General features: G+C 64.6%; 48 protein-coding genes and 2 pseudogenes (2 of these 50 cut by a window edge). 26 read left to right on the top strand and 24 right to left on the bottom strand.

Annotated features, from left to right (window positions below; translation table 11 throughout):
* The 3 genes in view from ACRECX_RS12120 to ACRECX_RS12110 are tightly spaced (at most 20 nt apart) and all read left to right on the top strand, a layout consistent with a single transcriptional unit that may run on beyond the window.
* Window positions 1-1060, top strand: the final stretch of a protein-coding gene (locus ACRECX_RS12120) for a response regulator (RefSeq protein ID WP_431559089.1). It extends 3095 nt beyond the left edge of the window; only the last 1060 of its 4155 coding nucleotides appear in the window; its start codon lies beyond the left edge, outside the window; its stop codon occupies window positions 1058-1060.
* Window positions 1057-2088, top strand: coding sequence for an adenylate/guanylate cyclase domain-containing protein (locus ACRECX_RS12115; protein ID WP_431559088.1), 1032 nt, complete (start codon window positions 1057-1059; stop codon window positions 2086-2088). Before ACRECX_RS12120 ends, ACRECX_RS12115 begins: the two co-directional genes overlap by 4 nt.
* Before the next feature lie 20 nt (window positions 2089-2108).
* Window positions 2109-2930 carry a thermonuclease family protein gene (locus ACRECX_RS12110; RefSeq protein ID WP_431559087.1) on the top strand — a complete coding sequence of 274 codons (822 nt, stop codon included), beginning with the start codon at window positions 2109-2111 and terminating at the stop codon, window positions 2928-2930.
* A gap of 66 nt (window positions 2931-2996) precedes the next feature.
* Here the strand turns inward: ACRECX_RS12110 and ACRECX_RS12105 are convergent.
* Window positions 2997-3557, bottom strand: a pseudogene (locus ACRECX_RS12105) (CarD family transcriptional regulator); the annotation flags it as partial.
* 368 nt (window positions 3558-3925) lie between these two features.
* Window positions 3926-4264, bottom strand: coding sequence for a ferredoxin FdxA (gene fdxA / locus ACRECX_RS12100; RefSeq protein ID WP_431559086.1), 339 nt, complete (start codon window positions 4262-4264; stop codon window positions 3926-3928).
* 460 nt (window positions 4265-4724) lie between these two features.
* Between fdxA and ACRECX_RS12095 the strand changes: the two genes are divergently transcribed.
* A complete protein-coding gene (locus ACRECX_RS12095) occupies window positions 4725-7007 on the top strand; it encodes a putative bifunctional diguanylate cyclase/phosphodiesterase (protein WP_431559085.1) in 2283 nt (760 codons plus the stop codon).
* A gap of 17 nt (window positions 7008-7024) precedes the next feature.
* Here ACRECX_RS12095 and ACRECX_RS12090 read toward each other — a convergent pair whose 3' ends face one another.
* From ACRECX_RS12090 to ACRECX_RS12080, 3 genes are all read right to left on the bottom strand, one after another.
* Window positions 7025-7387: an RNA-binding S4 domain-containing protein gene (locus ACRECX_RS12090; RefSeq protein WP_431559084.1), complete on the bottom strand. Its 363-nt coding sequence runs from the start codon at window positions 7385-7387 to the stop codon at window positions 7025-7027.
* A 10-nt stretch (window positions 7388-7397) separates the two neighbouring features.
* On the bottom strand, window positions 7398-10217 hold the full coding sequence (locus ACRECX_RS12085; protein WP_431559083.1) for a helicase-related protein: 2820 nt from the start codon (window positions 10215-10217) through the stop codon (window positions 7398-7400).
* Between the two features lie 321 nt (window positions 10218-10538).
* Entirely contained in the window at window positions 10539-11411 is an 873-nt protein-coding gene (locus ACRECX_RS12080) for a DUF3108 domain-containing protein (RefSeq protein WP_431559082.1), read from the bottom strand.
* A gap of 226 nt (window positions 11412-11637) precedes the next feature.
* On the opposite strand from ACRECX_RS12080, the gene rpmB reads away from it, so the two are divergent.
* The gene (gene rpmB / locus ACRECX_RS12075) at window positions 11638-11934 is read left to right on the top strand and encodes a 50S ribosomal protein L28 (RefSeq protein WP_431559081.1); all 297 of its coding nucleotides are present in this window, start codon (window positions 11638-11640) and stop codon (window positions 11932-11934) included.
* A gap of 4 nt (window positions 11935-11938) precedes the next feature.
* Here rpmB and ACRECX_RS12070 read toward each other — a convergent pair whose 3' ends face one another.
* The 4 genes from ACRECX_RS12070 to ACRECX_RS12055 form a co-directional block, all read right to left on the bottom strand.
* Entirely contained in the window at window positions 11939-13003 is a 1065-nt protein-coding gene (locus ACRECX_RS12070) for an esterase-like activity of phytase family protein (protein ID WP_431559080.1), read from the bottom strand.
* Between the two features lie 10 nt (window positions 13004-13013).
* The gene (gene cobT / locus ACRECX_RS12065; RefSeq protein ID WP_431559079.1) at window positions 13014-14915 is read right to left on the bottom strand and encodes a cobaltochelatase subunit CobT; all 1902 of its coding nucleotides are present in this window, start codon (window positions 14913-14915) and stop codon (window positions 13014-13016) included.
* A gap of 4 nt (window positions 14916-14919) precedes the next feature.
* On the bottom strand, window positions 14920-15906 hold the full coding sequence (gene cobS / locus ACRECX_RS12060) for a cobaltochelatase subunit CobS (RefSeq protein WP_431559078.1): 987 nt from the start codon (window positions 15904-15906) through the stop codon (window positions 14920-14922).
* A gap of 84 nt (window positions 15907-15990) precedes the next feature.
* On the bottom strand, window positions 15991-16620 hold the full coding sequence (locus ACRECX_RS12055) for a J domain-containing protein (protein ID WP_431559077.1): 630 nt from the start codon (window positions 16618-16620) through the stop codon (window positions 15991-15993).
* Window positions 16621-16736: 116 nt separating this feature from the next.
* On the opposite strand from ACRECX_RS12055, the gene ACRECX_RS12050 reads away from it, so the two are divergent.
* Entirely contained in the window at window positions 16737-17009 is a 273-nt protein-coding gene (locus tag ACRECX_RS12050; RefSeq protein ID WP_431559076.1) for a BolA family protein, read from the top strand.
* Between the two features lie 2 nt (window positions 17010-17011).
* Here ACRECX_RS12050 and ACRECX_RS12045 read toward each other — a convergent pair whose 3' ends face one another.
* The 3 genes from ACRECX_RS12045 to ACRECX_RS12035 are packed head-to-tail and all read right to left on the bottom strand — an operon-like array spanning window position 17012 to window position 20093.
* Window positions 17012-18316, bottom strand: a complete 1305-nt coding sequence (locus tag ACRECX_RS12045; protein WP_431559075.1) for an HlyC/CorC family transporter — start codon at window positions 18314-18316, stop codon at window positions 17012-17014.
* The gene (aroB, locus tag ACRECX_RS12040) at window positions 18313-19464 is read right to left on the bottom strand and encodes a 3-dehydroquinate synthase (RefSeq protein ID WP_431559100.1); all 1152 of its coding nucleotides are present in this window, start codon (window positions 19462-19464) and stop codon (window positions 18313-18315) included. The genes ACRECX_RS12045 and aroB overlap by 4 nt, the downstream gene beginning before the upstream one ends.
* Complete coding sequence (locus tag ACRECX_RS12035; protein ID WP_431559074.1) at window positions 19464-20093, bottom strand: shikimate kinase; 630 nt, start codon at window positions 20091-20093, stop codon at window positions 19464-19466. The genes aroB and ACRECX_RS12035 overlap by 1 nt, the downstream gene beginning before the upstream one ends.
* A 161-nt stretch (window positions 20094-20254) precedes the next feature.
* Between ACRECX_RS12035 and ACRECX_RS12030 the strand changes: the two genes are divergently transcribed.
* The 5 genes from ACRECX_RS12030 to ACRECX_RS12010 all read left to right on the top strand — a co-directional run bounded on the left by ACRECX_RS12030 (window position 20255) and on the right by ACRECX_RS12010 (window position 24590).
* A complete protein-coding gene (locus tag ACRECX_RS12030; protein WP_431559073.1) occupies window positions 20255-20476 on the top strand; it encodes a hypothetical protein in 222 nt (73 codons plus the stop codon).
* A gap of 46 nt (window positions 20477-20522) precedes the next feature.
* A complete protein-coding gene (locus ACRECX_RS12025) occupies window positions 20523-21494 on the top strand; it encodes a site-specific tyrosine recombinase XerD (RefSeq protein ID WP_431559072.1) in 972 nt (323 codons plus the stop codon).
* 145 nt (window positions 21495-21639) lie between these two features.
* Entirely contained in the window at window positions 21640-22593 is a 954-nt protein-coding gene (locus ACRECX_RS12020) for an acetyl-CoA carboxylase carboxyltransferase subunit alpha (RefSeq protein WP_431559071.1), read from the top strand.
* A gap of 168 nt (window positions 22594-22761) precedes the next feature.
* The gene (locus ACRECX_RS12015; RefSeq protein WP_431559070.1) at window positions 22762-23697 is read left to right on the top strand and encodes a L,D-transpeptidase family protein; all 936 of its coding nucleotides are present in this window, start codon (window positions 22762-22764) and stop codon (window positions 23695-23697) included.
* 53 nt (window positions 23698-23750) lie between these two features.
* Window positions 23751-24590, top strand: a complete 840-nt coding sequence (locus ACRECX_RS12010; protein WP_431559069.1) for a L,D-transpeptidase family protein — start codon at window positions 23751-23753, stop codon at window positions 24588-24590.
* 3 nt (window positions 24591-24593) lie between these two features.
* Here the strand turns inward: ACRECX_RS12010 and ACRECX_RS12005 are convergent, their stop codons facing one another.
* The 4 genes from ACRECX_RS12005 to ACRECX_RS11990 form a co-directional block, all read right to left on the bottom strand.
* On the bottom strand, window positions 24594-26366 hold the full coding sequence (locus ACRECX_RS12005) for an SLC13 family permease (RefSeq protein WP_431559068.1): 1773 nt from the start codon (window positions 26364-26366) through the stop codon (window positions 24594-24596).
* A 102-nt stretch (window positions 26367-26468) separates the two neighbouring features.
* Window positions 26469-29249 (bottom strand): preprotein translocase subunit SecA, encoded by a 2781-nt coding sequence (gene secA, locus ACRECX_RS12000; RefSeq protein WP_431559067.1) that lies wholly within the window; start codon window positions 29247-29249, stop codon window positions 26469-26471.
* A gap of 284 nt (window positions 29250-29533) precedes the next feature.
* The gene (locus ACRECX_RS11995) at window positions 29534-30070 is read right to left on the bottom strand and encodes an arsenate reductase ArsC (protein ID WP_431559066.1); all 537 of its coding nucleotides are present in this window, start codon (window positions 30068-30070) and stop codon (window positions 29534-29536) included.
* A 31-nt stretch (window positions 30071-30101) separates the two neighbouring features.
* A complete protein-coding gene (locus ACRECX_RS11990) occupies window positions 30102-30443 on the bottom strand; it encodes an ArsR/SmtB family transcription factor (RefSeq protein WP_431559065.1) in 342 nt (113 codons plus the stop codon).
* A gap of 235 nt (window positions 30444-30678) precedes the next feature.
* On the opposite strand from ACRECX_RS11990, the gene ACRECX_RS11985 reads away from it, so the two are divergent.
* Genes ACRECX_RS11985 through mutT form a run of 3 tightly spaced genes read left to right on the top strand, consistent with a single transcriptional unit; the run spans window position 30679 to window position 33162 of the window.
* Window positions 30679-31473: a peptidylprolyl isomerase gene (locus ACRECX_RS11985; RefSeq protein WP_431559064.1), complete on the top strand. Its 795-nt coding sequence runs from the start codon at window positions 30679-30681 to the stop codon at window positions 31471-31473.
* A 16-nt stretch (window positions 31474-31489) separates the two neighbouring features.
* On the top strand, window positions 31490-32728 hold the full coding sequence (gene argJ, locus ACRECX_RS11980) for a bifunctional glutamate N-acetyltransferase/amino-acid acetyltransferase ArgJ (RefSeq protein ID WP_431559063.1): 1239 nt from the start codon (window positions 31490-31492) through the stop codon (window positions 32726-32728).
* An 8-nt stretch (window positions 32729-32736) separates the two neighbouring features.
* Complete coding sequence (mutT, locus tag ACRECX_RS11975) at window positions 32737-33162, top strand: 8-oxo-dGTP diphosphatase MutT (RefSeq protein ID WP_431559099.1); 426 nt, start codon at window positions 32737-32739, stop codon at window positions 33160-33162.
* A 10-nt stretch (window positions 33163-33172) separates the two neighbouring features.
* On the opposite strand, the gene ACRECX_RS11970 is transcribed toward mutT, so the two are convergent.
* Window positions 33173-34111: a class I SAM-dependent methyltransferase gene (locus ACRECX_RS11970; RefSeq protein WP_431559062.1), complete on the bottom strand. Its 939-nt coding sequence runs from the start codon at window positions 34109-34111 to the stop codon at window positions 33173-33175.
* A gap of 139 nt (window positions 34112-34250) precedes the next feature.
* Between ACRECX_RS11970 and ACRECX_RS11965 the strand changes: the two genes are divergently transcribed.
* The 5 genes from ACRECX_RS11965 (at window position 34251) to ACRECX_RS11945 (ending at window position 37726) form a co-directional block, all read left to right on the top strand.
* The gene (locus ACRECX_RS11965; protein ID WP_431559061.1) at window positions 34251-34967 is read left to right on the top strand and encodes a ComF family protein; all 717 of its coding nucleotides are present in this window, start codon (window positions 34251-34253) and stop codon (window positions 34965-34967) included.
* A 70-nt stretch (window positions 34968-35037) separates the two neighbouring features.
* Window positions 35038-35325, top strand: coding sequence for a glutaredoxin 3 (gene grxC / locus ACRECX_RS11960; RefSeq protein WP_431559060.1), 288 nt, complete (start codon window positions 35038-35040; stop codon window positions 35323-35325).
* On the top strand, window positions 35322-36200 hold the full coding sequence (locus tag ACRECX_RS11955; RefSeq protein WP_431559059.1) for a carbon-nitrogen hydrolase family protein: 879 nt from the start codon (window positions 35322-35324) through the stop codon (window positions 36198-36200). The genes grxC and ACRECX_RS11955 overlap by 4 nt, the downstream gene beginning before the upstream one ends.
* On the top strand, window positions 36197-36625 hold the full coding sequence (locus ACRECX_RS11950; RefSeq protein ID WP_431559058.1) for a DUF1178 family protein: 429 nt from the start codon (window positions 36197-36199) through the stop codon (window positions 36623-36625). The genes ACRECX_RS11955 and ACRECX_RS11950 overlap by 4 nt, the downstream gene beginning before the upstream one ends.
* A gap of 168 nt (window positions 36626-36793) precedes the next feature.
* Complete coding sequence (locus tag ACRECX_RS11945; RefSeq protein ID WP_431559057.1) at window positions 36794-37726, top strand: L,D-transpeptidase family protein; 933 nt, start codon at window positions 36794-36796, stop codon at window positions 37724-37726.
* On the opposite strand, the gene ubiG is transcribed toward ACRECX_RS11945, so the two are convergent.
* The gene (ubiG, locus tag ACRECX_RS11940; RefSeq protein ID WP_431559056.1) at window positions 37723-38469 is read right to left on the bottom strand and encodes a bifunctional 2-polyprenyl-6-hydroxyphenol methylase/3-demethylubiquinol 3-O-methyltransferase UbiG; all 747 of its coding nucleotides are present in this window, start codon (window positions 38467-38469) and stop codon (window positions 37723-37725) included. The two genes, ACRECX_RS11945 and ubiG, sit on opposite strands and share 4 nt — an antisense overlap.
* 137 nt (window positions 38470-38606) lie before the next feature.
* Here ubiG and ACRECX_RS11935 point away from each other — a divergent pair, with 137 nt between their 5' ends.
* From ACRECX_RS11935 to ACRECX_RS11910, 6 genes and pseudogenes are all read left to right on the top strand, one after another.
* Window positions 38607-39905, top strand: coding sequence for an aspartate kinase (locus ACRECX_RS11935; RefSeq protein WP_431559055.1), 1299 nt, complete (start codon window positions 38607-38609; stop codon window positions 39903-39905).
* 78 nt (window positions 39906-39983) lie between these two features.
* On the top strand, window positions 39984-42242 hold the full coding sequence (ptsP, locus tag ACRECX_RS11930) for a phosphoenolpyruvate--protein phosphotransferase (RefSeq protein ID WP_431559054.1): 2259 nt from the start codon (window positions 39984-39986) through the stop codon (window positions 42240-42242).
* Window positions 42243-42442: 200 nt separating this feature from the next.
* Complete coding sequence (locus tag ACRECX_RS11925) at window positions 42443-43363, top strand: hypothetical protein (RefSeq protein ID WP_431559053.1); 921 nt, start codon at window positions 42443-42445, stop codon at window positions 43361-43363.
* Between the two features lie 18 nt (window positions 43364-43381).
* On the top strand, window positions 43382-44476 hold the full coding sequence (gene prfA, locus ACRECX_RS11920; protein WP_431559052.1) for a peptide chain release factor 1: 1095 nt from the start codon (window positions 43382-43384) through the stop codon (window positions 44474-44476).
* Window positions 44469-45407 carry a peptide chain release factor N(5)-glutamine methyltransferase gene (gene prmC, locus ACRECX_RS11915; RefSeq protein WP_431559051.1) on the top strand — a complete coding sequence of 313 codons (939 nt, stop codon included), beginning with the start codon at window positions 44469-44471 and terminating at the stop codon, window positions 45405-45407. Before prfA ends, prmC begins: the two co-directional genes overlap by 8 nt.
* A gap of 354 nt (window positions 45408-45761) precedes the next feature.
* Window positions 45762-46052 (top strand): annotated as a pseudogene (locus ACRECX_RS11910) (DUF4167 domain-containing protein); the annotation flags it as partial.
* A gap of 615 nt (window positions 46053-46667) precedes the next feature.
* Here ACRECX_RS11910 and ACRECX_RS11905 read toward each other — a convergent pair.
* Both ACRECX_RS11905 and ACRECX_RS11900 read right to left on the bottom strand, forming a co-directional pair.
* Window positions 46668-48011 carry a tetratricopeptide repeat protein gene (locus ACRECX_RS11905; protein ID WP_431559050.1) on the bottom strand — a complete coding sequence of 448 codons (1344 nt, stop codon included), beginning with the start codon at window positions 48009-48011 and terminating at the stop codon, window positions 46668-46670.
* On the bottom strand, window positions 47920-48774 hold the full coding sequence (locus ACRECX_RS11900; protein WP_431559049.1) for a toll/interleukin-1 receptor domain-containing protein: 855 nt from the start codon (window positions 48772-48774) through the stop codon (window positions 47920-47922). Before ACRECX_RS11900 ends, ACRECX_RS11905 begins: the two co-directional genes overlap by 92 nt.
* 290 nt (window positions 48775-49064) lie before the next feature.
* Between ACRECX_RS11900 and clpB the strand changes: the two genes are divergently transcribed.
* Window positions 49065-51671, top strand: coding sequence for an ATP-dependent chaperone ClpB (gene clpB / locus ACRECX_RS11895; RefSeq protein WP_431559048.1), 2607 nt, complete (start codon window positions 49065-49067; stop codon window positions 51669-51671).
* Between the two features lie 3 nt (window positions 51672-51674).
* Here the strand turns inward: clpB and ACRECX_RS11890 are convergent, their stop codons facing one another.
* The 4 genes from ACRECX_RS11890 to ACRECX_RS11875 all read right to left on the bottom strand — a co-directional run.
* Entirely contained in the window at window positions 51675-53171 is a 1497-nt protein-coding gene (locus ACRECX_RS11890) for a S8 family serine peptidase (protein ID WP_431559098.1), read from the bottom strand.
* Window positions 53095-54018 (bottom strand): hypothetical protein, encoded by a 924-nt coding sequence (locus tag ACRECX_RS11885; RefSeq protein WP_431559047.1) that lies wholly within the window; start codon window positions 54016-54018, stop codon window positions 53095-53097. The genes ACRECX_RS11890 and ACRECX_RS11885 overlap by 77 nt, the downstream gene beginning before the upstream one ends.
* Before the next feature lie 85 nt (window positions 54019-54103).
* Window positions 54104-55174 (bottom strand): AAA family ATPase, encoded by a 1071-nt coding sequence (locus ACRECX_RS11880; RefSeq protein ID WP_431559046.1) that lies wholly within the window; start codon window positions 55172-55174, stop codon window positions 54104-54106.
* Between the two features lie 912 nt (window positions 55175-56086).
* Window positions 56087-57195 carry the 3' portion of a peptidoglycan DD-metalloendopeptidase family protein gene (locus ACRECX_RS11875; protein WP_431559045.1) on the bottom strand. 913 nt of this gene lie beyond the right edge of the window, so 1109 of the gene's 2022 nt are visible here — the last part of the coding sequence; the start codon falls outside the window, past its right edge — the gene reads right to left on this strand; the stop codon is at window positions 56087-56089.

Below are 57195 nucleotides of genomic sequence, written 5' to 3'. Positions count from 1 at the left end.
ATCGTTCGACGTCGAGCGCTTGCGCGGCGCGCGCGTGCTCCTCGTCGAGGACAACGAGATCAACCAGGAAGTCGCCATGGGTCAGCTCGAGGACGCCAACGTCTTCGTCGACCTGGCCGAGAACGGCGAAGTGGCGATCGAGCTGATCGAGAAGAACGATTACGACGTTGTGTTGATGGACATGCAGATGCCGGTGATGGATGGCGTCGCGGCCACGCGTGTCTTGCGGGCCAATCGGCGCTTCAATGATTTGCCGATTATCGCCATGACGGCAAACGCGATGGCGTCGGACCGCGAACTGTGCCTCGATGTCGGCATGAACGATCACATCGCCAAGCCGATCGACCCGCATCAACTTTTTGGCGTCCTGTTGCGCTGGATCCGTCGTGGCGACTTTGACGGCAATAGGATGGACGGCGCCGCCGGAGCGACGCGGAACGCCGAGAAAGTAGATGGTCTTCAGCTCAAAGGAGTGGACGTCGCCGCCGGCCTTCGGTTGACGGGCGGTAAGCGCAGCCGTTACGAGGCGCTGCTGCGCAAGTTTGCCGAACGCCAGGACGGCGCGGTCGAAGCCATGCGCCTGGCGCTGTCCGATGGCGACGCCGCCACGGCCGAGCGCGCGGCGCACTCGTTGAAGGGTGCCGCCGCTACGTTGGGTGCCGGGGCGCTGTCTGCGGCGGCGGCGGAAGCGGAGATTGCCGTCCGGACGGGGAAGGGCGTCGAGAAGGCGCTTGAAACTCTGGCGCTCTCCCTCAAACCAGTGATCAGGAGCATTCTAGCCGCCTTCCCTGATGACGGCTCCGGCAACGGCAAGAATAAGCCCCGCGATCCGGCATCGGTCGTTGAGCCGCTCGCCCGGCTCAAGCAGCTCTTGGAAAACGACGATGGAGAAGCCGCAGACTTCATCATCGACGCCAAGCCGCGGCTCGCGGGCGTGCTGACTTCGGCGGAGGTCAAGGCGCTCTCCGACCGGGTCGGAAATTTCGACTTCGAGGCGGCTCTCACGTGCCTATCGGGTATCGCCTCGCGCCTGTCACTCGATCTCGAGGGTGAACAATGACCGAGTCGGGCCGCAAGCTTGTGCTTATCGTCGACGACACGCCGACCAACGTGGCGGTGGTCTCCGGCGTGTTGAAGGACTCGTTTCGAACCAAGGTCGCGACCAATGGCGAGAAGGCCCTGGCGATCGCCAACGGCGCCGAGAAGCCGGACCTGATCCTGCTCGACGTCATGATGCCGGGCATGGATGGCTTCGAGGTCTGCCGCCGGCTCAAGGACAGTCCGGCTACTCGGGACATTCCGATCATTTTTCTCACGGCCAAGACCGAAGAAGTCGACGAGGAGAAGGGCTTCGACGTCGGCGCCGTAGACTACATCCATAAGCCGTTTTCCGCGCCCATCGTGATGGCGCGGGTGAGGACGCAGCTGGCTCTTCAGGAAGCGCTGACCGAGGCGCGCGAGGCACGCAAACAAGCGGACCAGCTGCTGCATGCACTGCTGCCAAAAAAGGCCGCGGACGAGATCCGCAGCATTGGCACGGTGATTCCGCGCCGCTATGAGAACGTCGCCGTGCTGTTCTGCGACGTAACCAACTTCACGGCCTATTGCGATGTCCACGAGCCGGAGGACGTGGTGTCGCGTCTCGATGCGCTGTTCGTCATCTTCGAGCGGGTCACGGCCAAGCATGGGCTGGAGAAGATCAAGACTATTGGCGACGGGTTCATGGCGGCCGCAGGGCTCTTGCAAGAAGTCGATAATCCGATCGGTTCGGCCGTGCGCTGCGGCCTGGAGATGGCTTCGACCCTGATCGACGCGCATCTCGGTTGGGAGGTCAGGGTCGGCGTGCATGCCGGACCGGTGGTGGCCGGGGTCGTGGGCCAGGAGCGGTATCAGTTCGATATCTGGGGAGACACCGTCAACATCGCCGCCCGCATGGTCGGCATGAGCGCGCCGGGCAGCGTCGCCGCCACGCGCGAGATCTGGGAGCAATTGTCCTCCGACGGCTTCGACGGCGAGGCGCTTGGCGAGATCGAGATCAAGGGTAAAGGCACCATCGCCATTTTCGGCATCACGACGCATGCGTCATAGCCGCCCTTGGCAAGGGGACCATGCGCTCAACCCATAGATATCTGTGGATTTGCCTCCTCGGCGGAGTCCTTGCCGCCGTGCCGCGAGCCCTCGCCTGCGAGCTGCCGGAATTTGAGAGTGCCACGGTTGCATCGGTCGAGGATGGCCAGACGTTGATCCTCACCGATGGGCGCAAAGTCAGGCTGATCGGCGTTAAGGCGCCGTCGCCGCCCCTCGGTTGGCGCGGCGAGGATCCTTGGCCGTTCGTTGAGGAGGCGAGGGAAGCCTTGGCGCGGCTTGCGTCAGGCGCCGCGGTCGAGCTTCGTTTCGACGCGCGGCGGGACGACCGTCACGGCCATCTCCTCGCTCAGGTCTTCGTGGTGCGAGGCGATGCGCGGCAATGGGTGCAAGAGGCGCTCGTGGCCGGCGGCTTCGCCCGGGTCTATTCCTTCGCCGATGCGCGCGCTTGCGCTGAAGAACTACTCGACAGCGAGGCCAAGGCGCGCGCGGCCAGGACCGGGATCTGGGGCTCGTGGGCGTACCGCGTGCAAGACGCCACCGATGTGGAGCGTCTGGGACGGCTGACCCAAACCTACCAATTGGTCGAGGGCACGGTTCATGCCGTGGGGCAGGGGCGCCAGTGGATCTATCTCAACTTCGCTCCCGACTGGCGGCGCGATTTCACCGTCAGCGTCGACCGCAAGGACGCGGACCTGTTCGAGGCGGCGGGTGTGGACCTCCATGCGCTGGCGGGCAAGCGAATCCGGGCGCGGGGATGGGTGCAGTGGCGGAACGGTCCGATGATCGAGGCTACGCATCCCGAGCAGATCGAGGTGCTGACGCCGACTCCGCCCGGACTCTGACCCCGTCAAACGGAAATGGCCGGAATAAGCCCGGCCATGACCATCAGTTCAGGACTGTCAGCTGCGCTAGGCGGCTCTGCCGCGGGTTGCCTCGTCGGCGGCCATCTTGGCGTGGCGGGCCGACTTGGCGAGAACGTCGTCGATCTTGGCGACGGCGCTTGCCTCGTCCATCTTCTCGACGGCGGCGAGCTCACGCGCCATGCGGTCGAGGGCTGCTTCGTAGAGCTGGCGCTCGGAGTAGGACTGCTCGGGCTGGGCCTCGGAGCGGTAGAGGTCGCGCACCACCTCGGCGATCGAGATGAGGTCGCCGGAGTTGATCTTGGCCTCGTACTCCTGGGCGCGCCGGGACCACATGGTGCGCTTCACGCGCGCCTTGCCCTTGAGCGTGGTGAGCGCCTTCTTTACGATCTTCTCTTCGGAGAGCTTGCGCATGCCGACGCTGTCAAGCTTAGACGTCGGCACTCTAAGCGTCATCTTGTCCTTGTCGAAATTGATGACGAACAGCTCAAGCTTCGCACCAGCAATTTCTTGCTCTTCGATGCTCGTGATGCGCCCGACGCCGTGCGCCGGATAAACAATATACTCGTTCGTCCGAAAACCGTGTCTTTGCTGTGGTCTCTTCTTCTCAGGCATACTCTCGCCTCACTGGTCAAAATTCTTTGTGTGCACCGAAGCCTTGGTGACTTGAGCTAGCCCTCGACTTCGTACCAGCTCCGCTCTGCTGGCTGCCCGTCTCTCAACGGGCCGTGGGGCAAAAAATAAGCGGTCGATCAGGGGCTCTGATCGCGCCAACTCCCTCAAGCCGGAAAAAAAAGCGCGCCAAAACGGCGTCGCCTCTCTGAGTGCTTCACGCGCCTACAGTCTGCGCCATTTCGCCGACAAGATAACACAATCTTAGTGAATCTGGAAGCCATCCCGTGTCGCAGCACGGCCCTTTTTGCGCCGCAACATGCGACATTTTGACCATAGGGTTAACGCTTAACCCTTGATTGGCCTCAATCGCCTTCGCCGGGATCGGTCGTGAAGTACTTCTCGAACTTGTCGGGTTCAGCCACAAAGGCGTCGGCGTCGGGAGGCGCCGGCTTCTTGGTCGTGATGTTCGGCCACGTTTCCGAATATTGCCGGTTGACCTCGAGCCATTTATCGAGCCCGGGCTCGGTGTCCGGCTTGATGGCGTCGACCGGGCACTCCGGCTCGCAGACGCCGCAATCGATACACTCGTCGGGATGGATGACGAGCATGTTGGCGCCCTCGTAGAAGCAGTCCACGGGGCAGACCTCGACGCAGTCGGTATACTTGCACTTGATGCAGACTTCGGTGACGACGTAGGTCATCGCTCCCACATACTTTCGGGCTCTGCCCAGCCGGTCGTTCCAGGTATTCGCGGGCCGTTCGATGAGCCCCGGGGAGCGCCCTGCCTATAACAATCGCGTCAGCAGCACAAGGCGGCGCCATGCCCGGAAAGCGTGGGTTCTTGGCACCGATTACCCGTTGTGACCGCCACCTTTAGGTTGAATTTCCGCGCCGACTCTAAGCCCGCGTCAACCAATTTGTGGGCACCTGCCAGTGTCGACAAGAAACCGTCACACAGCGATCGAGCCACGGGCTTGGCTCGGACATTCGGGCCCTTGGCTGCCGGAGACGTCATACGTCTGAGAGGGACTGCTCACGCATGCAGGATCTACCAGAGGCGAGGAGCAGGTGGCAGCCGATCAGGCATGCTTGGCCGCTGCTCGCGGTCGCTTGTCTCGGGATTGTGGTAGCCGTGGCTGCCTTCATGCGAAGTTCAATGCCGTGGCTGGCGATTATGCCACCGTCCTGCAAACCGGGCTGAACGAGTATCTCGACAAGATCCGAGCGGTGCGCGCCTTCTACGACGCTTCCGAAGATGTCGATGCGACCGAATTCGAGCGCTTCACGCGGCAAATCCTCCAAGGATACGGCAACACCATGCGGCTCGTGTGGTGCGCCCGCGTGACCGGTGAGGAGCGCGCTGACTTCGAGCTCGGAGTAAGGAAAAGCGGCATCGATGACTTTGCAATCAAGACGTGGGCGATGACCGGCCCCGTCTACGATTCGCCGGTACGCATGGAGTATTTTCCGATCCTCTATTCCACGGTCTCACACGCACGGACCGCGACGCTCGGCACGGACCTCCATTCGGAGCGCGTGCGCGGACAGGCCATTCGCCGGGCGAGGGATGAGGATGCCATGGCGACGGCCCAGGACATTCAGCTGCGCAATCCGATCGGTGGCGAACGCCATGGGTTTATTGCCTTCCTGCCCGTGTATCGGAGGGGGCTGCCACACGACAGTATCGTCACGCGCCGGAATCTTGAGGGCGTGGTCGCTGGGGCCTTCCAAACCGGCACGGTTTTTAACGCCATCCTCGACAAGGCAACCCTGGCGCGGAACGTCGATATCTACATCTACTCCGCCTCTGCCGGCGCGGACGCGGCGCCGATCTATGAGCGGGTGACATCATTTGACGGGACGAGCGTTCCGACGACTAGGGCATCGCTCGGGAACCGGCCTTATTGGGCGTCGCTGCCGCTCAAGGCGGGTGATGCCTCTTGGGATGTCGTGGTGACTCCTGCGGACTGGGGCCTGACCAGCCACTATCGTGCCTGGCTCGTTTCCGCCTTGGTCCTTTTGGTCTTCGGCGCCGTGCTGACCTATATGTGGGCGTCGCTCCGCCACGCCTTGCGGCTCGAGTCGGCGAACCACCGAATCCTCGAACTTGCCCAAACCGACATCCTCACGACGCTCGCCAACCGCCGCGCCTTCATGAAGCGGCTCAACATGGCATTCGCGGCGAGCCTGCGCGGCGCTCCACCCTTCGCGGTGCTTTACCTCGACGTGGACGACTTCAAGGACGTGAACGACACCCTTGGCCACGCCATGGGCGACGAGTTGCTGAAGCGCATTGTGGAGAGATTGAAGCGGACCGTGCGGGAAGGGGACTTGGTCGCGAGGTTTGGCGGCGACGAGTTTGCCATCCTTGCGAACAATGTGGCCGACACGACGGAGGCGGGCACGCTCGCAGCAAGAGTCGGCGAGGTGCTCGCCGAGCCTTTCACGATCGACGGCCATAAGATCTCCGTCACCTCCAGCATTGGCATTGCGCTGTTCTCGCGCGACATAGCCGGACCGGAGGCGATGATGGTCCAGGCGGACCTCGCGCTCTACGGCGCCAAAGACGAAGGGCGCAACTGCTACCGTTTCCACAGCCAGGACCTCGACCGGCAGGTGCATGAACGGGTGCGCGTCGCCGACGAGCTGAGGGCCGCGATGGAGAATGGCGAGCTTGAGCTCTACTACCAGCCGCAGGTCGAGCTCGCGACGGGACGGGTGACGGGACTTGAGGCCTTGGTGCGTTGGAACCACAGGGCGCGTGGGCTCTTGGCGCCGGCCTCGTTCATTCCCATTGCCGAGAGGACCGGAGCGGTGTTGCCGCTCGGAAACTGGATTTTCGACGAGGCTTGCCGCCAGCTGAAGGCTTGGCATACCGAGGGAATCGCGCCGCAGGTGCTTGCGGTCAACGTGTCAGGGGTACAGCTCAAGAGCGCATCCGACCTTGAGCACGAGATCGAAGCGAGCCTCGTGAAGTGGAACATCAATCCGGCCGATATCGAGCTTGAGCTGACCGAGTCCGTGCTCATGGAAGCAACGCAGCGGCATACCACGCTGGAGAACTTGCGCCGGCTGGGGACCAAGATCGCCATCGACGATTTCGGCACGGGGTATTCGTCACTCAAGTATCTGACCACTTACCCGGTGAACCGGCTAAAACTCGCGCAGGAATTCGTGTTCCGCGTCACCGTGGACTACAGAAACGCCGCTGTGGTGCGCGCCGCGATCAGGCTGGCGCATGAGCTCGGCCTCGATGTGATCGCCGAAGGGGTCGAGACCGAAGCGCAGATGCGGTTCCTGATCGGTGCCGGCTGCGAGCAAGGGCAAGGCTATTATTTCAGCCGGCCGGTGAAGGCGGACCAGGCCACGGTGCTCCTACGTGAAGGACGGATCGAGCCAGCGTCGGCTTCGACGCCGCCGCGGCGGTTCACCTCGGCTGCCTAGGCTGTTCCCTTCCAAAGCTAAGCATCGCGACTGCGAAACACATCCAGGCGGCGGCGGTCCCGCTTGGTCGGGCGCTTGCCAAGCCGCGAGAGCGCCCCAGGGTTCTCCGGCATGGCAACCTTTGGCGTGAGATCTTCGTAGAGGGCTTGCGCCACGCTCGGCGATCCGCGCCGGTCGGCCATGCCGAGGACGCGCACCACCGACAGGCGCCCGAGATTGGCGGCGGTCACCACGTCGCCGTCATGAACGAGCCGGCTCGGCTTCAGCACACGTTCGCCGTTGATGCGCACCTTGCCGTCGGCGATGAGACGCGCGGCGCCGGAACGGGTCTTGGTGAGCCGCGCGCACCACAGCCACTTGTCGAGGCGCTGCTCGAGCATGGATCGGGCGTCAGCCTTGCTCTGGCCGGCGGCGGGCGGCGAGCGCGTCGCGCAGCTCCTTCAGCGCGGCGAAGGGCGAATGCTCGGAAACCGTGTCCGCCCGGTCGCGCCGCGTTTGCCCCTTGCCTTGGTTTTGAGCGCGCGGGGGGCGCTTGGCCGACTTGGGCCGATCCTTGTGGGCCGGCTTGGCATTGGGCCGGTTGGCATGGCGAGCCTCTTTGCGCCTGCCTGGGCGCCAGATCTCGTCGAAGGCGGGCTCGGACGCCTGGGGCGGCTCGACCTCATCGCTCACCGCCTCGTCGCCGGCGCCCGCTGCCTGGGCCATGGTCTCGGCAGGCCGGCCCGCGCCGTTGCCGCCCTCCAACCGCCGGCGTTCGAGCCTGAACCCCAGCGCGCGGAGGATCGAGGCGAACTCATCGCCCGAGCAACCGACCATGGACATGAGTTCAGGCACGGCGCGAAAGCCGCCGTCGCCGGTCGCGCCTGCCGGCGCCGACGCGCCGTCCCCGGACGTGCGCCAGGTGACCCGAGCGCGGATGAGATCGGAAAGCCGCTCCAGCATGTCGATCCGCACGGCGCGGTTCCCGGCGACATGGAAGCCGGCGGCGCGCCAATAGGGCTCGGGAATCGACTTGTCCGCGGGCACCGAGGTCAGGCCTTGCCGCGGCCTATCGGGGAGTCCGTCAGCGCCAAGGCCGTGAGCCTCGCCTCCATGAAGCGCCCAGAGCAAGAGCAGGAGTTCTGCCGCGGCAGGCTTGAGCAGCGCCGGGAAGTAGAGATTGAACGCGCCGAAGCGAACGCCGTACTTGCGGAGCTGGGATCGGGCGGTTTGGTCGAGCGCCTTGATCTCCGCCGAGGCGGTCTCGCGGCGGAGCACGCCGAGATTCTCGATCAACCTGAAAGCGAGACCACGGGACAGACCGGTGAGATCCGATGCTTGGCTGAGCGCGACCAGCGGCTTGAGTTTTTCCTCAAGATGAGCGGCGAGCCACGCATCGAGACGGCTCATAACGCGTTCCGCGTCGGGTGGGGCAAGATGCTCGTCGGCAAGGAGTTGTAGCCGGGGCTTCAGCGCCGTCTCGCCCCGCTCGAGGCGGCCAATATCCGATCCCCGCCACACGATTCGCCCGTTGGGACTAAGGGTGATGGCCGCGTCAGGGGCGAAAGCGAGCGCCTCGGCGCGGGCGGCAAGCTCGCTCGCCAGCACCTTGGCGGCGGCGTGGCGCGCGGCCCTGCCATGAATGCCATCGCCCGAAGTGTCAGGCGTGAAGCGGAAGCCGTCGAGGCGGCCGACATAGTGGTTCTCGACCAGGATCCGGCCGTCAGGGCTGATCTCGGCCATCATCTCCTCCTTGTCGCGCAGCCGGCGCATGAGCACGCTGGTGCGGCGGTCGACGAAGCGCTGCGTGAGACGCTCGTGCAGGGCGTCCGACAGCGTATCCTCGATTGCGCGTGTGCGCTCCTGCCAATGCTGCGGATCGTGCAGCCATTGCGGCCGGTGGGAGACGAAGGTCCAGGTGCGAATCTGCGCGAGCCGGTTCGACAAGGTATCGAGGTCGCCGTCGGTGCGGTCGGCGAGCGCCACCTGATGAGCGAACCAGTCCTCCGGGATCTTGCCTTCGTCGCTCATGACGAAGCGATAGAGAGTCGCGGCGAGTTCGGCGTGGCTGATTGCCGAGATCTTGCGGTAGTCGGGGATCTGGCACATCTCCCAGAGAAGGCCGACTGCCGCAGGCGCCCGCGCCAAGTCGCGCACGGCCTCGTCCTGGCTGACATTCTCAAGCGCGATGACGTCGTCGACCATGCGGGAGCGGGTAAGGCGCCGATGGTTCGGCGTCTCCCGCAAACTGTCCTTGAGGGCCTCGATCGAGCCGAAATCGAGCTTGCGATTGCGCCATTGCAACACGCCGACCTGATCGAAGCTGTGACTTTCCAGCCGGTCGACGATTTCGGGCTCGAAGGGCGCCACCTGGCCGGTCACGCCGAAGGTGCCGTCGTTCATGTGGCGCCCGGCGCGGCCGGCAATCTGGCCGATCTCCGCCGGGGTCAGATTGCGGTGCGTCTGGCCATCGAATTTGCGGATGCCGGCAAACGCCACATGGTCAAGATCGAGGTTGAGACCCATGCCGATGGCGTCGGTCGCCACGAGAAAGTCGACGTCGCCGTTCTGGTAAAGCTCAACTTGCGCGTTGCGGGTGCGCGGGCTGAGCGCGCCGAGCACGACCGCGGCGCCGCCGCGCTGCCGCCGCACCAGCTCGGCGATGGCGTAGACGTCGTTGACTGAGAACGCGACGATGGCCGAGCGGCGCGGCAGACGCGTGATCTTCTTGTCGCCGGCATAGCTCAGTTTCGATAGGCGCGGCCGCGAAACGAGATGGGCGCCCGGGAGCAGCTCGCGAATGGCGTCGCGCATGGTCGCGGCGCCGAGTAACAAGGTCTCCTCGAGCCCGCGCGCATGGAACAGACGATCGGTGAACACATGGCCGCGCTCGGCGTCGGCGGCGAGCTGGATCTCGTCCACGGCGAGGAAGTCGGCCTCGAGGTCGAGCGGCATGGCCTCGACCGTGCAGACATAGAAGCGCGGAGAGGGTGGCTTGATCTTCTCCTCGCCGGTAATGAGGGCGACCTGGGCCTGTCCCATGCGGGCGACAATCTTGTCGTAGACCTCGCGCGCCAAAAGCCTGAGCGGGAGGCCGATCACGCCCACTTCGTGGGCGAGCATCCGCTCGATGGCCAGGTGGGTCTTGCCTGTATTGGTCGGCCCGAGGACGGCGGTGACGCCGCGCCCCTTGGCGAGGTCTGTGGATTGCGGGGAAAAGGACCGGGTCATACTACGCAGTTCTCGGCGTCACTCTCGTCCGCGCGGAACGGGGGAAGAACGAACATCGTCCGAATCGCTGACTCCGCCCATTCGGATTTCGTTCCGCTTCAAAATGGCACACGGGCCTTAAGCCGATGCGGGCCCGCGCGTATGGCGACTCCAACTCTATATCTCGATTTCGCGTCGCGGCGCGCCACTAACCTCGCAGGGTCGCAAGGGGAACGTAGCGAGGACGAATCAGGGGAGCGTAAATTTTCGGCATCCGTTCCCTACGACATGTTGGGTTTTGGCGCTTTCGCGTTAACACTTGGTGCCTGCGGCGTCTTTGCGCTAATCGGCGCTCGCACGCCGCGCGCCTGCCACCTGGATCGATGTGACGACGGCGGAGCCATAGCCCACCGGCGTCGGCAGGACAATCCGATAGGGCACGTACATGTCTGTCCCCTTGACCGGGATCAGCCAAACCTCGATCTCGTTGGTTTGCGACATGAGCTTGATGCCCGGATTGTCAGGCTGATGACCGGCGATAGGAATGAACTTCACGCCGCAGATGACCGCGGGTCCGGAGTAGGCGGTAGGCGCCTTGTTCTGAACCATCACGGCCTTCTTCGGCTTGAGTACGAGATCGAACCGCTGTCTGCCGTCGAACACCGGTAGCATTTGATTGCAGACGCCGAGGTCGCCGTTCGGGTTCTGCGAGCGCGCAGTCAGGAAGGCGCCGCTCATGGGGTCGATCACGCCTTCGAGTTGCTCGCGCGTCACGGGAATGGTGCGCGGGATTGGGCGCCTATTGGGCTCAATGGAGACTTGCTGGACGGCACCGTCGCCAAAAATCATGCGCAGCCGCTCGCCTCTGTTGCCGCCGTTCGAATAGCTGAACGCGTAGGTGGCCGGCTCGGGGCGGCCGTCGCCGGTCACGCGGCCGACGCTCGAGGTGACGCCGCGCCACTCGTAGATGATCCCCTCCAGAATGGTGAAGCGACCCTCGCCGCGCATCTGATAGCCGTCGCCGCTGAAGGTCGTCGTGACGCGGAAGTTGCCGAGATTGAGTTTGCCGAGGTTGACCTGGTAATTGGCGATGATACGGCTCGCCGGGGCGCTTGCGGTCTCGGCAAGCGCCTGCTTATGCTCGAACGTGCCGCCGAGCCCCAGGGTCAGGGCGCCCACAGCCACCAGGCTCAAGCAATGTCGCGCTGCCCACATGACTCCCGACCTCTAGCAAGACGAACCCCCGCCGGACCCCTCCGCCTGGCCCGCGAATGTCCAGGTATTTAGCGGATTCGTCAATTCGGAGCATAGGCCCAAATCTAGGCGGTGCCTTGACCGAATAGGGCCGTCCCCGTATATCTCGCCACCCTGGCTGCCGCGCTTGTGGATAGTCACGAGCCGCAACCGGCTTTCACCGATGTTGTAAGAAGGACAAAGGACCATGGCCCGTCGCTGCGAGCTGTCCGGCAAAGCCGTGCTCACCGGCAACAATGTGAGCCATGCCAAGCGCAGAACCAAGCGCCGTTTTCTGCCGAATCTATGCAACGTGACCCTGCAAAGCGATGCGCTCAAGAAGCGCGTCCGGCTTACCGTTTCAGCGCACGCGCTGCGCTCGGTGGAGCACCGCGGCGGCCTCGATGCCTATCTATTGAAGGCGGGCGACGACGAGTTGTCGTTGAAGGCGCGCCGGCTCAAGCGCGAGGTCGCCAAGGCGACCGAGGCCCAGGCCGCTTCCTAACCGCTCATTGAGCGCCGGGGGCCGCCAGCACCGGACCGTCCGGCAATGAGAACTGCATGATCAAAGTGCGCTGAAGCGCGCTGAAATTGTCGTCCGCCATGAGGGTGAGAATGGTCTCGCCGGAGGCGGCGCGGTGGACGGCGATCGCCTCCATGTTGTCGATGTTGAGATTGTCCTCGGCCTCCAGCAGGACTTCGCCCTCGATCAGCGCACCGCGCTTCAGTTCGCTCGCCGCGATGCGGCGGATGCGCATCTTCACCCCTTCGCTATAGCGGAAGCGGCGCTCTAGGAGCACAAGCCCGCCATCCGGCAAGCTCGCTGCATCGGTGATGTCGAAGCCGCCGAGGCGCCGTACCGTGATCACGCCGGGGGTGGAACCGCCCAAGAACCAGCCTTGCAGATTGCCGTTCTTGTCGGTGAGACCCTCGGAAAATGCAACGAGCGTGCCCGCGAGCCTGCCTGAGCGGACCAGCGCGATGGCTTCGATGCCGCGATTTCGGTCCATGCGGCCTGCCTCTTTCGGCAGGGGAACGGCGCGGTCCGGCGGGCCGAAGCTCTTCATCGTGAAGGGGTAGCGCAAGATCCGATGGTCGCGCTCGAAGGAGACGAAGGCCGCGCCGCTCTTCGGATCGCCGGAAGCGAGCGCCAGGCCTTCGGAATCGCGCTCGCTGTCGCCACGGAGTGGCCGGCCGTCTTTGCCGAGGATCGGTCCGATCACCACGTCGTCAAGTGCCTTCAGCTTGCGGCCGTCGTAGTCGAGGGTCGCCCGCATCCAGGTGCCGGCGTCGGAGACGGCAAGGAGCGTCGTACCTGAGGGATCGAGCGCGATACCGGAATAGCCGCCGAAATGGCGCGACTTGCCGAACAGGTTGAGTCCGCCCCGGAAGGTGAGGTTGCCGAATGCGGTGCGTTCAGGCCGATCGCGATCGAAGGCGATGGGAATGGCGGAGACCTTGGTGGCGAGCGGACCGCTCAGCACCTCCGCCGGCTTGTCGGCGAGCGCCGGCAGGACAACGAGGCCAATGCCGACGAGGCATGCGGAGGCGAGGATGAGCGCCGGCCTAGCCATCAGAGGCACGCTAATGGAGCTTCCGCCGCTTGGCGCGCGCCGCCGTCGGCACCGTGCGGTGCAGCTGACGCCAAGCGAGATCCTCGTCGAACAACTCCGCCAGTTTCTCGGTCATGACGCCTGCGAGCTCCTCCGCGTCGGTCACGGTGACGGCACGCCGGTAATAGCGGGTGACGTCGTGGCCGATGCCGATGGCCAGAAGCTCGACGGGCGAGCGGGTCTCGATTTCTTGGATCACCTGGCGAAGATGGCGCTCCAAATATGACCCGGAGTTGACCGACAGGGTCGAATCGTCGACCGGCGCGCCGTCGGAGATCATCATCAGGATGCGCCGCTGTTCGGGCCGGCCGAGCAGGCGGTTGTGCGCCCAGGCGAGCGCCTCGCCGTCGATATTCTCTTTCAGCAGGCCCTCGCGCATCATCAGCCCGAGATTGCGGCGCGAGCGCCGCCACGGCGCATCGGCCGATTTGTAGACGATATGGCGAAGGTCGTTGAGGCGGCCGGGGAGCGGCGGCTTCATGGCGTTGAGCCATTCCTCGCGGGCGTGCCCGCCCTTCCACGCACGGGTGGTGAAGCCGAGGATCTCGACCTTCACGCCGCAGCGTTCGAGCGTGCGGGCGAGGATGTCGGCGCAGCAGGCGGCGACCATGATGGGCCGGCCGCGCATGGAGCCGGAATTGTCGATCAGCAAGGTCACCACGGTGTCGCGGAACTCGGTATCGCGCTCCTGCTTGAAGGTGAGGGGGTGCATAGGGTCGACGATGACGCGGGCGAGGCGCGCCGCGTCGAGCATGCCTTCGTCGAGGTCGAAGTCCCAGCCGCGGTTCTGCTGGGCGAGGAGGCGCCGCTGCAGCCGGTTGGCTAGGCGCGCTACGGCGCCGTGCAGAGCCTGGAGCTGCTTGTCGAGAAAGGCGCGCAGCCGGTCTAGCTCGTCCGGATCGCACAGCTCCTCGGCGGCGACGATCTCGTCATAGGCGCGGGTGAACACCTTGTAGCCGAACGCCTCGGGGTCATCGAGCACCGACGTGTTGGGACGCCACGGCTCGGAGCGCCGGGGCAGGTCGGCGGACTCGGCGTCGCGGTCGAGCAGGTCGGTCGCGCCGTCCTCCTGCTCGTCCAGCGTCTCCCGGGAGGGGTCGTCCTGCTCGGCCCGCGCCTCCGAGGCAAGCTCGGCGCGGTCCTTGCCGTCGGCGCTGTCGTCTTGGTCGTCGGCGGCGTCGGCATCGGTCTCGCTGTCTTGAGTGGAGTCGCTCTCCTCCTCGCCCTGCTCGAGCTGATCGGCGAGGTTGAGTGCGGCGAGAAGATCGCGGGCGAGGCGGCCGTAGGCCTCCTGGTCCATGACCGAGTCGGGCATGCGGTCGAGCACGCTGCGCGCACGATCCTCGATCCACGGACGCCACAGATTGACCAGTGCGCGCGCCTTGGCCGGCGGGCTCGAGCCCGTCAGGCGTTCGCGCACGAGAAGGGCAAGCGCATCCGACAGCGGCGCCTCGGAGCGCTCTGTCGCCTCGTTGATCCGGGTGCGCGCATAGCGTTGCTCCACGCGGGCCGTGAGATTGGCGGCGACGCCTTCCATGCGCGTGGCGCCGATCGCCTCGACCCGGGCCTGCTCGATCGCCTCGAACACGGCGCGCGCGTCGCCCCCGGACGGCGCGAGCTTCCGGTGCAGGCCGTCGTCGTGGCAGGCCACGGCGAGCGCCGCGGCGTCGGCGTGGCCGCGGATCACGGCGATCTCGTCCCTGGTAGGCACGCGGGAAGGCTCGGGCACGCGCGCCGTCTTGCCGGTAAGGCCGGGCGGCTCGGTGGTGAACACCACTTCGACGCCGCCGTCGGCGGCGATGGAGCGAGTGGTCAAGGTCAGCGCGCGCTTGAACGGATCGAGGGGCGCCTCTTTCCGTCTGGTCAAAGTCATGGGATCAACTCAAGGCCACGTTGGCCGTCGATTGCGGCAAGTCCTTGCCGAAGCAGCGCTGATAGAACTCGGCGATCAGGCCGCGCTCCAGCTCGTCGCATTTGTTGAGGAAGGACAGCGCGAAGGCCGTGCCGATGTCGCCGAAAATCTCCGCGTTCTCGGCCCAGGTGATCACCGTGCGCGGGCTCATCACCGTGGATAGGTCGCCATTCATGAACGCGTTGCGCGTCAGCTCGGCGACGCGCACCATGTTCGACACGATTTTCCGGCCTTCCTCGGTGTTCCACGCCTTGGCCTTGGCAAGCACGATGTCCACCTCGTCGTCGTGGGGCAGATAGTTGAGGGTGACGACGATGGACCAGCGGTCCATCTGGCCCTGGTTGATCTGCTGGGTGCCGTGATAAAGGCCGCTCGTGTCGCCGAGGCCGATCGTGTTGGTGGTGGCGAACAGTCGGAAAGAAGGATGCGGGCGGATCACCTTCGACTGGTCGAGCAGGGTGAGCTTGCCGGAGACCTCCAGTACCCGCTGGATGACGAACATCACGTCTGGGCGGCCGGCGTCGTACTCGTCGAAGCAGAGCGCCGTGTTGGACTGGAGCGCATAAGGCAGGATGCCCTCGCGGAACTCGGTCACCTGCATCCCGTCCTTGATGACGATGGCGTCCTTGCCAACGAGGTCGATGCGGCTCACATGGCTGTCGAGATTGATGCGCATGCACGGCCAGTTGAGCCTGGCCGCGACCTGCTCGATATGGGTCGACTTGCCGGTGCCGTGATAGCCCTGGATCATCACCCGGCGGTTGTGCTTGAAGCCGGCGAGGATGGCGAGCGTTACTTCCTTGTTGAACTGGTAGTCGGGATCCACGTCGGGCACGTGCGCGTCCACCTGGGAGTAGGCGGGCACTTCGAGGTCGGTGTCGATGCCGAAAACCTGGCGCACGGATACCGACATATCCGGCAAACCTGCGCCGTTGTGAGTTGCAAGTGTCATGATCGATGAAGGCCTATGTGTCGCGTCTCGATAGGGGCTCGCGCACGGCAAAGCCCTGATTCTGCAAGGGGCTGGCCCAGCGACTTATGCAAGCCCCGCCTGCCTCAGATAGTTATAGGCTTGGATGACTTCGCGCAACTTGTCCTCCGAGCCGCGGTCGCCCTTGTTGTGGTCCGGATGGAGGCGCTTAACCAATTCCTTGAAGCGCGCCTTGATGTCGGCCTGGGTAGCGTTGTCGTCAAGGTTGAGCTGCCGAAGACTTTTGCGCTCCAGCCGCTTGAGCGGGCGGCGCGCCGGAGCGCCCGGGGTATCGCCGCCAGGGGCGCCGTCACCGAACAGGCCGAAGGGATCGTGGGTGGCGAAGCGATGGGCGTAGCCGCCGCGCCGCCCTCGATTTCGCGCCACGCGATTGCGCGCCCAGGAATTCACGCCGACGAACCAGGTCGGGCGATGGCCGGTGGCATCGCTCTTCTGGTGCTTGACGACCTCCTCGTCGGGCAGCCCGGAAAAGTAATTGTAGCCTTTGTTGTACGCGCGCACGTGGTCGAGGCAGTAGCGATAGTACTGCCCTTCCAGACCGCGGCCCTTGGGTGCGGGGTAGAGGCCGGGCTCCAAGCAGCCCTGCCACTCGCATTTCGGGCAGGCGTCGCGTAAGAGACGGTTCTCGTCGGGCTTGACCCGCAGGCGGTCGAAGAACTTGGAGTCGAGCTTCATGGAATCCGCATTATGGGAAGCTACATTCGTCACAACAAGCATGGCTCCACGATGACAAAAGCGATAATCTGGCGGGTTGCGTCCCGGCCGTTGATGCCACGTGAGGGCCCTCCGGTATGAGCGTCGAGCATTCGATCAGAGAAAAGTTGACGCGAGCCTTCTCCCCCGAAGCGCTCGACGTGGTGAACGAATCCCACCACCACGCCGGCCACGCCGGCTCGCCCGGCACGGGCGAAAGCCATTTCCGCATTAAAGTGGTGTCGGCGGCGTTCGCCGGCAAGTCTCGGGTCGAGCGGCATCGCATGGTCAACGCTGTGCTGGCCGAGGAGCTTTCCGGCAAGATCCACGCACTCGCCGTGACGGCGCTCACGCCGGGGGAGAGTGCGTAGGCCTAGCCCGCCGTGCTCGCTGTCGGCACCGTGCGCAGGGCCTTGTCCAGCGGCGTCACGCGCAAGGACGTGATGCGGTTGCGGTGCCGGCGCAACACCTCGAAGCGGAAGCCGTGAAAGGTGAAGGCCTGGCCGGGATTGGGGATGGTCTGGGCTTCGTGGATCACGAGCCCCGCCACCGTCGTCGCCTCCGCGTCGGGCAGATCCCAGTCCATGAGGCGGTTCACGTCGCGTATCGGGACGAGCCCGTCGACGACCAGCGAGCCGTCGGGTTGCGGCTTGGCCAGCGCGGCGGCAATGTCGGTCTCGTCGGTAATGTCGCCGACGATCTCCTCGATGATGTCCTCCAGCGTGACAAGGCCCATCACCTCGCCGTACTCGTCGACCACGATGGCGAAGTGCGCCTTGCGCTTGAGGAAGGCGTTGAGCTGGTCCTTCAAAGTCGTCGAGTCGGGCACGAACCAGGGTGGCGCCGCAAGCGACATGATGTCGAGCTTCGCAAGGTCGCCGCGTGTATCGCGCAAGGCGCGCAGCAGCTGCTTGGCGTGCAGGATGCCGACGATCTCCTCGCGCTCGCCGCGCCACAGCGGTAGCCGCGTGTGCGGGCTCTTCAATGCGGCATCGACGATCTCGCCGATAGGAAGGTCGATGTCGATGGCATCCATGTTGGTCCGGTGCACCATGATATCGGACACGGTGAGCTCGCGCAGGTCGAGCACGCCGCCCAGCATGTCGCGGTCGAGCTTCACCACGCCGCCTTCCTTATGGTGCAGCTCGATGGCGCCCCTGATCTCCTCATGCGCCGCCAGCACGTCGGCGTCCTCGCTGATCTCGGCGCCGAACAGCCGAAGGATGCGGCGCACCAGGAACTGCATGGCGCGGGTGATGGGGGCGAACACCGCCACCACCACGCGGACGATGGGCACGACGGCAAGTGCCATGCGGTCGGCGTTGACGATAGCGTAGGTCTTGGGCAGAACCTCGGCGAACAGCACGACGATCACCGTCATCACCACGGTGGCATAGACCACGCCGGCCTCGCCGAACAGGCTGAGGAACAGGCTGGTGGCGAGCGCAGAGGCGGCGATATTGACGAGATTGTTGCCGAGCAGGAGCGCGCCGATCAGCCGGTCGCGTGCGGCGAGCAGGCGGTTCACCAGGCGCGCGCGCTTGTTGTCATCTTCCTCGAGCGCATGCATGCGCGCGCGCGACGCCGCCGTCAGCGCCGTCTCCGAGCCGGAGAAGAAGGCCGAGAGGATCAAAAGACCGACGATGGCGCCAAGGGTGATGCCTATGCCGACGGTCATCGCCCGGCACACTCCATTTTGAGGAACTCGGTCAGGCGTCCCATGTCGACGTCGCTCTCGACGAAGGCCGCGCCGACCCCGCGCGCGAGCACCAGCGCGAGCCTACCGCCCATCACCTTTTTATCCTGAGCCATCAGCCGCAGCAGCTCGCCGGCGGAGGGCGCATCGCCCGGAATGTCGGCGACCCGGGTCGGCAGCCCCACGGCGCGGAAATGCGCGTCGATCCGGGCGGCGTCTTCGGCGGGGCAGAGGCCTTGCTCCACGGAGTAGGTGAAGGCGAGCCGCATGCCGATGGCGATGGCCTCGCCGTGCAACAAGCGGTCGGAATAGCCGGCAAAGGCCTCCAGCGCATGGCCGAAGGTGTGGCCGAGATTGAGCAGCGCTCGGGTGCCGCTCTCCTCCCGCTCGTCGGCCTCGACGATCTTCGCCTTGGCGCGGGCGCTCGTTTCCACCGCATGGCGGCGCTTGCCGTCTTTTCCGGAGAACACGTCGGCCCAATTCACCTCGAGCCAGGCGAAGAAGGGGGCATCGCCGAGAAGTCCGTACTTCGCCACCTCTGCGTAGCCCGCGCGGAACTCCCGAGGGGACAAGGTGGACAGCACGGCGGTGTCGGCGAGCACGAGGCTCGGCTGGTGGAACGTGCCGATCAAGTTCTTGCCCTGCTTGGTGTCGATGCCGGTCTTGCCGCCGATGGCCGAGTCCACTTGGGCGAGCAAGGTCGTCGGCATTTGCACCACGCGCACGCCGCGCCGCAGGATGGATGCGGCAAAGCCGGCGAGATCGCCGACCACTCCGCCACCGAAGGCAATCACGCAATCGCCGCGCTCGACGCCGAGCTCGAGCAGGGTCTCGCAAAGCTTCTCAAGCACCGGGAAGCTCTTGCTCGTCTCGCCGGGGGCCACCACCGCCGACCCTAGGAAGATCCCATCTTGTTCGAGGCTTGCTTTGAGCGGCGCCAGGTGGAGCCTTGCGACATTCGCGTCGCTCACTACGGCGCAGCGGGCGCGCGGCAAGGCGGCGGCGATGCGTCTCCCGGCCGATGCAATGAGGCCTTCGCCGATGACGATGGCGTAGCTCCGCCCGGCAAGCGCCACCTCGACAGTAGTCTCGCTCGCGCCTCCGGCGGGCGCGATCGCGCCGTCGCGCATCATCGCACCTTCTTGCGTCTTGGGGACGCCTTGGCAATGCCCGGCTTGGCGTCGCAGCCGAGCTTCGCCCCGAGCGCGTCGATCACCGCGCCGACGATCACGTCATGGGGAACGTCACGGCTCTCGACGGTAATGTCAGCCTTGGCGTAGATGGGACCACGCTCGGTCATCAGCTTCTTCATCACCGTCTCGGGATCCCTGACCGCAAGCAGCGGCCGGTGATCGCGCCGGTGCACGCGCTTCAACAGAACCCGCACGTCCGCATTGAGCCAGATCGAAATGCCGCGCGCCTTGATACACGCTCTGGTCTGGGCATTCATGAATGCGCCGCCGCCAGTGGCCAGCACCTGTGGCCCGCCTTCCAGGAGGCGGGCGATCACCTTGCGCTCGCCCTCGCGGAAATAGGCCTCGCCATGCTCGGCGAAGATTTCCGAGATGGTTTGGTCCGCCGCCTGCTCGATCTCGCCGTCGGCGTCGATGAAAGGCAGGTCGAGCCGGCTCGCCAGTCGCCTGCCGACGGCCGTCTTGCCGGCCCCCATCAGCCCGATCAGCACGACAGAGCGCGGGCCCAAGGACTGGCGGATTTGCGCCAGCAGCCCTTCGCGGTCGTCTTTCCTATGTTCGGCCAAGGTTAGGGTCATCGTCGCGGGGTGGGGCCTATTTGTCCCATGCTGGCAGGGCAGTGTCGAATCGTCCATGATGCGATTAGAGGGTTAAGGCGCCGGGCAGTTTCGAGTCATAATACCGCCCTGTTCGGGACTGATAGACAGTTAGGGACACGAGCGCCTCGATGCCAACACTGTTTCGTTTCCTCGTGGTTTTAGGGACGATCGCCGGTGTCGTCGCTGGAAGCCTTTATGTGCTCGCCGAATACTTTCAGCCAGAACCTAAGGAAATTTCCAAAGGCCTGCGCAACGTCAAGGCGCAGCGGGTTGAGGATGCAGGTGCTACGGCGTCCACTACCACGCCGGAGCCGTCCATCACGGCGCCGCCCAGCCATCGCGCGCAGTAGACGGACGTCACGCCCGGGCCTTGCCCCCTTGCATGAGGCCTGAGAAATGGGCGCGGCCAAAGGCTCCTCCAGTGGCACCGGTGCCTCGGAGCTCGCGCTCTTTCTCGACATGCTGATGGCCGAGCGCGGGGCCGCGCCGCACACGATCGAGGCCTATGCCCGCGACATCTCCGAATTCCTCGCCTTCCTGGCGGCGAAGAAGACCAGTGCGCGGAAGGCGTCCGCCGACGACGTGCGGGCCTATCTCGCGGGGCTTGCGCGCAAGGGGCTGGCGCCAACCTCTCGGGCGCGAAAGCTCTCGGCAATCCGCCAATTCTTCCGCTTTCTCCTCGGCGAGGGGCTTAAGGCCGACGATCCGACGTCGGCCATCGACAGCCCGAAGCTCGGCCGGCCGCTGCCCAAGATCCTGTCGCTGGCCGAGGTCGAGACCCTGATCGAGACGGCGCGAGCGGCGTGCGGGGCGTCGTCCGACGCGGCGGCACGGCGGCGGTCGCACCGGCTCTATGCGCTACTCGAGACACTATACGCCTCCGGCCTGCGGGTGTCGGAGCTGATCGCGCTGCCGCGCAACGTGCTCGCGGCGGACGACCGGGTGCTGACCATCAAGGGCAAAGGCGGGCGCGAGCGGCTCGTGCCGCTCAACGCGGCGGCGCGCGAGGCTCTCGCCGCGCATGTCGCCGCGGTGCGCGAAGCGGAGGGGCGAATCGCTTCGCCCTGGCTGTTCCCTACCGGCGGAGGCACCCAGCATCTGACCCGGCAGCGCTTCGGCCAGGAACTTAAGGCGCTCGCGCTTGCCGCAGGTCTCGATCCGGCGCGGGTCTCGCCGCACGTGCTACGGCATGCCTTTGCCAGCCATCTGTTGGAGCGGGGCGCCGACCTACGCACCGTCCAGCAGCTTCTCGGCCATGCCGACATCTCCACCACGCAGATCTACACCCACGTGATCGAGGAACGCCTGCGCCGGCTCGTGGAGGAGCATCACCCGTTGGCTCAGGCTCACTTAACCAAGCGGCGCTAGGCTCACCGCTTGGAGCGGCGGGTCGCCGGTTGACAGCCTGTCTCAGCAAGGCCACTTACAACCGGCCCTCCCGTTGCCCTTATTTCTGTCGTAGAGAGGCTCCGCCCGCCTGGAAGACGGCGGTCCAAGGAACTAGCCAAGGCGCATGCGTACCTATCTCGATTTCGAAAAGCCGATCGCCGAGCTTGAGAGCAAGGTCGCCGAGCTGAAGGCGCTCGCCGGCGAGCAGCCTTCCGTTTCGATCGAGGAGGAATTGGCGCGGCTCGAGGGCAAGGCGCGGGAAGCACTCGAAGAGACCTACGCCGAGCTTACGCCGTGGCAGAAGACGCAAGTCGCCCGCCACCCCGAGCGGCCGCATTTCAAGCACTACATCGACGGGCTGGTTAAGGACTTCACGCCGCTTTCAGGCGACCGCTATTTCGCCGAGGATGAGGCGATCATCGGCGGCATCGGCCGGCTTTCGGGTCGTTCGGTCATGGTCATCGGCCACGAGAAAGGCTCCGACACCGAGGGGCGTATCAAGCACAATTTCGGCATGGCGCGGCCGGAAGGGTACCGCAAGGCGGTGCGCCTCATGGAGATGGCCGACCGCTTCTCGCTCCCGGTCATCAGCCTCGTCGACACGGCCGGCGCCTATCCCGGCATCGGGGCGGAGGAGCGGGGCCAGGCCGAGGCGATCGCCCGGAGCACCGATTGCTGCATGGCGCTACAGGTGCCGATCGTGTCGGTGATCATCGGCGAAGGGGGCTCCGGCGGTGCGGTGGCCATCGCCTCGGCCAATCGCATCTACATGCTCGAACATTCGATCTATACGGTGGCCTCGCCAGAGGCTGCGGCCTCGATCCTATGGCGCGACGCGACCCGCGCGGTGGACGCCGCCACCAACATGAAGATCACCGCCCAGGACCTCCTAAGGCTCCGGGTTATCGATGGAATCATCCCGGAGCCGATCGGCGGAGCGCATCGCGACGGGGCCGGGGTGGTCAAGGCCGCGGGAAAGATCATCGTCGAGGCCCTGGATGGGTACGACGGCCTCTCGCCGGAGCAGATTCGCAAGGAAAGGCGCGAAAAATTCCTGTCCATGGGCCGGTCCGGGTGAGCCGGGGTGCGCCCAAAAAAGCGCCATCTTTAGAGTCCAATTCAGGGCTCGGCACGCGTATAATCACAGGGCCAATCGGGGGAATCGGGGGCTAGCGGGAACAGTCGCGCTAACTTCGCCTTAACCCGCCAACTTGATCTTGGCCGAGGTGCGCAAGGGGCACTGCGTATGCTTCGCTCAAGTTTTGTCACGGCCGTTTTCACGGTGAGCGTGGTGGCTTTGGCCGCCGCGCTAGTCGGCTGTGGCCAATTCTCGCCGCCCTACATGAAGCCGCTGTCGGCGCAGACACGCGCGCTGCTCGCCGAGAAGGGTATGACCGAGGAGCAGCCGGTCCTCATCCGCATCTTCAAGGCAGAGTCCGAGCTTGAAGTGTGGAAGCAGAAGGACGACGGGCACTATTACCACTTCAAGACCTACCCGATCTGCGCCTATTCCGGCGGGTTAGGCCCGAAGCTGAAGCAGGGCGACCGGCAATCGCCTGAAGGGTTCTATCTGGTCAACTTCGATCAGATGAATCCGAAGAGCAGTTATTACCTCGCCTTCGACATGGGCTTCCCCAATTCTTACGACCGCGCCCACGAACGCACGGGGGCCCATCTCATGGTGCATGGCGACTGCACGTCGTCGGGCTGCTACGCCATGACCGACGCGGTCGTCGAGGAGATCTACATCATCGCCCGCGAGGCGCTTGCCGCGGGCCAGGCGTCGTTCCAGGTCCAGGCCTATCCGTTCCGCATGACAGCGGCCAACATGGCGGCGCACCGCAAGCACGAGTGGTACGACTTCTGGATGAACCTGAAGGAAGGTTACGACTACTTCGAGACCACCCGTCTCCCGCCGAGCGTCGCCGTGTGCGAGAAGCGCTATCTCGTCAACGCCAATTTTGTCGGCGGCACACGGCCGAACCCCACCGGCGCGTGCCCTGCCTATCGGAAAGGGCCGGTGGTCGCATTCAAGCCGTCGCCTGACAGCGGCAATAAGAACATGTCGCAGGCTTCGCTGGCCAAGCCGCTCGGCAGCGTGATGGGCTTGAGCTTTGGAACGATCAAGCCGGTCTATAGGGCGATGACGCTCGGACCTGCGACCCCGCCCGCGGGCAAATAACCGTCTAGTCCCAAAGGCTGGAAGTCGCGGTCGTGCTGTGCGACCCTCGACCCATGCTCCGCCGCCTTCTCACCGCACTCTTCGTCGTGGCGCTGGTCGCCGGCGGCTACATTCTGCTCTCGCCGCAAGGGCGACAGCTGATCGACCGCGTGCACGTCAATCTGGACCGGGCCGAGCACAAAGCGCGCCATCGCGCCGGCCAGAAGCTGCGCGGCACGCCGGACCTCGCCCGTCTCGACCAGCGCTTGGCGGCGGCTGGAGTCGCGCCGGGCGTGCCGGTGCATATCCGCATCTACAAGCTTGAGTCGGAGCTCGAGTTGTGGGTCGAGAACGACGGGCGCTACGAGTTGTTCGCCACTTATCCGATCTGTCTTTGGTCGGGGCGGCTCGGGCCGAAGCTCCGCGAGGGCGATCGCCAGGCGCCGGAAGGTTTCTACACGGTGGACAAGGACGCGCTCAATCCGAACAGCCGCATGCATCTCTCCTTCAATCTCGGTTTTCCCAACGTGTACGACCGTGTGCACGGCCGCACCGGGTCGTTCCTCATGGTGCATGGCGGCTGCGCGTCGATCGGCTGCTACGCCGTCACCGATCGGATCGTCGACGAGATTTGGCTGTTCGTCACCAAGGCGCTCGACAACGGCCAGACGCGCATTCCGGTGCACGCCTTCCCGTTCCGCATGACCGAGCGCGCCTTGTGGCTCCGCAGAGGCGACAAGTGGGCCGGCTTCTGGACCAACCTGAAGCAAGGCCACGATCTCTTCGAGAAGCGCAGAGTGCCGCCAAATGTCAGTGTCTGCGGCAGGCGCTACGTCTTCGAGCCTGGAAGTCTCGCGACAGTCGCAAACGAAGTGGAAGAGCGCTGCCCGCCCGAGGTCGCCAGCAATCCGTAGCGGTTAGAGCGGCCAGAAATAGAGAATGAGCGGCGTGCCGGCGACGAGCACGATGAGCGACAGCGGTAGTCCAAGCCGCCAATAGTCGCTGAAGCGGTAGCCGCCAGGACCCATCACCAAGGTGTTGCATTGATGGCCGATGGGCGTGAGGAAATCGCACGCGGCACCGATCGCCACGGCCATGAGGAACGGGTCGGGGTTATAGCCGAGATTGGCGGCGAAGCCGGCGGCGATGGGCGCCATGACGAGCACCGTCGCCGCATTGTTGAGAAACGGCGTCACCGCCATGGCGGCGGCGAGCAGGAGGGCAAGCGCGCCGAATGCGGGAAGAGACATGGCGGCGTCAGACAACCAGGCGGCGATGAGGTCGGCGCTGCCCGTGGTCCTGAGCGCGTCGCTCACGGGGATCAGCGCCCCGAGCAATACCAGAATCGGCCAGTCGATCACGTCATAAGCCTCGCGCAAGGAGAGCGAGCCGGCGAGCAGCAGGATCACGGCTGCGCCGAAAAAGGCGATGGCCACCGGCACGAGGTTGAAGGCGACGAGGATCATGGCCGCGGCGAGCACGGCGATCGGCACGAGGCTTCCCTTCCGGCCTATGCGCAGGTCGCGCTCGGCAAGCGGCAGGAGGTTCAGCTCGCCCAGCGTCTCCGGCATGGTGGTGAGGTTGCCTTGCAGCACGACCACATCGCCGGCCCTTAGCTTTACCGTGCGCAGGCGGTTGGCGATGCGCCGTCCGGTCCGGCTCACGGCGAGCAGGTTGATGCCGAAGCGGTCGGCCAGCTTGAGCTGATTGACGGTCGAGCCGATCAGCCGGGAGTCCGAGGTGATCACCGCTTCCATGATGCCGACCTCATCGGCCGGCGTATCGCGTTCCTTTGATTTCTTGTCGCGCGTGAGCCTGAGCTTCTCCAGCGCGACGATGCGCTCCAGAGCTGCCGGTTCGCCGCGCAAGATGAGGATGTCGCCGGCTTTGACGATCACGTTGCCGGCCGGGTCGTAGCGCCGCTCGCCGCCTCTGAGCAAGGTGATGACCTCGATGTCACCCTCTCCAAGGTCTTCCAGCGCCTTCACCGTCAAATCCGCCGCAGGAGAGCCCTCGGGCACGCTCACCTCCGTGGTGTAGCCTTCGAGATTGAAGGCCGCATCCATCGACACGGTGCCTTTCCTTTCAGTGGGAAGCAGGCGCCACCCGAAAATGAGAAAGATGAAGCCGATCAGCGCGAGGCTGACGCCGACCGGCGCGAAGTCGAACATCTGGAACGGTTCGCCCAGGATTTGTTGGCGCACGCCCGAAACGATGATGTTGGGCGACGTGCCGATCAACGTGACGATGCCGCCGAGCAGCGCGCCGAACGACATCGGCATCAGCAGCGAGGAGGGCGATGTGCCGGTGCGCCGCGCGACCTGAAATGCAATCGGCATCAGCATGGCGAGCGCGCCGATATTCTTTACGAAGCCGGAAAGCGCCGTGACTGAACCGGCCAGCGCAGCGACCTGCCGCGTCGTCGTGGTGAGGTACGGACCGAGCTTGCGCACCACGCGTTCGATCACGCCAGAGCGGCCGACGGCGGCGCTGACCACAAGCGCGCTGGCGACGATGATGACGATGTCGTTGCTGAAACCTGAGAACGCCTTATCGGGAGGAACGATGCCTGAGGCGATCGCCACGAGCAAAGACAGAACGGCGACGAGGTCGTAGCGCAGACGCCCCCAGATGAAGAGCGCCATCATGCCGATGATGACGGCAAAGGCGAGTGCTTGGTCGAGGGTCATGTTGTCCGTGAGCTCACTGGTCAGCAGACAAGAGCCCGTGGGGCCTTCCGGTTCCCGGTGGCGGGCGGGGACCGTTGGTAATCTTAGTGCGGAAGGGGAGCTTTAACCAAAGGCGCCGTGGCAGTGTTTGTACTTCTTGCCGGACCCGCACGGGCAGGGCGCGTTGCGCTGCACCTTGCCCCAGGTCGAAGGATCGGCCGGATTGGCAGCGGGCGCGGTCGCTTTGCGTGCGCGGGGCGCCGACTTGGCGCCGCCTCTGCCGTTGCCGGCCGAGACCGCCGCGGCGGTCTCTAAGGCGAACTCGTCCTCGCCGGTGGTGGGGTCGAAATGATGCGCCTCCATGGGCGGCAACTCGGCACCCTCGAGCGGCGGCACTTCGTCCTGCTTGGCGAGCTCCACATGCATCAGCTGGCCGGTCACGGCTTCGCGCAGGCGGGCAAGCAGCGCTTCGAAAAGGGTGAAGCTCTCGCTCTTGTATTCGTTCAGAGGATCGCGTTGGCCGTAGCCGCGCAGCCCGATCACCTGACGCAGATGCTCGAGGGTCACGAGATGCTCGCGCCAGAGTCCGTCGAGGGTCTGCAGCAGCACGGCGCGCTCGATTTGGCGCATGATCTGCGGGCCGAACTCGGCCGCCTTCTTGGCGGCGCGCTCGTCGGTCGCCTTGATCAGCCGCTCGTGGATCTCGGCATCGCCGATGCCTTCTTCCGCCGCCCAGTCGGCGAGCGGCAAGTCGAGATCGAAGATGTTGTGAACCACCTCTTTCAGCCCCGCCATGTCCCACTGCTCGGGGTAGGACTTCTCGGGGAGATGCTGGGCGACCAGATCGTCGACCACCTGGCGGCGCATCTCGGCGATGGTCTCGTTGAGATCGGCGTCGCCCAAAAGCTCGCGGCGCTGCTCGAAGATCGCCTTGCGCTGATCGTTCATTACGTTGTCGTATTTGAGCAGGTTCTTGCGGATGTCGAAGTTGCGCGCCTCGACCTTGGCCTGCGCCTTCTCCAGCGCCTTGTTGATCCAGGGATGGACGATGGCCTCGTCCTCCTTGAGCCCCAGCGCCTTGAGCATGCCGTCCATGCGCTCCGAGCCGAAAATGCGCATGAGATCGTCCTCAAGCGACAGGAAGAAGCGGGAACGGCCCGGGTCGCCCTGGCGCCCCGAGCGGCCGCGCAGCTGATTGTCGATGCGCCGGCTCTCGTGACGCTCGGTGCCGAGCACGAACAAGCCGCCGGCTTCGAGCGCCTGCCTCTTCTTCTTGGCGATGTCGGCGGCGATCTCTTCGCGCTTCTTGGCGATCTCCTCTGGGCTCGGCTCCTTGCCCGTCTCCTTCTGTTCGGCGAGCCAGTCCTCGATACGCATATCGGGGTTGCCGCCGAGCTGAATGTCGGTGCCGCGGCCAGCCATGTTGGTGGCGATGGTGACGGCGCCGGGCACGCCCGCCTGGGCGATGATATGGGCCTCCTGCTCGTGGTAGCGCGCATTCAGTACATTGTGCGGCACCTTGTCCTTCTTGAGGAGCTCCGACAGCACCTCGGACTTCTCGATGGAGGTGGTGCCGACCAGCATGGGCTGGCCGCGCTTCTGCGCGTCCTTGATGAGCTCGATGATCGCCCGGTATTTCTCCTTGGCGGTGCGGTAGACCTCGTCGTCCTGATCGTCGCGGATCATCTCGGCGTTGGTCGGGACCTCGACGACGTCGAGGCCGTAGATGTCCATGAACTCATCGGCTTCGGTGGCGGCCGTGCCAGTCATGCCAGCGAGCTTTTCGTAAAGGCGGAAGTAATTCTGGAAGGTGATGGTGGCGAAGGTCTGGTTCTCGGGCTGGATGGTCACGTGCTCCTTGGCCTCGAGCGCCTGGTGCAGGCCTTCAGAGTAGCGGCGGCCTTGCATCATGCGGCCGGTGAACTCGTCGATAATCACCACCTCGTCGTTCTTGACGATGTAGTCGCGGTCACGGAGGAACAGCTTGTGGGCGCGGAGCGCCTGCTGCACGTGATGCACCACGCTCACGTTCTCGACGTCGTAGAGCGAGTCGCCCTTGAGCAGTCCGGCGTCCTGCAGGAGCTGCTCGACATGCTCGTTGCCCGCCTCGGTGAGAGTGACGTGACGGGTCTTCTCGTCGAGCTCGAAATCGCCCTCAACGAGCTGCGGAATGAACACGTCGATGCTGGTGTAGAAGTCGGAACGGTCGTCGAGCGGCCCGGAGATGATGAGCGGCGTGCGCGCCTCGTCGATCAGGATCGAGTCCACCTCGTCGACGATGGCGTAATAGTGACCGCGCTGCACCATCTCCGCATCGGAATATTTCATGTTGTCGCGCAGATAGTCGAAGCCAAACTCGTTATTGGTGCCGTAGGTCACATCGCAGGCATATTGTTCCTTCCGCTGCGCGTCGTTGAGCTCGTGCACGATGCAGCCGACTCTGAGCCCCAGGAATTCGTAGACGGCGCCCATCCAGGCGGCGTCGCGTCTGGCGAGGTAATCGTTGACGGTGACGACGTGGACGCCGCGTTCGGCAAGCGCGTTGAGATAGACGGGGAGGGTGGCGACCAGCGTCTTGCCTTCGCCGGTCTTCATCTCGGCGATGCGGCCCTCGTGCAGGACCATGCCGCCGACGAGCTGAACGTCGAAATGTCGCTGGTGAAGCGTGCGCTTGGCGGCCTCGCGAACCGTGGCGAAGGCCTCAGGCAACAGGTCGTCGAGGCTCTCGCCTTGGGCGAGCCGCTTGCGGAATTCGTCGGTGCGGGCGCGAAGCGCTTCGTCGGAGAGGGCGGCGACCTCGGGCTCCAACGCGTTGATGGCCTGGACCACCGGCCCGTATTTCTTGAGCTTGCGGTCGTTCGATGAGCCGAAAACCTTGGTGGCGAGGGTGCCAAAGGAAAGCATGGACGTTGAGCCTCTTATGGCAAGAGCCGACCCGCAGGGACCCTCTCGGCGAAGGCCTCGTGGCCACGTTGGCTGGTAAGCGCGATTGGTCCCCCCGGCGACCCTCGTTCGAACCTTTCGGAAAGCGACGAAAAATGCCGGGAAGCAACGCGGTTTGAGACATAAGAGGCAGTCCCACCCTTGTCAACGCGGCCAATGGCGGGGCCCGCCAGTCTCAGATTATGAATCCATTCACCTCCCCCGCGAGGGGAGGGAGGCCAAGCCGCTAGTTCGGCGAAAACAGACTAAGCCGACTCTTTCAGAGATGCCTCGCGGCGCAGCTTGCCGATCTCGTCGAGGTGCTTCTGCAGCGACAGCTTGCTCAGGCTCTCGAGCGGCAGATTGACGAAAATCGAGATGCGCTGGTTCAGCATGCGGAAGCAGTCGTCAAAGGCGAAGGCCTTCTCCGCCTCGGTACCGTCGGCCGCCGCCGGGTCGGGCAGGCCCCAATGGGCGGTCATGGGCTGGCCTGGCCAGATGGGACAGACTTCGTTCGCCGCGTTGTCGCAGACGGTGAATACGAAATCGAGCTTCGGCGCGCCTGGCGTCGCGAACTCGTCCCACGATTTAGACCGGAGCTTCGACACGTCGAAGTTCGTCTTGCGTAGCAGGTTGAGCGCGCGGGGATTGATTGCGCCGGCGGGATGGCTGCCCGCGCTAAAAGCGCGGAACTTGCCGACGCCGAGCCGGTTCAAGAGGCACTCGGCCATGATGGAGCGGGCCGAATTGCCGGTGCAAAGGAAAAGGACGTTAAACGGATCCTGTCTGGTTGCGGCCTTCATGGGGACTTCCTCCGGTTACTCTTGGCCCTTTTTAGTCTGGACAACACGCGGCGAGCGTCGACTCGATTACCGGCGCACAAACGGACGGCTCGCCTTGGCAGCAGTCTTCCACCAGGAACGACAACAGGTCGCGCGTTCCGGCGAGGTCGACCGCATAGATCACGGAGCGGCCCTCCTTTCGCGCGCTGACGAGCTTCGCCCGCGTGAGGATGGCAAGATGCGATGACATGGTGTTGTGCGGCACGGCGAGCGCCCGGGCGATGTCGCCTGCCGCCATGCCGCTGCGTCCCGCGCGAACGAGCAGGCGAAAGACCTTGAGCCGGCTCTCTTGCGCCAGAGCCCCAAGCGCGCTCGCGGCGGTCGATACGTCCATAAGTCTAGAATTATAGAATTATTTCGGTCCGGTCAATCGCGCTGCTTGGCATGGCGTGGACCCAAGGCTAAGAAGGCGGGAAGGGGAAGCGAACCCAACCCGCTCGCCTGACGTTTTGGAGCAGCAGGCGAGCAGAAGACGAGGATCTAATCCTGTGAAAACCTGGCCAGCTTTGCTGCTTTTTGCAGCCTCAATCGCACTTGTCCCGGTCGCTGCCGCAGCCGAGGACACGGTCGTGGCGCGCATCGACGGCGTCGACATCAAGGAGTCGGATCTCGATTTCGCCGCTTCGGAGGTCGGGCCGCGGCTCGCCACCATCAGGCCGGAGGATCGTCGCCGCATACTCCTGCAACTCGTCATCGAGAACGAGTTGATGGCGGGGGCCGGCGAAAAGGAAAATCTGGACGAGACCGATACGTTCGACGCGCGCGTTAAATATCACGCGCGCCGGGCGCTCCGAGATGCTTATTTCGATGTGGGCATTATGAAGGCCGTATCCGACGCCGACGCCAAGAAAATCTACGACGAGAAAATTGCCACCATGGAGCCCGAGCAGGAGGTGCATGCACGGCACATCCTGGTGGAGAGCGAGGATGAGGCCAAGGCGATCGCCGAGCGGTTGAAGAAGGGCGAGGATTTCGCCGCGCTGGCTAAGGAGAAGTCCAAGGACACCAACGCCGAGGGCGGCGATCTTGGCTTCTTCACGCGCGGGCAGATGTTGAAGCCCTTCGAGGACGCCGCCTTCGCGCTCGACGTCGGCCAGATATCGGAGCCGGTGCAAACGCAGTTCGGCTGGCATATCATCAAGATCGAGGAGAAGCGCGCCCAGGCGCTGCCGAGCTTCGACGAGGTCAAAGCGGCCATCGTCGCCCAGCTCGTGCAGCAGAAGGCGCAGCAAGTGATGGCGGACTTGCGTAACGCGGCCAAGATCGAGATCGTCGATCCCGAGCTCAAGGGGTCGATGGACGATGCCGCGCTTCGCGGCGAGGCACCGCCGGTGAAGGAAGAAGAGACGGACGAAGATCACTGAGCCGCCCGCACGAGCCTTGGTTAAGATCTCGCCTTTCGCGCCGAAACGTCTGCCCGCTTTGCCGCCAATCGACGGGGTGCGGATTGCCGCTTGTGCGGCCGGTATCCGCTATCCTGGCCGCGCCGACCTGATGCTCGCGCTATTCGACCCCGGCACGACGGTCGCGGGCGTGTTGACCACCTCGAGGACCGCCTCGGCTGCAGTCGACTGGTGCCGGGCGCACCTGGCACACGGCATGGCGCGTGCACTCGTGGTCAATTCCGGCAACGCCAATGCCTTCACCGGCGTGCGTGGCCGCGATGCGGTCCAACTGACCACAAAGGCGGCGGCGGAAGCGGCCGGTTGTCTCGAGGCCGACGTCTATATCGCCTCGACCGGAGTGATCGGCGAGCCACTCGATCCGGGCAAGTTCACCGGGCTCCTCGGCGGTCTCGCCCGCGATGCCAAGGCCGACGCCTATGAGGTTGCGGCGCGGGCGATCATGACCACCGACACCTTCCCCAAGCTCGCCACGCGGTCCTGCAAGATCGACGGTGTCGAGGTGGCGATCAACGGCATCGCAAAGGGGGCCGGCATGATCGCACCGGACATGGCGACCATGCTCGCTTTTCTATTCACCGACGCGGCCATCGAGCCGAAGGCGCTGCATGAGGTTATGGCGCCGCTCGTCGAGGACAGCTTCAACGCCGTCACCATCGACGGCGACACTTCGACCAGCGACACGCTTCTCCTGTTCGCCACAGGTGCCTCGGCGCGGCGCGGCGCCGCGCGGATCGCGCGCGGTGACGACAAGCGGCTCGACGGCTTCCGCGCTGCGCTGTTCGAGCTGATGCGCGACCTCGCCCATCAGATCGTCAAGGATGGCGAGGGCCTGACCAAGTTCGTCACGGTGACGGTCACCGGGGCCGAAACCAAACAGGCGGCGCGCACCATCGCCAAATCGATCGCCAACTCGCCATTGGTCAAGACGGCCATTGCCGGCGAGGACCCCAATTGGGGCCGCATTATCATGGCCGTCGGCAAGGCGGGGGAGGCGGCTGACCGTGACAAGCTCGCGATCCGCTTCGGCGACATCCTCGTGGCCAAGGACGGAGAGGTGGCGCCGACCTACCGCGAGGCGGAAGGGGCCGCCTACATGAAGCGCCAGGAGATCGACATCGCCGTCGATGTCGGCGTCGGCAAGGCTGCGGCGACGATCTGGACCTGCGACCTCACCAAGGACTACATCGCCATCAACGCCGACTACCGGTCCTAATCTCCGTGATCGTCAAGGAGCCAAAGCATCCGGTCGTTCTCGTTGCGGCGTGCGCGCTGGTCGACGAAGGGGGCAGGGTGCTGATCACGCGGCGCCCCGAGGGGAAGCCGCTCGCCGGCCTCTGGGAGTTTCCCGGCGGCAAGGTCGAGGCGGACGAGTTGCCGGAAACGGCGCTGATCCGCGAGCTGAAAGAGGAGCTTGGCATCGATGTGGCCGCGGCCAACCTCGGCCCGCTCACCTTCGTCAGTCATTCTTATCCGGAGTTCCATCTCCTCATGCCGGTCTATGTCTGCCGACACTGGCAGGGCGCGGTGAAGGCGAACGAAGGCCAAGAGATTTCCTGGGTGAGCCCGGAAGCGCTCGCGGGCTACGATATGCCGCCGGCAGACGAACCCCTCAAGGGCGTGCTGTCTGACCTGTTGAAAACGGCGTGAAGTCGAATCCCTACTTGTTCTCGTCTCTGCGCGTCGGAGGGCCCGGAAATGGCGCTTTGTCGCCGGCCGAATGTTCCTGGGTTCCGAGCGCGTCGGCGAGGCGTTGCGCGGCGCTACCTGGCCTGAGCGGCTTCTGCTGGCTTGGGTCCGGCGCCCACCCGCTCAGATACACGAACTCGAACGTGGCGGTGGCCCTGCCGTCGGAAGTCGCGTGCCGCTCGCGGTAAAGATCTTCGGCGCGCTCAAGCGTGCGCCGGTGGAGCGGCGCCTTGCTGCGCGCCAGTAGCACGTTGCCGCCGCCGAGCGCACGGACTTCGTGCATAAGCTCGCGCGGCGAGGGGTAGACGACGGTGAGCGTCTCCGCGTCGGTCACGGGAAGGGCGAAGCCGGCGCGCTGAAGCAGCGCGCCATAGTCGCGGACGTCGGCGAAGGGCGAGATGCGGGGCGAGGCGCCGCCCTCCATTTCGCTCTCCGCCTCGATCAGCGCTTGGCGGAGCTCGATGAGCGCGCGGGCGCCGAGCGCCGCCGCCATGAACAGGCCGTCGGGAGCCAGCGCCCGCCTGATCTGGATGAGCGCGCCGGGCAGATCGTTGACGCGGTGGAGCGCAAGGCCGGAAACGATGAGATTGAAGCTCGCATCCTTGAACGGGAGCAGGTCCTCGTCGCAGACAAGCGCTGGCCGCGGGCAAAGGGCGGCGAAGTCGAATGCGCTCTCGGCGTAGACCATCTCGCCCACCGACGAGAGCTCGGCCACGGCACGGCCGAGGAGGCCGTGATAGGCGCCTAGGTCGAGCGCAACAGGGAAGGGTCTGAGCATGATTTCGACGCGCTCGGCGATCTCGCGCGCCACATGGGCAATGAGGAATTCGCGCGCTGCGATCTCGTGGGCGAAGCGCGCGCGGCGCCGGCGCAGGAGACGTCGGTCGAACAGAAGGTGCTCGTCGTTCATGGCGGCCTAGCACGTCCTCTCTTCTAGGATGGCCGGTTCCCGCTGTATCATGAAACTCATGCTGATAAGCGAGACAGAGCTGCCGTCCGAGCGTTCCCAAACGCCAGGCTCTCCGGTGTGGCGGACGGCTCTCGGCGGGATGGCCGATCTCCTTCTGCCGCCGGTGTGCATCGCCTGCCGCGCGCGCATCGGAGGCCATGGACTCCTGTGCGGCGCCTGCTTCGCCAAGATCGACTTCATCGCGCCTCCTCTTTGCGCGCGGCTCGGCGTGCCTTTGCCCTACGACACCGGCGAGCCCCACCTGTCGGCAGCGGCGATGGCTTCCCCGCCAGTCTACGACCGGGCGCGCGCCATGGCGCGCTATTCCGAGACCATGCGCGATCTGATCCAGAGCTTCAAATACCGCGACCGGCAGGAAGGCTTGGCCCTGTTCAGCCGGTGGCTCGCAAAGGCCGGTGCCGAGCTGCTCGCCGACGCCGACCTCATCGTGCCTGTGCCGCTCTACCGCGCGCGGCTGTGGTGGCGGCGCTTCAACCAGTCGGCGATGTTGGCGCAAGGGGTGTCGCGCTTGACCGGGGTTCCGGCCGACTGCTTCGTGCTCGCGCGGGTGAAGCGGACCGCCTCCCAAGTCGGGCTCACGGCCGAGCAACGGCGGCGCAACGTGGCCGGCGCGTTCAAGATCGCGCCCGGGCGGGCAGCAGACGTGAGAGGCAAGGCCATTGTCGTGGTGGACGATGTCATCACCACGGGGGCGACGGCCGAGGCTTGTGCGCGCGTGTTGAAGCGGGCCAAGGCGGCACGGGTGGATATGCTGGCACTGGCAAGGGCGATCGAGCCTGCCGCTTTTGTGCTCTAAGACAAGGCTTGTGCCGGGTGGGGAAAGCGCCCAGTTAGCAGGTGAGAATAGGCCCTGCGGGGCGACAAAGATGACGCGCATTCTCCTCTACACCACGCCCTATTGCGGCTTCTGCCTCGCAGCGAAGCGCCTGCTCGGCCGCAGGCAGCTCGAATTCGAGGAGATCGATGTCGAGTCCGACGACGAGAAACGCGCGGAGATGACGGCACGGGCGGGAGGCCTGCGGACCGTGCCACAGATCTTCATCCACGGGCGGCACGTCGGCGGCTACGACGAGCTGGTGGCGGCCGAGCGCACGGGAGAGCTCGAGGCGTGGCTTGCGCACGAGCCGCCGGTCGCGGAGGTGAGCGAGCCATGAGCGCGCAGGACGAAAAGCGGTTCCGCGCGGCGCTCGTTCAGCTCAGGGCCGGCCGCGCCATCGAGCCCAATGTCGACCAGGCCGAGGCGCTGATCCGAAAGGCGGCTGCGGGCGGCGCCGTCTACGTGCAGACGCCGGAGAACACGGCGCTGATGGAGCTCGAGCCGGACCGCGTGTTCGCGCTGGTGCAGCCGGAAGCGGAGAGCGTGCCGCTCGCGCGGCTCACGGCGCTCGCCGCCGAACTCGGCGTTTGGCTCCATGTCGGCTCGCTCGGCGTCAAGCTCGACGAGAGCCGCGTCGCCAACCGCTCCTACCTGATCGACCCGCATGGCGAGATCGTCGCGCGCTACGACAAGCTGCATATGTTCGATGTCGATCTCGCCGGTGGCGAGAGCTACCGCGAGTCCAAATACTATGGTCCGGGCTCGAAGGCGGTGATCGCCGACCTGCCGTTCGGGCGGCTCGGTATGAGCATCTGCTACGATTTGCGCTTTCCCTCGCTCTATCGGGCGCTGGCGACTGCCGGCGCCAACCTGATCGCCGTCCCGGCCGCGTTCACCAAGCAGACTGGTCAAGCCCATTGGCACGTGCTGGTGCGGGCGCGGGCGATCGAGACCGGCGCCTTCGTGCTTGCCGCGACGCAAGGAGGCATGCACGAGAATGGCAGGCAGACCTTCGGTCACAGCATGATCGTGTCGCCTTGGGGCGAGATTCTCGCCGAGGCCGGCGAGGACCCCGGCGTGGTCTTCGCCGACATCGACATGGCGGCTTCCGAGGAGGCGCGGGCGCGCATCCCCTCGCTCAAGCATGGCCGCGATTTCGACCTCGAAATCGCCGAGCACAGGTCTACACTCAAGCGGAAGGAAGCTTCATGATCCGCTTTGCGCTCACCTGCGACAAAGGCCACGGCTTCGATGCATGGTTCTCGTCGGGCGCGTCCTATGACGAGCAGATAGAAGCCGATGCCATCGTCTGCCCGGCCTGCGGTAGCGCCCATGTAAGGAAGGCGCCCATGGCGCCCGCGGTGTTGCGCGGCAAAGGCAAGACGGAGCCCGCCGAATCACCTGGGCACAGGGAACGGAAAAGGACCTACGCCTTCCTCAAAGGCCTCAAGGAGCACTTGAAGGCCAATGCCGACGACGTCGGCCGGGCGTTCCCGGAGGAGGCGCGCAAGATGCATTACGGTGAGGCGGAGGGGCGCAGCATCTATGGAGAGGCCAGCGCCGAGGAGGCTAAAGCCTTGCACGAAGAAGGAATTCCGGCCGTGCCGTTGCCCCGGTTGCCGGAAGAACACAACTGAATCCGGCGCGTTGCCATGATAGGTTTGTCGTGGCGGGGTAACGTCTTGTTTGGAGCCCCGGGTTAAAAAAGGGGGACAAAATCTCGCGAGGCGCCCTGGTAAAGCCTTGTTGGACCTATATCTTAGAGGCTGCCGGGGTTTGGTTTGCGCGTAACCAGGGAACGAACTATGCGCCTCTCAGCTCTTTTCGCGGTTCTTGCCGCCGCGGCCCTCACGGCTGCGCTCGCGGTTCCGGCGAGCGCCGAGCCAGCGCCGCACGCGACCGACCCGTCCCAGCCCGCTAGGGAAGCTCAGTCTTCGCCCGGAAACGAGCCTGCCGGCCCCGCGCCGGCGAACGAGGCCGCGCAGGACACGCAGGCCGATACCTCGGCGAGCACGGAGGCCGAAGCAGGCTCGGAAGACGCCGCGCCTGACGGCGATTCTGTGGTCATCCCGCTGGAGTCCGACCCAGCCGACGACGAGTCCGATAGTGCGAAGAGTGATTCGGACGAGGCGACGGAGCCTGAAGCGACCGAGCCGACGGTGATCGTCACCATCGACAAGGGCATCCAGCAGATGACCGTGTGGGTCGACGGGGTCGAGCAATACACCTGGCCCGTGTCGACCGGCATCGGCGGCTATTCCACCCCCTCGGGCGAATACACCGCCAGTTCGATGAACAAGATCTGGTACTCGAAGCAGTGGGACAACGCGCCCATGCCACATGCCGTCTTCTTCACCAAGAAGGGGCACGCCATCCACGGCACCGCGGAAGAGAAGAAGCTCGGCAAGCCCGCCTCGCATGGTTGCGTGCGTCTTTCCCGCAAGAACGCCGAGACCCTGTTCAAGCTGGTCGAGGAGAAGGGGCTGGAAAGCACCCAGATAGTCCTGACCGGCGTCACGCCCGGCGGTGAATATAAGGTGGCGCAGCCGCCGCGGCAGAAGACCTATCCCGGGTATGGCCGGGACCGCAACGGCTGGTTCGGCCAGTACGGCTACTACGAGCAGCAGCCGGTGCAGCCCCGCAAGCGGAGGCGGCTGTTCCAGCCGTACTATCAGGCGCCACCGCAGCCGGGCTATTACCAGCAGCGGCGCGGATGGTTCCGCCCGCCGGGCTACTAGCCGCGCGTGGCGGTCGCGAAATAGTTCACGTCGGTATCGTCTGACAGATGCCACTCGTCGGCGAGCGGGCTATAGACCATGCCCATGGTGCCGGCGAGGGTAAGGCCTGCGGCACCAAGAGCTGACTTCAGCTCCTCGGGCCTGACGAAGCGCTCCCATTGATGGGTGCCGACCGGCAACCAGCGCAAAATGAGCTCGGCGCCGACGATGGCGAGCGCGTAGGCCTTCAAGGTGCGGTTCAAGGTCGACAGGATCATCACCCCACCAGGCTTCACCAGGGGCGCGACGCGTGTCAAGAACGCCGGCACGTCGGGCACGTGCTCGATGACCTCGAGCAGGAGCACGGCGTCGAACGACTCGCCTCCGCTCGCCACCTGTTCCGCCGTCGCAGTCCGGTAATCGATGTCGAGCCTTGCGCCTCGCGCGTGGGTCTTGGCCGCCTCGATGGTCTCTCGCGCCGGGTCGATGCCTGTCACGCCTGCGCCAAGCCGCGCCAGCGGCTCGGCGACGAGGCCGCCGCCGCAGCCTATGTCGAGCACCGAGAGCCCCGTGAGGCTCGGCGGCGATTTGGGGTCACGGCCGAACCGCTTACAGAGCTGATCGCGGATATAGGTCAGGCGGACCGGGTTGATCTGATGCAGCGGCGCGAACGCACCCTTCGCGTCCCACCACTCGCCGGCGAGCTTGGCGAAGCGGGCGACCTCAGCGGCGTCAAGAGTGGGGGAAGGGCTGGCGGGCGCCATGGCGGCATTGGCCGCCCGCCTTCACCACCTGTCAAGGAGCCAGAGCCATGTTGCGGGCGCGGGTCCCAATCAGTATGAAGGAGCCGAGTTTTCCGGCCGGTCCTGGACGAGGGCCGGCCCTCTTGTTGTGAGCCGTCATGTCCTTGCTCGTACTCAAATTCGGCGGCACCTCGGTGGCCGACGTCGACCGCATCCGCAACGTCGCGGCGCACGTCAAGCGCGAGGTCGACGCCGGTCACGCTATCGCTGTCGTGGTCTCGGCCATGGCCGGGCAGACCAATCAGCTTGTCGCTTGGGTCGAGGAGGCGTGGGGCTTCAAAGTGCGCAATCAGAACGGCGGCGAAGCCTCGGCGCACTACGACGCCCGCGAGTACGACGCCGTGGTGTCCTCGGGCGAGCAGGTCACCTCCGGCCTGCTCGCGCTCGTGCTCCAGTCGGTCGGAGTTCCGGCGCGGTCCTGGCAGGGCTGGCAGATCCCCCTCCAGACTGACGCCGCCCATCGCGCCGCCCGCATCACCGGGGTCGGCGTCGAAGAACTGAAGGCACGTATGCTCGACGGCGAGGTGGCGGTGGTCGCAGGATTCCAAGGCGTTGCCCCGGGGAACCGCATTTCCACCCTCGGGCGGGGCGGCTCGGACACCAGCGCGGTCGCGCTCGCCTCGGCGCTGATGGCCGACCGCTGCGACATCTATACGGACGTCGACGGGGTCTACACCACCGACCCCAGGGTGGTGCCCAAGGCACACCGGCTCGACCGCATCTCCTACGAGGAAATGCTAGAAATGGCCTCGCAGGGCGCCAAGGTGCTGCAAACCCGGTCGGTCGAGCTGGCCATGCAGAAGGGGGTGCGGGTGCTCGTCCGGTCGAGCTTCGATGCGCCCGACCTTGGCGGCAAAGGCAACCCCGAGACCGGCGAGGGGATCGGAACACTCGTTTGCCATGAGGATGAGATCGTGGAGCAAAACGTCGTCAGTGGAATTGCCTACGCCCGCGACGAGGCCAAGGTGACGCTGCTCAAGGTGGCCGACAAGCCGGGCGTCGCCGCCAGCGTGTTCGGCCCCTTGGCCGACGCCCATATCAATGTCGACATGATCGTGCAGAACGTGTCGGAGGACGGCAAATACACCGATCTCACCTTCACGGTGCAAAGCGCCGACCTCGACCGGGCCCTCGAAGTGTTGAGGAGGGCCAAGGATTCCATCGGCTATTTGGACTTGCGCGGCTCGACCGACATCGCCAAGGTGTCGGCCATCGGCGTCGGCATGCGTAGCCACGCCGGGGTCGCCGCGCAGATGTTCAGCGCACTTGCCGAAAAGGGCATCAATATCGAGGCGATCTCGACATCCGAGATCAAAATCAGCGTATTGATCGATGCGGCTTACGCCGAACTCGCGGTGCGGACCCTGCATTCGCTGTTCGGATTGGACAGCCGCTAGCGAACAAAAGCGGCTAACCTGACCCTCCTCGGGAGGCTTGGTCCGCCGCTTTAGCCCGGTCGGCGAGGACTGGTAGCGATGCCTGCGTCAGTTGGTGCTCCGAGACAAATGCTCCGCCGCTTGCGCGAGGTGATGGCGGAGCGCGAGAGCGCGCAGGCCCGGCTCGACAAGGTGGTGGTGCTGATCGCCTCCAATATCGTGGCCGAGGTGTGCTCGCTCTATTTGCGCCGGCGGGATGGCTCGCTCGAACTCGTGGCCACCGAAGGCCTGAACCCGGAGGCCGTGCACAACACGCATCTAAAGCCCGGCGAGGGCCTGGTCGGCCTGATCGCCGAGCAGGCCGAACCGATGCAATTCGCCGACGCCCAGCATCACCCCGCTTTCTCCTACCGGCCGGAAACGGGCGAGGAGATCTATCACTCCTTCGTCGGCGTGCCGATCCTACGTGGCGGCCATACGATCGGCGTGCTCACGGTGCAGAACCGCACCCACCGGCACTACGGCGACGAGGAGGTCGAAGCCCTGCAGACCACGGCCATGGTGATCGCCGAGATGATCGCGGCCCTCGGCTCCGTAGTGGATGAAGTGACGGCGGGGGCGAAGCGCGACGTGTCGGCGCCGTTTGCGGGGCAGGTCGTGTCCGAAGGCGTAGCCCTCGGCCATGTGGTGCTGCACGAGCCGCGGATCGTGGTCACGCGACTCATCGCCGAGGACGTCGACCTCGAGCGGCGGCGCCTGCTCCAGGCGATCGAGGAGCTCACCGGCGCGATCGACGAGATGATGGAGCGGGGCGACCTGGCCCGCGCCGGAGAGCACCGCGAGGTGCTTGAGGCGTTCCGCATGTTCGCCCACGACCATGGCTGGCGGCGGCGTCTCGACGAGGCGTTGGCCACGGGCCTCACGGCGGAGGCGGCCGTACAGCGCGTGCGGAACGACACGCGGGCACGCATGCTGCGCATGCCCGACGCGCGCTTCCGCGACCGCCTGCACGACATCGACGACCTGTCGAATCGGCTGCTGCGTCTGTTGTCCGGGGGCTCGGAGACGGCCGCCATGGGCAATCTGCCCGAAGACGCCATCGTCGTCGCGCGCACCATGGGCCCGGCCGAGCTGCTCGACTACGACCGGCAGCGCCTGCGCGGGCTCGTGCTGGAAGAGGGCGGGGTCAACAGCCACGTGGCCATCGTGGCGCGGGCACTCGGCATCGCCGGCATCACGCAATGCAAGGGCGTGCTTGAGGCGGTGGAGCCCGGCGACGCGGCCATCCTCGACGCCGAGGGCGGCGAGCTACATTTGCGGCCGACCCAGGAGGTCATCTCGGCCTATGCCGACAAGGTACGTTTCAGGGCCCGGCGACAGGCCCAATACGCGGCGCTGCGCAGCGTCCCGGCCGTGACCTTGGACGGCCAGCGCGTGGGGCTCAACATCAACGCCGGGCTTCTGTTCGATCTGCCGCATCTCGACCAGTCGGGGGCCGACGGCATCGGCCTGTTCCGCACCGAGCTTCAGTTCATGATCTCGTCAACCTTTCCCCGGCTCGAGCAGCAGACGCGCCTCTACAAATCGATCCTCGACGCGGCGGGCGAACGGCCTGTCGTATTCCGCTCGCTCGACGTGGGTGGCGACAAGGTGCTGCCATATTTCCGCGGCGGGGCGGAGGAGAACCCGGCGATCGGCTGGCGGGCCATCCGCATGGCGCTCGACCGGCCGGCGCTGTTCCGCACCCAGGTCCGCGCGCTGCTTCGGGCGGCGCAAGGGCGCGACTTGCGCATCATGCTGCCGATGATCGCCGACGTATCGGAGTTCGAGCTGGCCCGCGCGCTAATCGACCGCGAGCTCAACATCCTCAAACGGCATGGGAGGCCCGAGCCGAAGCGGCTGATGGTCGGCGCCATGATCGAGGTGCCTGCGCTGTTGTGGCAGCTCGACAGCATCCTGCCGTTGGTCGATTTCGCGTCGGTGGGTTCCAACGACCTCATGCAGTTCCTGTTCGCCGCCGACCGGGGAAATGTCCGCGTGGCGGACCGCTTCGACTCGCTCAATCCTGCGGCGCTTCGGGCCCTTCGGCAAATTGCCTTGGCGGCGGAGAGGCATGAAGTGCCCCTCACGCTATGTGGCGAGATGGCGGGCAGACCGCTCGAGGCGATGGCACTGATCGGCGTCGGGTTCCGCTCGATTTCCATGGCGCCGGCCTCGGTGGGGCCGGTCAAGGCAATGGTGCTGTCGCTCGACGCCGGCGATCTCAAGCAGCGGCTGGACGCGCTGATCGAGGAAAAAAAGACCTCCATTCGCGAGGATTTGAAGCGCTACGCCAGCGAAAAAGGCGTTCAGATATAGGCCTACGCGGGCGTGGAGGGTCTGCCGCGGGGGCCGCAATATGGTAATCTTGCAAGGCTTGCAAACGCCCCGTCATTGGGCTTGTTTAGCGGAGGATCGCAGGAGATGGGGCCGGCCGAGCGATGGCGGCTTCGCCGCAAGTGCCGATAGACCCGTCGGACGCCGCGCGGCGGCGTCTTCATATTCACGGGATTAGTGAAATGCCAGCTGGCTATGATGCGGAAGTGGCCGAGCTGTTTCGGGACCTCAGGGCTGCCAGCAACCTTACCGAAACGGACTTGGCCGCGCGGATTGCCACCCCGATCGAGGTGGTACAGGCACTCGAGCAGGGAGCGCTTTATGCGCTGCCGCCGTGGCCCGAGACCTGCCGCGTGGTCAATGCCTACGGCACTTTGCTCAACCTCGACACGCGCCCGCTGTTGCGGCGCATCTATGCGCAGCTCGAGGCGGGCATTGTCGAGCTCCACCCGAAGGCTGTGCCGGACGTACCGGTGATGGCGCCGCAAAGCAGCCAGGATCTCAACTTCGGCGGCGGCAACAATAACGCGGCGGCGCAACCCCAACGGCAGCCGCAGGCGGCGCCGCAATGGCCGAACGGCCCGCAACGGGCGCCGCAGCAGCAACCACCATGGCCGGGGGGCGCGGCGCAGTTCCCGCCAGGGGGAATGCCTCAACACGCGCCGCAGCCGGCGCAAGGACAGGCGCCTTGGCCAAACGGTCCGCAAGGCGCAGGCCAGCCGCAGGTCCGCCAGCCCCAAGCCCGCCCCGCCCAACCGCGCCCGGCGCAGCCTCAACCGCGGCCGCAGCAGCAGCAGCCGCAACAGCGCGCGCCGCAACCGCCGCAACAGCCGGCGCCGGTGTTCCAGCAGCCCGGAGCGGCGCTTGGCCAAGATGCCTTCATGGAGGAGCCCCCGGAATCCGCGCCGAAGGGCAAAAAGCCCTTGCTGCTGAAATGGGGGATTGGCGCCCTTGTTGCCTCGGTGATCGGCTTTGGACTATGGATGGCGCTCAGCGATTCCGACCCGTCGGACTCTCCGGGCGCTTCGGGCACTTCCGATCCCGTGCTTGACCCGGACGATCCGCGCAGCCGCAAGGCAGACCGGCTTCCAAGCAATTTCTAGGCTTTCCCGCCTCATCACATGACAACGATTCCCGCCGAGAAGCTCGACAAGCTCGTCGCCCGTTGGCAGACCGTGCAGGGTAGCCTTGCGTCTGGCGTCGACCAGGACAGCTATGTGCGGCTCAGCCGCGAGTTCGCCGAGCTCGACCCCATCGTCTCCGCGATCACGGCGCTTCGCCATGCGATCCACGAGCGCGACGGCTTGCAGGAGATGATCGACGATCCTGCCTCCGATCCGGCGATGACCGCGCTCGCCGAAGAGGAGATCGGCGGGCTCGACCAGAAGATCGAGGATCTCGAGCAGCAGCTGAAGATCCAGTTGCTGCCCAAGGACGCCGCCGACGAGAAGAGCGCCATCCTCGAGGTGCGCGCCGGCACCGGCGGCGAAGAGGCGGCGCTGTTCGCAGGCGATCTGTTCCGCATGTATCAGCGCTACGCCGACCGCATGGGCTGGAAGGTCAATGTGCTCTCGGCGAGCGAGTCGGCGACCGGCGGCTACAAGGAAATCATCGCCAATATCACCGGCAAGGGCGTGTTCGCGCGCCTCAAGTTCGAGTCCGGCGTGCACCGCGTGCAACGGGTGCCGGAGACCGAGGCGCAAGGGCGCATCCACACCTCGGCGGCGACGGTCGCCGTGCTGCCGGAGGCCGAGGAGGTCGACATCAAGATCGACGAGAAGGACCTCCGCATCGACGTGTTCCGGGCGAGCGGCCCGGGCGGCCAGTCGGTCAACACCACCGACAGCGCGGTGAGGATCACCCACCTGCCATCGGGGCTCGTGGTGAGCCAGCAGGACGAGAAGTCCCAGCACAAGAACAAGGCCAAGGCCATGAAGGTGTTGCGCGCGCGACTCTACGAGATGGAGCGCGAGAAGCTCGATGCAGAACGGGCGCAGGATAGGCGCAGTCAGATCGGCTCGGGCGACCGCTCGCAGCGCATCCGCACCTACAATTTTCCGCAAGGCCGGGTCACCGACCACCGCATCGGACTGACCACGCACCAGCTGCAATATGTGCTGGAGGGCGCACCGGCGCTCGATGAGGTCATCGATGCGCTGATCACCGAGCATCAGACGAGCCAGCTCGCCGCCGTGGAGGGCCAAGGCCGTGGCTGAGACCATCGAGACGGCGCTCACCGCGGCGTGTCTCGCGGCGGCGCGACAGTTGCGTGAAGCGGGGATCGAGACGCCGGAGCTTGATGCGCGGCTGCTTGTCTGCCATGCGGCGGGACTGACCCATGAAGGGCTGATCGCGCGGGACCGCGAGACGCCGACGCCGGAAGTGGCGGCGCGGCTCGAAGCCTATGTCGCGCGGCGCCTTCAGGGCGAGCCGGTGTCGCGCATCAGAGGAGCCCGCGAGTTCTACGGACGAGACTTCCTTATCGATCGCCACACCCTCGACCCGCGCCCCGACACCGAGACCTTGATCGAGGCGGCGCTCGAAGTCGTGGCCCGCAGAGGCTGGCGGACGAGGCGCATCAAATTGCTCGATCTCGGCACGGGGACAGGTTGCATCCTGCTCACCCTCCTCGCCGAGCTGCCTCAGGCCAATGGGGTGGGCACCGACATGTCCGACGGCGCGCTTGCCGTGGCCGCCGACAATGCGCGCCGGCTCGGGCTCGAGGGCCGCGCCAGGTTTATCGCCGCCGACTGGCTCGACGGGGTGGCCGGCAGCTTCGACCTCATTCTGTCCAACCCGCCCTATATCCCCTCCGGCGAGATCGCCGGCCTTGCCCCCGAGGTCTCTGCCTTTGACCCGAGGGGCGCTCTTGACGGCGGCCCCGACGGCCTTGCAGCCTACCGGCGCATCGCCACGCGGGCCCAGGAACTGTTGAGCCCGGACGGGGTTCTCATCGTCGAGATCGGGGCGAACCAAGCCGAGGCGGTAACGCAGCTTCTCCACGCCGCTGGCCTCCAAACAAGCGATGGCGCGGCCCACGACCTTGCTGGCCGCCCCCGTTGCGTCCTTGCCGGACTCCCGCCAGGGCGGCGCAGAACGTCGCAGGGCCCCAAAAATGCGCTTGGAAAAGCCCGATGTTCAGGGTAGGTTCGTGGCTACGGAATGACAGATCGTTCGGCCAGCGAGGGTATGATGCGCGGCCGGTTGCAAGGCAACAAGAGCGGATATTTCGTGAACCTCGATTGACAGGCGGCGTGCCTCTCGGGACGTTCAAGAGACGCTCAATCGCCCATCAGATTTTGGTTGGCTGGCGCTAGCCCAAAGATCCAGGACGCCTAGCGCCGGAACCGAAGACAAGGCAGCAAGAAAAAGAACGTTGTTAAAGACTGCGTGGCCGATCCGGCCTTTCCGGCGCAAAGCGCGCCGGGGCGAACGCAGCCTTGAACGAGTACCAGGGAGCGAAGACTGCGGCTAGAAGCGGCCGCCAATTCAGGTGGACATATGAGGCAAGGACAACAGAATCGCAGGGGCCGTGGCCGCGGTGGCCGTAAGCCCCAAAACCCATTGGCGCGGAACTACGAGTCGAACGGACCCGACGTGAAGATCCGCGGGACGGCGGCGCATATCGCCGAGAAATACATGTCGCTCGCCCGCGACGCGCTGGCTTCCGGCGACATGGTGACAGCCGAGAGCTATCTCCAGCATGCCGAGCACTACAACCGCATCATCATGGCGGCGCAGACGCAGCTCGGCCCGCAGGGCACTCAAATGGGTGACAACGCCAATGGCGGCGGCCGGCAGAATCGCTGGCATTCGGATCCCGACGAGGACGGCCCAGAGGCCGAGACGGCGGAGGTTGGCGGCCAGGGCGGCGGTAGCCAGGACCGCGAGCGCCACGCGGGCAATCGCGAGCATCATCCCGGCGGCCATGACCGGGGCCGGGGACGCCATGGCGGCAACGGAGCCGACGCGACGCAGGATGCCAACGGCGGCGAGCCGGCCGAAGCCGAGACCGCCGACGAAAGCGAGAAAGCTCCCGACCAGGTGAGCTAGGGGTTCAGGTTTCTTGAGCCAATCTTGTCATCGTCCGACTTGATCGGATGATCCAGTAATCGATGCAGTGCGAGATTGCGAGGCCGGTGGCTACTCGCGAGCGCGTCCCCTTGTCAATGCGGAAAGATTCGAGCCCGCGATGCAGCCACTGGCCCACGCCGTGTCAATCTGGCTGTAGGAGATAAAGGCGCCTTTCCTGTATCCGCAAGTCACGGGGCAGCTGCAACTAACGGTTCAGTAAGGCGCTGGCGCTGTAGGCTGTAAGAGATAAAGGCGCGGTATTTGAACTTAACTTCCGACATGAGCCTTCGCTACTGCGCGTGTTGCTACTTCGCTGAACCGGCGTTCGCGTCGTCAGCGATTTGGAGCCGGGTGACTCTTGATAAATTTCCCGAGTTCAGTCAGATTGCACTGCATAACCGACACGTTGCAGATTTTGTAGAATGTGAAGCCTCGATCCTCTCGCCAGGTTGCGTTGGTGGGGTCCGCCGCCACCAAGCGACCGGCAATCTCAAGGGCAGCTTGATAGCGCTTCAGAGCCCCGTTCGTATCATTTTGGGCCTTGAGCACGTCGCCGATCTTGTGGTGTGAAACGAAAACGTCCCGCTCCCACTGGAGGTTCGTTGCATCGCTTTGGCCTAGTCGCACCCTAATGACGTAGCTTTCTTGATACGCTTGCAGCGCCGCATCAAGATTGCCTTGGGCCTTCTGCACGTCTCCAACCTTCTCATACGATACGGACACGTCGCGCTGCCATTCGGTATTCGCGGCGTCCGCCTTGCTGAGGGCGTCGGAAATCGCGGAACTCTCTTGGTAGGCCTGCAGCGCCGCATCGAGGTCACCTTCTGCCTTACGCACGTCGCCGACCTTCTCCAGGGCTACGGAAATGTCGCGCTGCCATCCGGTGTTGCCCGGATCGGCTTTAGCCATGGCTCGGGAAATGGATAGGCTGTCTTGATAAGCCTCAACGGCTCCAGACAGATCCTTTTGCAGTTCGAGTATGTTGCCGAACTTCAATAGATCGACGGAATGGTTGCGTTGCCAGGTGGTATTGTCAGGATCGGCCTCGACCAAACGCTCGCCAATGTCGAGGGCGGCTCGGTAGGAACTGAGGGCTTCGGTGAGATTGCCTTGCGCGGCAAGTACGTTGCCGATCTTCTCGTACGATGCCCCGAGTCCCTCTTGCAACTTGAGGTCGGTCGGTGCCGTCTTGGCAGCAGGCTCCAGAACCGCCAACGCCTCTCCGTAGGAACTCAGCGCCTCATTGAGCTTTCCCTCCCGCACAAACACATCGCCGATCTTGTTGTTAATTATCCCGAGGTCGTTCTGCGCAAATGGATTGTTGGGCGAGGCCATTTTCGCAATCTCCAGACTCTCCTGATAGGCCTTCAATGCGCCAGGCAGATCCCCTTGCGCTAACGAGACGTCGCCCTTGCCTCCGTGGGCGGCGGAAAGATTCTGCAGCGATTGGGCATCCCCGGGGACAATGTCTGAAAGCTGCTTGGCGATAGCCAACGATTTCTGCGATGCCTCTTGTTGCTTCACGGTGTCGCCCTGAACCGCATAGGTCTTGGCGAACTCATCGAGCATGGTGGCTTGCATGCGCTTAAGTTCCAGATTGCCATCCGAGCTTTTCACGAGCTTGTCGATGACCTGTTCGGCGGTGCCGAGGATCTTGCGCACGGTCTCGGTGCGCATGCCCTCCTGGTAGCGCCTGGGCAATGTCGAAAACGAGGGCGTTGGCGCCCTGCTTGGCCACTGCGAAGTTGCGTTCCGCCTCCGCACGCTGCGCCACGGCCTCGCGGCGGTTGATCTCGGCCCACACGGCGAGGCCGGCGAGCATGATCGCTACGGCCGACAGTCCGGCGATCCAGTTGCGCTGGCGCTTTCGCCGGTCACGTTCGGCGCGGCGGAAGATGTCGTCGGACGAGACGCCAAGGAGGCCGGCGATGACCTTGGCCAGAGCGAGGGACTTGCCGTCGCCGTCCTCGCGGGCGTCGGCGGCGAGCAACTCCACCGGCCTCTTGGTAATGCGGCCTTTGGAGTCGAGCTTGAACTTCAGCGAGGGCGGGAAGCATTCGAGGTCAGGGTTGCCAGGCTTGCCGTGCACGATCAGCGGGATCACCGGGCGCTCGGGATGCCGCGTCTTGAACAGGCGGATTTCTTCTGTGACGTAGGCGCTTCTTGTGGCGTCCGGCGAGCAGATGACGATCAGCGCGGCGGAGGCGTCGAGCGCGGCCAGAGTCTGGTCACTGAGGGAGTGGCCGGCGGTGAAGTCGTCGCGGTCACGGAAGATGGGCCGCAAATTCTTCGGCACCGGCCCGCGCGGCGTCTCGCGTCCCACGAGGTCCTTGTCGACGCGGAAGGCTTCGAGCCCGCGATGCAGCCACTTGGCCCACGCCGTGTCGGCATGACTGTAGGAGATAAAGGCGCGGTATTTGAACGTGGCGGGTTCAGCCATGCTGCCTCCGGCCCCCTCGGACTGCTCACCGCTCCTTGGCCCGATTATCCGCGACCCGCGGCGGCCTCGCAACTAACGGTTCAGTAACGGAACAGAATCGGCTCCCCCTCGCCGGGTGAGGGGCCATCGGGTTTGCGCTCTCTCAAATCGGGGCCCCTTTTGGTGCGGGAAATAGGGCGCTATATGTCCGTTAACGGGCCTTGGCGTATGAGGCCCGTGACCGGCTCCCGCCACCGCAACCGCACCGTCCGGCCCGCCCTCACACTGGCCGCTACCCTCGAGGGAAGATCATGGATTTCGAGAAGCTTTCCGACCGCGTCAAAGGATTCCTCCAGGCGGCGCAGACCATCGCCGTGCGCGAAGGCAACCCGCAGATCACGCCCGAGCATTTCCTCAAGGCGCTGCTCGACGACCCGGAGGGGCTCGCGGCGGGGCTGATCTCGCGCGCCGGCGGCGATGCCAAGCAGGCGCTCAAGCGGACCGACGCTTCACTCGCAAAGCTGCCCAAGGTGTCGGGCTCTGGCGCGACCCAGCCGCATATGACGCCGGCGCTCAGCCGCGTGCTCGACCAGGCCGAGCAGATGGCGACCAAGGCCGGCGACAGCTTCGTCACCGTGGAGCGCGCGCTGCAAGCGCTCACCATGACGAAAGAGGGCGAGACCTGGAGCATCCTCAAGGACGCCGGTGTCACGCCGCAAAGCCTCAACGCCGCGATCAACGAATTGCGCAAGGGCCGCACCGCCGATAGCGCCGGCGCCGAGCAGCAATACGATGCGCTGAAGAAATACACGCGCGACTTCACCGAGGCTGCGGCCAAGGGCGAGCTCGATCCCGTCATCGGCCGCGACGAGGAGATCCGCCGCACGATTCAAGTGCTGTCGCGCCGCACCAAGAACAACCCCGTGCTGATCGGCGAGCCCGGCGTCGGCAAGACCGCCATTGTTGAGGGGCTGGCGCACCGCATCGTCAAGGGTGACGTGCCGGAGAGCCTCAAGGACAAGAAGGTACTCTCGCTCGACATGGGCGCGCTGATCGCCGGCGCCAAATATCGCGGCGAGTTCGAGGAGCGGCTGAAGGCCGTGCTCAACGAGATCGAGGCGAGCCAAGGCCAGATCATCCTGTTCATCGACGAGATGCACACGCTGGTCGGCGCCGGCAAGGCGGAAGGCGCGATGGACGCCTCGAACCTGCTGAAGCCCGCGCTCGCCCGCGGCAAGCTGCACTGCGTCGGCGCCACCACCCTCGACGAATACCGCAAGCATGTGGAGAAGGACGCAGCGCTGGCGCGGCGCTTCCAGCCGGTCTACGTGGCCGAGCCGACGGTCGAGGACACCATCTCCATCCTGCGCGGCCTGAAGGAGAAATACGAGCTGCATCACGGCGTGCGCATCTCCGACGCGGCGCTGGTCACCGCCGCCACGTTGTCCAACCGCTACATCACCGACCGCTTCCTGCCGGACAAGGCGATCGACCTGGTCGACGAGGCGGCGAGCCGCCTGCGCATGCAGGTCGACTCAAAGCCGGAGGAGCTCGACGAGCTCGACCGGCGCCTGATGCAGCTCAAGATCGAGCGCGAGGCGCTGAAGAAGGAGACCGACAGCGCCTCCAAGGACCGGCTGCAGCGGCTCGAGAAGGAGATCGTCAATCTCGAGGAGGAGGCGAACGCGCTCAGCGCCCGCTGGCAGGAGGAGAAGGCGAAGCTTGGCGCCGCGCAGAAGCTCAAGGAGCAGCTTGACACGGCCCGCAACGAACTGGAGCAGGCGCAGCGCAAGGGCGACCTGGCGAAAGCCGGCGAGCTCGCCTATGGCGTGATCCCGGAGCTCGAGGCCAAGCTGAAAAAGATCGAGGAGGAGGAGTCGGCCTCAGGCGCGCTGGCGCAGGAAGTGGTGACCCCGGACCTCATCGCCCAGGTGGTGTCGCGCTGGACCGGCATCCCGGTCGACAAGATGCTGGAAGGCGAGCGCGAGAAGCTGCTGCAGATGGAAACGCAGATCGCCAAGCGGGTGGTCGGCCAGGCTGAGGCGGTGCAAGCCGTGTCCACCGCGGTCCGCCGCAGCCGCGCCGGCCTGCAAGACCCCAACCGCCCGCTCGGCTCATTCATGTTCTTGGGGCCGACCGGCGTCGGCAAGACGGAGCTTGCCCGCGCGCTCGCCGAGTTCCTGTTCGACGACGAGCACGCCATGATCCGCATCGACATGAGCGAGTTCATGGAGAAGCACGCGGTCGCCCGGCTGATCGGCGCGCCGCCCGGCTATGTCGGCTACGAGGAGGGCGGCCTCCTCACCGAGGCGGTGCGCCGGCGCCCCTATCAGGTCATCCTGTTCGACGAGATCGAGAAGGCGCACCCCGACGTGTTCAACGTGCTACTCCAGGTGCTCGACGACGGCCGGCTGACCGACGGCCAGGGCCGCACCGTCGACTTCCGCAACACCTTGATCATCATGACCTCCAATCTCGGCTCCGAATATCTCGTCAACCAGAAGGAGGGCGAGGACTCAGATGCCGTGCGCGAGGAGGTGATGGAGGTGGTGCGCGGCCATTTCCGGCCCGAGTTCTTGAACCGGGTCGACGAGATCATCCTGTTCCATCGGCTGCGGCGCGAGCACATGGCGAACATCGTCGATATCCAGATGCGGCGGCTCTCAAAGCTCCTCGCCGAGCGCAAGATCGCGCTCGACCTCGACGGGTCGGCGCGCGAATGGCTCGCCGCCAAGGGCTACGACCCGGCCTATGGCGCGCGGCCGCTGAAGCGCGTGATCCAGAAATATGTGCAGGACCCGCTCGCCGAGATGATCCTCGAAGGCAAGATCCACGACGGCGAGAGCGTGCGCATCACCGCCGGCAAGGACGGGCTGATGTTCAACGGCGCGGCGGCGGGCAGGGCCCAGGCGGCTTAAGGGTCAGGGCTGAATACGCGGCCTTGGCCGAACCCTGGCTAGTACTTCTTCATAGATGCGATTTTCACCGGGCATTGTGATTGTAACGGCCAACCCGAACGGTACAGGCTCATCGACCGGTACGCCGCGATCTAATTCACGCTGCACCGACAAGACGGTGACAGCACCGCGTGGTATGGCTGGAGCGCGGTCCCCTTCCCATCGGCGATGAATTACCGTTCCTCTTGCTGATTGGTTTGCATCGGGTTGACGTCTAGCGGTCGAAATTCGCAGGGCATCAAGTTCAGTGGGGTCGAGCAGCCGCAGCCGCACTGTCCTGTAGGTCTGTTGCCCGGGCCTAATTGGCGTGAACCAGGCGAGCGTAGCTGACATCGAATGAATTCGGGCCTGACCTGTGAGGCAGACCGGGATGGGGACTCTAATTTCCTTGAGTTCCTCGCGGCCCAACTCTCCAACGGCCCAAAAAGTCGCTCGATCGGCAGCGCAGGCCACTGCATCATCAGGGTCAACTGAGCCGTATCCGAAAAAGCGACGTATATTGTCGCGCTGACGAACGTGCTCGCGAGAGTCAGCCGGTCCGAGAACCTCGCGGATGAGTTCGGCACCATCCGCCGGCCATGCAGCCGGGTGAACCATGAGTGCCTTGAGTAGAACTGCTCTTTGAATTTCAGCCAATTGCAGGAATGGAGCCCCGTATGCGGCTTGAAGAGCATCGTGAATACGATGGGCCGTTCGCGAAGCGATTGCTGCCGCGGCGCTTGTCCCTCCAGTATATCCTTCAGCGTTGCCCAGTGGGCTAGGGGCCGCAGTCTTGATTCCCGCGATGCGAGTTGCCGCAGTTGGCCTTACATCTATTCCCCCACCAGTTCGCATAACTATCAGGCGCTCCCGAGAACCCTCAAAAAGAACGTCTGGTTTGACACTGGTCTGAAAGCCCGGACCGAGTGCGCTTGAACAGTTGGAAAATGAAACTGCGGGGAAGGGATCAATAACTGCACCAGCTGCTCCTCTATTCGCAGGCGGAACGGAGTCATGATGCAGTGCGCCAATTGTTAGGCCATTGACCGTCTCGCCGGGGGAAAGCAATCGGCGCTGCGCCAAATTCATGCCCAAACCATCAACTACTGCGCGAGAACGCACATCGTCTTCAGCATCCTCGAACTCCGCTCGTCCGTTAAAATGGCGAACTAAGAACGGGGCGTCGTGATTACCTGCACTGACTACAAACAAGATTCCGAACTGAATAGCCATACGATCCAGTAAGCGGGCCCACGCCGAAATTTGGTGATCAAACGGCTTCCGCCGATTCCCCAATGAGACGTTCACGATTAGCACCTTCGGCGCGTTGGGCTCGTGTCCGAAACGCAGGTTGAGGATCGACTGGTAAACGAGATCAACGATCAGCCGGTCTGGGGGGAACTCCTCAGTGTTTCCGGAAAGAACCGGGTGTGACGAAAATTCGCCGAGGAAGACTTGGCCCCGCAAGGTTGCGATCACCATGAACAATGATCGACGCCATGGCTGTGCCATGGAATCGCTGAGATACCTCTGTAATTGGCTCAAGACCAAACAGATCGTCTACTATTAGTCGATTGGCCAACAATGGATGCTGCGCTACTGGAACGCCATCGAGAAGAGCAAGGATCGGCTCATCCAAATCTGGAGCGGCTTCGACGGGGAGAACATCCGTTAGGTCAGCAATTTCCAGTTTGCTGGCTAGACTCTGCGGTCTAATGAACATGACCGGCTCGACCGAGGCCAAGCTAGCCGGCCTTCGGGCAAGTAGCTCCTGGACTTCGGCGGCAGGCAAATCGACAAGCAATGCATGATATGCGATGTCGGCTATGCGTGAACGCGAAACAATGACACCAGCCCTTAAGTTCAAATCGCGCCGAAGCTGATCTTCAGCTGCACCTGCTACCGCTTCATCCTGCCGAAACACTAACTCCAATTCTAGACGGATAGCTGCTTGCGCACCGGTTCGCACCAGCTCTTCGTTGATGTGGTCGGCGTCTAGGGTACTGAGCCGATCTTGTGGACCCCATGGCCTCAGGTCCCGTAACAGGCCGAAGAGGTCTCGCCACGAGGCAAAGCCATAACCAAGTTCTTCGCCACGCAACCAGCGAGCCCAGAGACTAAGAATCTGCGTAAGTGCACCGGAATTTGGAACCATAAGGTACAACACCGGCTCGCTGTCTTCTTCTTCGGCCTCAAGTTCCTCCTCGCCGATAAACTCTAGGCCTTGGATACGCGATGCCGCGCGAATGAAGTTTTGGATGCTTCCCTTAACCTCGAAAACAAGCAGCCGCTCGGGAGCGATACCAGCAGGGTCCGAAACTAGTTCCACTCGTCCTTCAGGACTCGCCATCAGCTGGCGCAGGCGAGTGAATTGAGGGCCGAAACGCTGGCGCTGCTGATTGCGAGAGTAGGGCTCAGGACGTGGAATCGCCCTTCGACCGTGAAGACGTCGGGCGGCCGGTTCGCCTGGAGCGAGTTGAAGTAGTGGCTTTGTAGGGTCGCTGGGCATTACCCCCCGTCGGCTTAACGCGTTCGGCCCAATGAGCGAGCTCGAGCCTTAGTAGATCATCAATGGCCAATTCGCCCATAGCGAGTATATAGCGTCTGCGCAATTGCAAACAAAATTCCTCGGCTTCTGCATAGCTGACAGGGCCTAGCGATCTGGCGATCCTGGATGCTCTGGCTTTTGGTCTTTCGGACCAATCCTGCATGCGCTTTTCGATAAAGTTAGCAACTTCGCCCAGACGGGGAGCTGGAAAGCCCAATCGGAGTTGAAAACGACGCCACACAGCACGGTCTAAGAGTTCTGAGTGATTCGTTGCCGCAATGACGATTACGTAGCTCGGAAGTTGATCGATTTGCATCAAAAGGAAGGCGACAACGCGCTTAATCTCGCCTGTTTCATGTGGGTCGCCGCGCTCTTTGCCGATGGAATCGAACTCGTCAAAAAAAAGAACGCATGGAGTGGTTCGGACATAATCAAAAAGCCGTCGAAGTCGGGCGCTTGTTTCACCTAGATAGCTCCCGATTAAGGTGTCGTAACGGACCACGAAGAAGGGCAGTGCCAACGCTTCTGCAATGGCTTCTGCAAAAGATGTCTTCCCATTTCCCGGAGGGCCGGAGAGGAGAACACGATGGCGAGGCTCCATGCCGTGGGCACGCAGCACATCTGACCTCATGTGTTCTTCGGTAAGTTCAAGCCCCTGCTCACGTACTGATCCGGGCAATACCAAATCGTCGAGCCTTATTCTTGGCTCAAGCAAAAGCACGGCATCTCGCGCACCTACTTCGCCAATGGTACGTGAGTTGGACACTTGAGGCTGTGATGATAAAGCCTCAGCGGCCCTTCTCAGCCGGTCAGCCAGCACGTGATGGCTCTTCTTCCGCTCATCGGCAACTAGTGCGTCAACCGTTTTACGCAGCATCTCGTGATCGCCTGCTCCGCCGGCCCGGATCAGAGATAGTAGGAGGTCGCTGCGCGCCATGTGCAAAACTTAAGCTGGATTGATGACTGCTGGAAAGGCTAGACGAATTAAGCCCCATTGTCTTCTCAGCGCTTTCGCATATCCCCGCTCCTTACATGGGGAACTCGCCTCTCTCCAATGTCAACGAGCTTGAATGCTACGAGACCTGACCACCTATTCCCGCCATCAAAAGCTGCATTAGACTCCGCACACCTTGCTCTTCTGACCGGGCATCTTGGCGAGGCGTTGCGGGTGCGGGCCGGCGCTATCCACGCCCCCAACACCATCAGGAAAAAAATCCTAGACCTTCGCATCCGCCTCCGCTACACTCCGCTCACCTCGTCCTCTTGAAGGGGCGTTCTCGCGAGGCGTCGTGATTGCGGGACGGGGTGCGGCGCCTGCGGGCCTGGTTTTACGCAAACCAAAGGCCTCCGGGCGGCACCGGGCTACCCCCCGGGGCTAATACGAGCCCCCGGCAAGAGCCATACGACTTGGCCTGTCGCGCGGTTGAGCGCGATGCAAGGCCATTCGAAAGAGGGGTCCGCTGCTGCCGACCAACGCCGCAAATGACATGCGAGTCTAGCGATGCGCTACCGGCCTCTGGCCACCTTGAGCGCATCTGCTTCTCGCGCATGTGGCGCGCCGAAAGGCGCCCGCCGTGTTCAGCGATGGACACGGAGCCATAGGTTTGCGCTTTTCGGCGCGCCGCCCCCTTCGGGGGGAGAGCATGCCTCGCGGTGCCAAGCCGGCGAGAAGCATCGTCATGCCCGGACTTGTTCCGGGCATCCAATGAGGCGTTGCAGCAGACTCACTATTGGATGGCCGGGACGAGCTTGGCCATGACGAAGAAAGGAGAATGCGCGCGCAGCGAAAGCCGCGGGTCGCTTCAGGATCGAATTGTCGGGGAGGGGAGGAGAGAAAGGAGAAGGAAAACTATTCGGTCTGGGCTTGGGCGACTCTGCTGGTGGTGACGGGATCGAGCTCCATGAGGGCCTCGATGCGGCGCCGCTCCTTCTGGAAGGCGGCGAGCTCGCGGCCGGTGAGCTGCAGCCCGCGCGGTACGGCGATGGTCATCGGGTTGACGAATTTGTTGTTGACCAGGACCTCGAAGTGGAGATGCGGGCCGGTCGACATGCCGGTCGAGCCGACGAAGCCGATGATCTGGCCTTGCTTCACATTGGCGCCTGGCTTGGAGCCGGGGGCGAAGCGGGTCATGTGGCCATAGGCGGTGGCAAAGCCGTTGGCGTGGCGGAGCCGGATGTAGTTGCCGTAGCCGCCGTGGCGCTCGGCCATCTCGATGGTGCCGTCGCCAGCGGCGAGGATGGGCGTGCCCATCGGCGCTGCGTAGTCGACGCCGGTATGCATGCGCCAGCGCCGCAGCAGCGGGTGCTTGCGGTCGCCGAAGCCTGAGGTGTAGCGGCCGCCCTTGACGGGGTTGCGCATCAGGAACTTCTTGGCGCTGTTGCCGTGCTCGTCGTAATAGTCGACCGTCTCGTCCGGGGTGCGGAAGCGATAGAATTTGCGGGTGTCGCCGCCGACGCACATCGAGGTGTAGAGCATCTCGCCGACGTCGTCCTCGTCGCCGTCGAAGAACACCTCGAAGGTGTCGCCGGCGCGGGACTTCTGCTTGAAGTCGATGTCGTAAGAGTGGACGCGGAGCAGCTTGAGGATGGTGTCGTCGGGGAGGTGCTGGTCGAGCGCCGCCTTGTAGAAGCTCTGATAGAGGCTGGCGCGGGTCGAGGCCTGCTGGGTGGCGACCTCCTGTGGCGCATGCTCCGATGAGGCGACGTAGTCGCCGTCGCGGTTCCGCGCCGCCGTCACGACGTGGGCGCCGCCCTTGTCGAAGATCGACACGCGCACCGGCTCCATCTGGCCGGTGTCGGAGGGGGCGGGCACGAGGCGGAAGTGGATCTCCTGGCCGGCCTTCAGATCGTCCGGCGCGTAGAGGGGATCGAGGCTGTCGATGATGTCGGTGGCGAGGCTCTGCTCGGTGCCGACCTTGACGAACAGGCCCATCAAGGTGTCGCCCTTGCCGACATTGA

The organism is Methyloceanibacter sp., from assembly GCF_050726195.1.
Classification (GTDB): Bacteria; Pseudomonadota; Alphaproteobacteria; order Rhizobiales; family Methyloligellaceae; genus Methyloceanibacter.
The sequence above is the reverse complement of the archived record's forward strand: the minus strand, read 5'-3'. Positions and strand labels throughout refer to the sequence as shown.

Bases quoted from the DNA above. Each gene is read 5' to 3' on its own strand.
- ACRECX_RS11990 (WP_431559065.1), bottom strand. From the start codon at position 30,443: ATGGACGTATCGACCGCCGCGAGCGCGCTTGGGGCTCTGGCGCAAGAG.
- ACRECX_RS12050 (WP_431559076.1), top strand. From the start codon at position 16,737: ATGAGCGTCGAGCATTCGATCAGAGAAAAGTTGACGCGAGCCTTCTCC.
- grxC (WP_431559060.1), top strand. From the start codon at position 35,038: ATGACGCGCATTCTCCTCTACACCACGCCCTATTGCGGCTTCTGCCTC.
- ACRECX_RS11880 (WP_431559046.1), bottom strand. From the start codon at position 55,174: ATGGCGCGCAGCGACCTCCTACTATCTCTGATCCGGGCCGGCGGAGCA.
- clpB (WP_431559048.1), top strand. From the start codon at position 49,065: ATGGATTTCGAGAAGCTTTCCGACCGCGTCAAAGGATTCCTCCAGGCG.
- ACRECX_RS11965 (WP_431559061.1), top strand. From the start codon at position 34,251: ATGGCCGATCTCCTTCTGCCGCCGGTGTGCATCGCCTGCCGCGCGCGC.
- ACRECX_RS12025 (WP_431559072.1), top strand. From the start codon at position 20,523: ATGGGCGCGGCCAAAGGCTCCTCCAGTGGCACCGGTGCCTCGGAGCTC.
- ACRECX_RS11970 (WP_431559062.1), bottom strand. From the start codon at position 34,111: ATGAACGACGAGCACCTTCTGTTCGACCGACGTCTCCTGCGCCGGCGC.
- ACRECX_RS11950 (WP_431559058.1), top strand. From the start codon at position 36,197: ATGATCCGCTTTGCGCTCACCTGCGACAAAGGCCACGGCTTCGATGCA.
- rpmB (WP_431559081.1), top strand. From the start codon at position 11,638: ATGGCCCGTCGCTGCGAGCTGTCCGGCAAAGCCGTGCTCACCGGCAAC.
- ACRECX_RS11945 (WP_431559057.1), top strand. From the start codon at position 36,794: ATGCGCCTCTCAGCTCTTTTCGCGGTTCTTGCCGCCGCGGCCCTCACG.
- ptsP (WP_431559054.1), top strand. From the start codon at position 39,984: ATGCCTGCGTCAGTTGGTGCTCCGAGACAAATGCTCCGCCGCTTGCGC.
- secA (WP_431559067.1), bottom strand. From the start codon at position 29,249: ATGCTTTCCTTTGGCACCCTCGCCACCAAGGTTTTCGGCTCATCGAAC.
- ACRECX_RS12070 (WP_431559080.1), bottom strand. From the start codon at position 13,003: ATGGCTAGGCCGGCGCTCATCCTCGCCTCCGCATGCCTCGTCGGCATT.
- fdxA (WP_431559086.1), bottom strand. From the start codon at position 4,264: ATGACCTACGTCGTCACCGAAGTCTGCATCAAGTGCAAGTATACCGAC.
- ACRECX_RS11955 (WP_431559059.1), top strand. From the start codon at position 35,322: ATGAGCGCGCAGGACGAAAAGCGGTTCCGCGCGGCGCTCGTTCAGCTC.
- ACRECX_RS11925 (WP_431559053.1), top strand. From the start codon at position 42,443: ATGCCAGCTGGCTATGATGCGGAAGTGGCCGAGCTGTTTCGGGACCTC.
- ACRECX_RS12015 (WP_431559070.1), top strand. From the start codon at position 22,762: ATGCTTCGCTCAAGTTTTGTCACGGCCGTTTTCACGGTGAGCGTGGTG.
- ACRECX_RS11995 (WP_431559066.1), bottom strand. From the start codon at position 30,070: ATGAAGGCCGCAACCAGACAGGATCCGTTTAACGTCCTTTTCCTTTGC.
- ACRECX_RS12030 (WP_431559073.1), top strand. From the start codon at position 20,255: ATGCCAACACTGTTTCGTTTCCTCGTGGTTTTAGGGACGATCGCCGGT.
- ACRECX_RS12005 (WP_431559068.1), bottom strand. From the start codon at position 26,366: ATGACCCTCGACCAAGCACTCGCCTTTGCCGTCATCATCGGCATGATG.
- cobS (WP_431559078.1), bottom strand. From the start codon at position 15,906: ATGACACTTGCAACTCACAACGGCGCAGGTTTGCCGGATATGTCGGTA.
- cobT (WP_431559079.1), bottom strand. From the start codon at position 14,915: ATGACTTTGACCAGACGGAAAGAGGCGCCCCTCGATCCGTTCAAGCGC.
- ACRECX_RS12085 (WP_431559083.1), bottom strand. From the start codon at position 10,217: ATGACCCGGTCCTTTTCCCCGCAATCCACAGACCTCGCCAAGGGGCGC.
- ACRECX_RS12055 (WP_431559077.1), bottom strand. From the start codon at position 16,620: ATGAAGCTCGACTCCAAGTTCTTCGACCGCCTGCGGGTCAAGCCCGAC.
- ACRECX_RS12020 (WP_431559071.1), top strand. From the start codon at position 21,640: ATGCGTACCTATCTCGATTTCGAAAAGCCGATCGCCGAGCTTGAGAGC.
- ACRECX_RS12090 (WP_431559084.1), bottom strand. From the start codon at position 7,387: ATGCTCGAGCAGCGCCTCGACAAGTGGCTGTGGTGCGCGCGGCTCACC.
- ACRECX_RS11900 (WP_431559049.1), bottom strand. From the start codon at position 48,774: ATGGCTGAACCCGCCACGTTCAAATACCGCGCCTTTATCTCCTACAGT.
- ACRECX_RS11935 (WP_431559055.1), top strand. From the start codon at position 38,607: ATGTCCTTGCTCGTACTCAAATTCGGCGGCACCTCGGTGGCCGACGTC.
- prfA (WP_431559052.1), top strand. From the start codon at position 43,382: ATGACAACGATTCCCGCCGAGAAGCTCGACAAGCTCGTCGCCCGTTGG.
- ACRECX_RS11905 (WP_431559050.1), bottom strand. From the start codon at position 48,011: ATGCGCACCGAGACCGTGCGCAAGATCCTCGGCACCGCCGAACAGGTC.
- ACRECX_RS12045 (WP_431559075.1), bottom strand. From the start codon at position 18,316: ATGACCGTCGGCATAGGCATCACCCTTGGCGCCATCGTCGGTCTTTTG.
- ubiG (WP_431559056.1), bottom strand. From the start codon at position 38,469: ATGGCGCCCGCCAGCCCTTCCCCCACTCTTGACGCCGCTGAGGTCGCC.
- ACRECX_RS12115 (WP_431559088.1), top strand. From the start codon at position 1,057: ATGACCGAGTCGGGCCGCAAGCTTGTGCTTATCGTCGACGACACGCCG.
- aroB (WP_431559100.1), bottom strand. From the start codon at position 19,464: ATGCGCGACGGCGCGATCGCGCCCGCCGGAGGCGCGAGCGAGACTACT.
- ACRECX_RS11890 (WP_431559098.1), bottom strand. From the start codon at position 53,171: ATGGTGATCGCAACCTTGCGGGGCCAAGTCTTCCTCGGCGAATTTTCG.
- ACRECX_RS12080 (WP_431559082.1), bottom strand. From the start codon at position 11,411: ATGTGGGCAGCGCGACATTGCTTGAGCCTGGTGGCTGTGGGCGCCCTG.
- ACRECX_RS12010 (WP_431559069.1), top strand. From the start codon at position 23,751: ATGCTCCGCCGCCTTCTCACCGCACTCTTCGTCGTGGCGCTGGTCGCC.
- ACRECX_RS12110 (WP_431559087.1), top strand. From the start codon at position 2,109: ATGCGCTCAACCCATAGATATCTGTGGATTTGCCTCCTCGGCGGAGTC.